Annotated in this window: 52 protein-coding genes (1 of these 52 only partly in view); 30 read left to right on the forward strand and 22 right to left on the reverse strand. The window is 72.0% G+C overall.

The features are described 5' to 3' along the window. Positions 1 to 188, forward strand: a 188-nt coding sequence (locus AXK61_RS04645) for a hypothetical protein (RefSeq protein WP_197466744.1), incomplete at its 5' end; no start/stop codon positions are given. A 34-nt stretch (positions 189 to 222) separates the two neighbouring features. On the opposite strand, the gene AXK61_RS04650 is transcribed toward AXK61_RS04645, so the two are convergent. Beyond that, entirely contained in the window at positions 223 to 891 is a 669-nt protein-coding gene (locus AXK61_RS04650) for a hemerythrin domain-containing protein (RefSeq protein ID WP_068572327.1), read from the reverse strand. Between the two features lie 113 nt (positions 892 to 1,004). On the opposite strand from AXK61_RS04650, the gene AXK61_RS04655 reads away from it, so the two are divergent. After that, positions 1,005 to 4,346: a BTAD domain-containing putative transcriptional regulator gene (locus AXK61_RS04655; protein ID WP_068744096.1), complete on the forward strand. Its 3,342-nt coding sequence runs from the start codon at positions 1,005 to 1,007 to the stop codon at positions 4,344 to 4,346. A 22-nt stretch (positions 4,347 to 4,368) separates the two neighbouring features. Continuing rightward, a complete protein-coding gene (locus AXK61_RS04660) occupies positions 4,369 to 5,043 on the forward strand; it encodes an LpqN/LpqT family lipoprotein (RefSeq protein ID WP_068572331.1) in 675 nt (224 codons plus the stop codon). Here the strand turns inward: AXK61_RS04660 and AXK61_RS04665 are convergent. From AXK61_RS04665 to cofC, 3 genes are read right to left on the reverse strand one after another with little or no spacing between them, the layout of a single operon-like run. Next, entirely contained in the window at positions 5,026 to 5,979 is a 954-nt protein-coding gene (locus tag AXK61_RS04665) for an NUDIX hydrolase (RefSeq protein ID WP_068572333.1), read from the reverse strand. The two genes, AXK61_RS04660 and AXK61_RS04665, sit on opposite strands and share 18 nt — an antisense overlap. After that, a complete protein-coding gene (locus AXK61_RS04670; protein ID WP_082778061.1) occupies positions 5,976 to 8,186 on the reverse strand; it encodes an RNA degradosome polyphosphate kinase in 2,211 nt (736 codons plus the stop codon). Before AXK61_RS04670 ends, AXK61_RS04665 begins: the two co-directional genes overlap by 4 nt. Then, positions 8,165 to 8,866: a 2-phospho-L-lactate guanylyltransferase gene (cofC, locus tag AXK61_RS04675; RefSeq protein WP_068572337.1), complete on the reverse strand. Its 702-nt coding sequence runs from the start codon at positions 8,864 to 8,866 to the stop codon at positions 8,165 to 8,167. Before cofC ends, AXK61_RS04670 begins: the two co-directional genes overlap by 22 nt. 118 nt (positions 8,867 to 8,984) lie before the next feature. Here cofC and AXK61_RS04680 point away from each other — a divergent pair, with 118 nt between their 5' ends. Further along, complete coding sequence (locus AXK61_RS04680; RefSeq protein ID WP_068572338.1) at positions 8,985 to 10,016, forward strand: NAD(P)H-dependent glycerol-3-phosphate dehydrogenase; 1,032 nt, start codon at positions 8,985 to 8,987, stop codon at positions 10,014 to 10,016. A 76-nt stretch (positions 10,017 to 10,092) separates the two neighbouring features. Beyond that, positions 10,093 to 11,187: a D-alanine--D-alanine ligase family protein gene (locus AXK61_RS04685; protein ID WP_068572340.1), complete on the forward strand. Its 1,095-nt coding sequence runs from the start codon at positions 10,093 to 10,095 to the stop codon at positions 11,185 to 11,187. A 26-nt stretch (positions 11,188 to 11,213) separates the two neighbouring features. Here AXK61_RS04685 and AXK61_RS04690 read toward each other — a convergent pair whose 3' ends face one another. Beyond that, entirely contained in the window at positions 11,214 to 11,807 is a 594-nt protein-coding gene (locus AXK61_RS04690; RefSeq protein WP_068572342.1) for a DUF3515 domain-containing protein, read from the reverse strand. Positions 11,808 to 11,826: 19 nt separating this feature from the next. Here AXK61_RS04690 and AXK61_RS04695 point away from each other — a divergent pair, with 19 nt between their 5' ends. Further along, complete coding sequence (locus AXK61_RS04695) at positions 11,827 to 12,846, forward strand: thiamine-phosphate kinase (protein WP_231855432.1); 1,020 nt, start codon at positions 11,827 to 11,829, stop codon at positions 12,844 to 12,846. Continuing rightward, on the forward strand, positions 12,843 to 13,538 hold the full coding sequence (locus AXK61_RS04700) for a uracil-DNA glycosylase (protein WP_068572344.1): 696 nt from the start codon (positions 12,843 to 12,845) through the stop codon (positions 13,536 to 13,538). Before AXK61_RS04695 ends, AXK61_RS04700 begins: the two co-directional genes overlap by 4 nt. An 89-nt stretch (positions 13,539 to 13,627) precedes the next feature. On the opposite strand, the gene rpmB is transcribed toward AXK61_RS04700, so the two are convergent. After that, on the reverse strand, positions 13,628 to 13,819 hold the full coding sequence (gene rpmB / locus AXK61_RS04705) for a 50S ribosomal protein L28 (protein ID WP_068521417.1): 192 nt from the start codon (positions 13,817 to 13,819) through the stop codon (positions 13,628 to 13,630). A 173-nt stretch (positions 13,820 to 13,992) separates the two neighbouring features. Here rpmB and AXK61_RS04710 point away from each other — a divergent pair, with 173 nt between their 5' ends. Both AXK61_RS04710 and AXK61_RS04715 read left to right on the forward strand, forming a co-directional pair. Further along, complete coding sequence (locus tag AXK61_RS04710) at positions 13,993 to 15,657, forward strand: DAK2 domain-containing protein (protein ID WP_139057988.1); 1,665 nt, start codon at positions 13,993 to 13,995, stop codon at positions 15,655 to 15,657. Further along, positions 15,654 to 18,011 (forward strand): ATP-dependent DNA helicase RecG, encoded by a 2,358-nt coding sequence (locus tag AXK61_RS04715; protein ID WP_068572348.1) that lies wholly within the window; start codon positions 15,654 to 15,656, stop codon positions 18,009 to 18,011. Before AXK61_RS04710 ends, AXK61_RS04715 begins: the two co-directional genes overlap by 4 nt. Before the next feature lie 13 nt (positions 18,012 to 18,024). Here the strand turns inward: AXK61_RS04715 and AXK61_RS04720 are convergent, their stop codons facing one another. Genes AXK61_RS04720 through AXK61_RS04760 form a run of 9 tightly spaced genes read right to left on the reverse strand, consistent with a single transcriptional unit; the run spans position 18,025 to position 28,730 of the window. Further along, positions 18,025 to 18,639, reverse strand: a complete 615-nt coding sequence (locus AXK61_RS04720) for a TetR/AcrR family transcriptional regulator (protein WP_197466745.1) — start codon at positions 18,637 to 18,639, stop codon at positions 18,025 to 18,027. 11 nt (positions 18,640 to 18,650) lie between these two features. Then, complete coding sequence (locus AXK61_RS04725) at positions 18,651 to 19,448, reverse strand: enoyl-CoA hydratase family protein (RefSeq protein WP_068744098.1); 798 nt, start codon at positions 19,446 to 19,448, stop codon at positions 18,651 to 18,653. Positions 19,449 to 19,458: 10 nt separating this feature from the next. Beyond that, positions 19,459 to 20,628 (reverse strand): acyl-CoA dehydrogenase family protein, encoded by a 1,170-nt coding sequence (locus AXK61_RS04730; RefSeq protein ID WP_139057989.1) that lies wholly within the window; start codon positions 20,626 to 20,628, stop codon positions 19,459 to 19,461. A 6-nt stretch (positions 20,629 to 20,634) separates the two neighbouring features. Then, on the reverse strand, positions 20,635 to 22,596 hold the full coding sequence (locus AXK61_RS04735) for an ATP-binding protein (protein ID WP_068744099.1): 1,962 nt from the start codon (positions 22,594 to 22,596) through the stop codon (positions 20,635 to 20,637). 8 nt (positions 22,597 to 22,604) lie between these two features. Continuing rightward, on the reverse strand, positions 22,605 to 24,194 hold the full coding sequence (locus tag AXK61_RS04740) for an acyl-CoA carboxylase subunit beta (protein ID WP_068572379.1): 1,590 nt from the start codon (positions 24,192 to 24,194) through the stop codon (positions 22,605 to 22,607). Positions 24,195 to 24,246: 52 nt separating this feature from the next. Further along, the gene (locus AXK61_RS04745) at positions 24,247 to 25,443 is read right to left on the reverse strand and encodes an acyl-CoA dehydrogenase family protein (RefSeq protein ID WP_068744101.1); all 1,197 of its coding nucleotides are present in this window, start codon (positions 25,441 to 25,443) and stop codon (positions 24,247 to 24,249) included. Further along, positions 25,440 to 27,185, reverse strand: a complete 1,746-nt coding sequence (locus AXK61_RS04750; RefSeq protein WP_068744102.1) for an acyclic terpene utilization AtuA family protein — start codon at positions 27,183 to 27,185, stop codon at positions 25,440 to 25,442. The genes AXK61_RS04745 and AXK61_RS04750 overlap by 4 nt, the downstream gene beginning before the upstream one ends. Before the next feature lie 11 nt (positions 27,186 to 27,196). Next, positions 27,197 to 27,973: a TIGR03084 family metal-binding protein gene (locus AXK61_RS04755; RefSeq protein ID WP_068744125.1), complete on the reverse strand. Its 777-nt coding sequence runs from the start codon at positions 27,971 to 27,973 to the stop codon at positions 27,197 to 27,199. A 49-nt stretch (positions 27,974 to 28,022) separates the two neighbouring features. Continuing rightward, on the reverse strand, positions 28,023 to 28,730 hold the full coding sequence (locus AXK61_RS04760; RefSeq protein ID WP_068572872.1) for an HNH endonuclease family protein: 708 nt from the start codon (positions 28,728 to 28,730) through the stop codon (positions 28,023 to 28,025). An 80-nt stretch (positions 28,731 to 28,810) separates the two neighbouring features. Between AXK61_RS04760 and AXK61_RS04765 the strand changes: the two genes are divergently transcribed. From AXK61_RS04765 to holA, 13 genes are all read left to right on the forward strand, one after another. Further along, a complete protein-coding gene (locus AXK61_RS04765; protein ID WP_068744104.1) occupies positions 28,811 to 30,097 on the forward strand; it encodes a glutamate-5-semialdehyde dehydrogenase in 1,287 nt (428 codons plus the stop codon). 46 nt (positions 30,098 to 30,143) lie between these two features. Continuing rightward, complete coding sequence (locus AXK61_RS04770) at positions 30,144 to 30,593, forward strand: SRPBCC family protein (RefSeq protein ID WP_068744106.1); 450 nt, start codon at positions 30,144 to 30,146, stop codon at positions 30,591 to 30,593. Positions 30,594 to 30,625: 32 nt separating this feature from the next. Continuing rightward, entirely contained in the window at positions 30,626 to 31,078 is a 453-nt protein-coding gene (locus AXK61_RS04775) for an SRPBCC family protein (RefSeq protein ID WP_068744107.1), read from the forward strand. Beyond that, positions 31,075 to 31,977 (forward strand): AAA family ATPase, encoded by a 903-nt coding sequence (locus tag AXK61_RS04780; protein ID WP_414929988.1) that lies wholly within the window; start codon positions 31,075 to 31,077, stop codon positions 31,975 to 31,977. Before AXK61_RS04775 ends, AXK61_RS04780 begins: the two co-directional genes overlap by 4 nt. Further along, positions 31,978 to 33,465: a vWA domain-containing protein gene (locus AXK61_RS04785; protein ID WP_068744109.1), complete on the forward strand. Its 1,488-nt coding sequence runs from the start codon at positions 31,978 to 31,980 to the stop codon at positions 33,463 to 33,465. Between the two features lie 40 nt (positions 33,466 to 33,505). Then, entirely contained in the window at positions 33,506 to 34,177 is a 672-nt protein-coding gene (gene nadD / locus AXK61_RS04790; protein WP_068572393.1) for a nicotinate-nucleotide adenylyltransferase, read from the forward strand. Next, positions 34,174 to 34,590 (forward strand): ribosome silencing factor, encoded by a 417-nt coding sequence (rsfS, locus tag AXK61_RS04795; protein WP_068572395.1) that lies wholly within the window; start codon positions 34,174 to 34,176, stop codon positions 34,588 to 34,590. Before nadD ends, rsfS begins: the two co-directional genes overlap by 4 nt. Beyond that, positions 34,590 to 35,297 (forward strand): histidine phosphatase family protein, encoded by a 708-nt coding sequence (locus AXK61_RS04800; protein ID WP_068572398.1) that lies wholly within the window; start codon positions 34,590 to 34,592, stop codon positions 35,295 to 35,297. Before rsfS ends, AXK61_RS04800 begins: the two co-directional genes overlap by 1 nt. Continuing rightward, positions 35,294 to 36,019 carry a diglucosylglycerate octanoyltransferase gene (octT, locus tag AXK61_RS04805; protein ID WP_068572400.1) on the forward strand — a complete coding sequence of 242 codons (726 nt, stop codon included), beginning with the start codon at positions 35,294 to 35,296 and terminating at the stop codon, positions 36,017 to 36,019. Before AXK61_RS04800 ends, octT begins: the two co-directional genes overlap by 4 nt. Next, positions 36,019 to 36,870 (forward strand): DegV family protein, encoded by an 852-nt coding sequence (locus AXK61_RS04810; RefSeq protein WP_068572403.1) that lies wholly within the window; start codon positions 36,019 to 36,021, stop codon positions 36,868 to 36,870. The genes octT and AXK61_RS04810 overlap by 1 nt, the downstream gene beginning before the upstream one ends. A 126-nt stretch (positions 36,871 to 36,996) precedes the next feature. Then, on the forward strand, positions 36,997 to 37,902 hold the full coding sequence (locus AXK61_RS04815) for a ComEA family DNA-binding protein (protein ID WP_068572405.1): 906 nt from the start codon (positions 36,997 to 36,999) through the stop codon (positions 37,900 to 37,902). Between the two features lie 14 nt (positions 37,903 to 37,916). Continuing rightward, entirely contained in the window at positions 37,917 to 39,488 is a 1,572-nt protein-coding gene (locus AXK61_RS04820) for a ComEC/Rec2 family competence protein (protein ID WP_068572406.1), read from the forward strand. Continuing rightward, positions 39,388 to 40,377, forward strand: a complete 990-nt coding sequence (gene holA / locus AXK61_RS04825; protein ID WP_231855434.1) for a DNA polymerase III subunit delta — start codon at positions 39,388 to 39,390, stop codon at positions 40,375 to 40,377. The genes AXK61_RS04820 and holA overlap by 101 nt, the downstream gene beginning before the upstream one ends. Before the next feature lie 163 nt (positions 40,378 to 40,540). On the opposite strand, the gene rpsT is transcribed toward holA, so the two are convergent. Further along, on the reverse strand, positions 40,541 to 40,801 hold the full coding sequence (gene rpsT / locus AXK61_RS04830) for a 30S ribosomal protein S20 (RefSeq protein ID WP_068572410.1): 261 nt from the start codon (positions 40,799 to 40,801) through the stop codon (positions 40,541 to 40,543). Positions 40,802 to 41,066: 265 nt separating this feature from the next. Between rpsT and AXK61_RS04835 the strand changes: the two genes are divergently transcribed. From AXK61_RS04835 to AXK61_RS04850, 4 genes are read left to right on the forward strand one after another with little or no spacing between them, the layout of a single operon-like run. Further along, on the forward strand, positions 41,067 to 42,671 hold the full coding sequence (locus AXK61_RS04835) for a circularly permuted type 2 ATP-grasp protein (RefSeq protein WP_068744128.1): 1,605 nt from the start codon (positions 41,067 to 41,069) through the stop codon (positions 42,669 to 42,671). Then, positions 42,658 to 43,641: an alpha-E domain-containing protein gene (locus AXK61_RS04840; protein ID WP_068744110.1), complete on the forward strand. Its 984-nt coding sequence runs from the start codon at positions 42,658 to 42,660 to the stop codon at positions 43,639 to 43,641. The genes AXK61_RS04835 and AXK61_RS04840 overlap by 14 nt, the downstream gene beginning before the upstream one ends. Further along, positions 43,638 to 44,480: a transglutaminase family protein gene (locus AXK61_RS04845; RefSeq protein ID WP_068744111.1), complete on the forward strand. Its 843-nt coding sequence runs from the start codon at positions 43,638 to 43,640 to the stop codon at positions 44,478 to 44,480. The genes AXK61_RS04840 and AXK61_RS04845 overlap by 4 nt, the downstream gene beginning before the upstream one ends. A 13-nt stretch (positions 44,481 to 44,493) precedes the next feature. Beyond that, positions 44,494 to 47,013, forward strand: coding sequence for an excinuclease ABC subunit UvrA (locus AXK61_RS04850; RefSeq protein ID WP_068572416.1), 2,520 nt, complete (start codon positions 44,494 to 44,496; stop codon positions 47,011 to 47,013). Here AXK61_RS04850 and AXK61_RS04855 read toward each other — a convergent pair. From AXK61_RS04855 to AXK61_RS04865, 3 genes are read right to left on the reverse strand one after another with little or no spacing between them, the layout of a single operon-like run. After that, a complete protein-coding gene (locus AXK61_RS04855) occupies positions 47,000 to 47,398 on the reverse strand; it encodes a PPOX class F420-dependent oxidoreductase (RefSeq protein ID WP_068572417.1) in 399 nt (132 codons plus the stop codon). The genes AXK61_RS04850 and AXK61_RS04855 overlap by 14 nt on opposite strands. Further along, positions 47,395 to 48,531, reverse strand: a complete 1,137-nt coding sequence (locus tag AXK61_RS04860; RefSeq protein WP_068744113.1) for a saccharopine dehydrogenase family protein — start codon at positions 48,529 to 48,531, stop codon at positions 47,395 to 47,397. Before AXK61_RS04860 ends, AXK61_RS04855 begins: the two co-directional genes overlap by 4 nt. 25 nt (positions 48,532 to 48,556) lie before the next feature. Then, positions 48,557 to 50,158, reverse strand: a complete 1,602-nt coding sequence (locus AXK61_RS04865) for a succinic semialdehyde dehydrogenase (protein ID WP_068572421.1) — start codon at positions 50,156 to 50,158, stop codon at positions 48,557 to 48,559. 202 nt (positions 50,159 to 50,360) lie between these two features. Here AXK61_RS04865 and AXK61_RS04870 point away from each other — a divergent pair, with 202 nt between their 5' ends. Then, positions 50,361 to 51,047, forward strand: a complete 687-nt coding sequence (locus tag AXK61_RS04870) for a type 1 glutamine amidotransferase domain-containing protein (protein ID WP_068572423.1) — start codon at positions 50,361 to 50,363, stop codon at positions 51,045 to 51,047. Between the two features lie 20 nt (positions 51,048 to 51,067). Then, positions 51,068 to 51,493, forward strand: a complete 426-nt coding sequence (locus AXK61_RS04875; protein ID WP_068572424.1) for a RidA family protein — start codon at positions 51,068 to 51,070, stop codon at positions 51,491 to 51,493. On the opposite strand, the gene AXK61_RS04880 is transcribed toward AXK61_RS04875, so the two are convergent. After that, the gene (locus AXK61_RS04880; protein WP_068572426.1) at positions 51,478 to 52,092 is read right to left on the reverse strand and encodes a type II toxin-antitoxin system PemK/MazF family toxin; all 615 of its coding nucleotides are present in this window, start codon (positions 52,090 to 52,092) and stop codon (positions 51,478 to 51,480) included. The two genes, AXK61_RS04875 and AXK61_RS04880, sit on opposite strands and share 16 nt — an antisense overlap. A gap of 104 nt (positions 52,093 to 52,196) precedes the next feature. On the opposite strand from AXK61_RS04880, the gene AXK61_RS04885 reads away from it, so the two are divergent. Both AXK61_RS04885 and AXK61_RS04890 read left to right on the forward strand, forming a co-directional pair. After that, positions 52,197 to 52,808 (forward strand): maleylpyruvate isomerase family mycothiol-dependent enzyme, encoded by a 612-nt coding sequence (locus tag AXK61_RS04885; RefSeq protein WP_068572427.1) that lies wholly within the window; start codon positions 52,197 to 52,199, stop codon positions 52,806 to 52,808. After that, complete coding sequence (locus AXK61_RS04890) at positions 52,805 to 53,773, forward strand: RNA polymerase subunit sigma-70 (protein ID WP_068572429.1); 969 nt, start codon at positions 52,805 to 52,807, stop codon at positions 53,771 to 53,773. The genes AXK61_RS04885 and AXK61_RS04890 overlap by 4 nt, the downstream gene beginning before the upstream one ends. A gap of 9 nt (positions 53,774 to 53,782) precedes the next feature. Here the strand turns inward: AXK61_RS04890 and AXK61_RS04895 are convergent, their stop codons facing one another. Further along, the gene (locus tag AXK61_RS04895) at positions 53,783 to 55,393 is read right to left on the reverse strand and encodes a GMC family oxidoreductase (RefSeq protein ID WP_068744115.1); all 1,611 of its coding nucleotides are present in this window, start codon (positions 55,391 to 55,393) and stop codon (positions 53,783 to 53,785) included. Next, on the reverse strand, positions 55,363 to 56,385 hold the 3' portion of the coding sequence (locus AXK61_RS04900; RefSeq protein WP_068572433.1) for an aldehyde dehydrogenase family protein. The gene runs 495 nt beyond the window's last position; only the last 1,023 of its 1,518 coding nucleotides appear in the window; its start codon lies off the right edge, out of view; its stop codon occupies positions 55,363 to 55,365. Before AXK61_RS04900 ends, AXK61_RS04895 begins: the two co-directional genes overlap by 31 nt.

Raw genomic sequence — 56,385 nt, forward strand, 5'->3', positions numbered from 1 at the left:
CCACCGCCGCGAAGAAGACCGCGGCGAAGGCCCCCGCCAAGAAGGCTCCGGCCAAGACCACCGCCGCGAAGAAGACCGCGGCGAAGGCCCCCGCCAAGAAGGCTCCGGCCAAGACCACCGCCGCGAAGAAGACCGCGGCGAAGGCCCCCGCCAAGAAGGCTCCGGCCAAGAAGGCCGCGAAGAAGTAGCCCACGACTGCTCGACGGCACCGGCCCGCAGTGTTCACCACTGCGGGCCGGCGCCGTAGATCTGTCGGTACGCCCGCGCGAAGTCCCTTCTGCCGACGAGGCGCCACACCACGCGCGCCGGCAGCGGCAACTGCGTCATGAGCAGGTCCCGCTGCTCAGGGGTCGCCGTGTGGAGCATGAATCCCAGGAACACGAGGCGCCGTTCCTTCGGGATCGATGCGTTACCCCGGTCGGCCAACGCCCGCCACTCGTCGACGCTCATCACCTCTCGCACGATCGGCAGGACGTGCCGCTCCTCGTCCGACAGGTGCTCGGCGAGGGAATCATTCAGGTCGCTCAGTGTGGCAGCCAGTGTCCCGCCGTCCGTGCGCCGACCGGACGCCGCGAACGCGGCCCCCTCCCGGTGGCAGCCCGCCACCAGGTCGGCGATGCGGCTGTGCTGTTCCTCCATCCTCAGGACGAGGGCCCGATCCTGCGGGGCCCTGCTCGCCAGCACCGGCCACATCAGTTCGTCCTCACCGACGTGGTGGTGATGCAGGCCGGTGAGGAGTTCGGAGAGCCAGCCGGCCAGGTCGGCGGCGCGCGATCGATCGCCGTCCGGCACAGCGGTTACGAGGTCGGGCAGGGCTGCGAGGTGGGTGCGGAAGAGGGTGTGGACGATGACCATCTCCTCGGTCTGCGGGCGGTTCGCCGTCGTCGTCATGGGAACTCCTTCTCGGTCGGTGCGGTTCCGTGCCGACGATCGCCCCCGTGGCTTGTAGAGCACTTGGAAGCCGCACCCGACCGCGGCCCGCGGCACCTACACTGAGCACCGTTATGGTGCAGATCCGGGTACTGGGGCCGCTGGAGGCCTGTGATGGGCGGGGTCGGGTCGAGCTCGGCGGCCCCAAGCAGCGCGCCGTGCTCGCCCTCCTGGTGATCGCCCGCGGCCGGGTGGTGTCGGTCGACAGGCTCATCGACGATCTGTGGCACGGGGAGCCCCCGCGCCGCGCGCTGGCAGCGCTGCAGGCCTACGTCTCCAACCTCCGGCGGCAGCTCGAGCCCGAGCGGGCGCCGCGGGCGCAAGCGCAGATCCTCGTGAGTCGAGCGCCCGGATACGCGGTCCGACTCGACACCGCACAGGTGGACGCGTGGCGGTTCGAATCCGTGCTGGAGGAATCCGGATCGACTGCGGAGCCGGCCGCGGTGCGCCGCCTCCTCGATGACGCTCTCGCGCTGTGGAGAGGTCCGGCGTACGCCGAATTCGCGGCTTCGTCCTGGGCCACCGTCGAGATCGGACGGCTCCAGGAACTGCACGCCGACGCCCGGGTACGGCAGGCCGAAGCCGTCCTGCGGTGCGGTGACGCGACCGGCGCCGTGCTGCTCGCCGACTCCCTCCGACGCGATCACCCGCTCCGGGAGGACGCGTGGCGGATCCTCGCCCACGCGCTGTACGTCGCCGGGAGACAGGGGGAGTCGCTCGGCGCGCTGCGCGAGGCGCGCGCCGTGCTCGCGGACGAGCTCGGCCTGGATCCGGGACCGGCGCTCGCGGCCCTGGAGGCGGACATCCTCGCCCAGCGGATCCCCGTCGACGTGATCCGGCGACCGCTCCCCACGTCGGCGAACCCGGCCGGCTCCGTCGCCGCGGCGACGGACGGAGCCCCCACCGTCGCGGTGGACGCCGCCGCACCCCCGCACGACGGATTGCTGGGGCGGACGGCGGAGGTCACCGCGATCGTCGACGCGGCCGAGACCGTCCGTACCGCACGCGAACCCGGGCTGTGTCTGGTCACCGGGGAGGCGGGCGACGGGAAGTCCGCCCTCCTGGGGCGTGTCGCGCGCGTCCTCCGGGCCGGGGGATGGGAGGTGGTCACCGGCCGTTGCCCCGAGGCCGAAGGCGCTCCTCCGGCGTGGGCGTGGAGTCAGGTGCTCGGAGCCCTGGGGGAACGCGGCGAGGAGGGACGGTGTCGTGCGCTCGTGGATCGGCTCGCGGGGGCGGTGTCGACGGAGCGGGCGGGCGCGGAACACTCCGCCGAGATGTCCCGGTTCCTCCTCCACCAGGACGTCGTCGAGACCCTGTCCGCAGCCGCGACGAGGGGACCCGTAGCGATCCTCCTCGACGACCTGCACCGCGCGGAGTCCGAGACGCTGAACCTCCTGATCGAGGTCGCGGAGGCGGTCCCCGTCCTGGTCGTCGGCGCGTACCGACCCGCCGAGGTCGGCCGGCACCTCGAGATCGCGCTCGGGGCCCTCGCCGTCCGGCACCCGCTCCGACTCCGGCTGCCCGGCCTCGCCCTCGAGGACGCCACCTCGCTCGTCGCCGAGTTCGCGCACCAGGCACCGTCGCCCGACACGATGCGACGGCTGCTCGAGCGGACGGGGGGAAATCCCTTCCATCTCAAGGAGAGCGCGCGCCTGCTGCGCAGCGAGGGCGAGCTCGTCGCGCTCTCGGCGGTGCCCGCCGGTGTGCGGGACGTGCTGCGCCGGCGCCTGTCGCGCCTGCCGGACGTCGCGGTGTCCGTTCTTCGCCTGGCGGCCCTCGTCGGTCGCACGGCGGATCTCGACGTGCTCGTCCTCGCGGCGGAGGTGGAGGAGGAGGTCGTCTTCGACGGTCTCGACGCCGGCCGGCTCGCGGGCCTCCTGGAGGTGGACGGGACCACGGTGAGCTTCACCCACGTTCTGGTGCGGGACACTCTCATCGGAGACCTACCGCGTCTGCGCAGGATGCGGTGGCACCGTCGGATCGCCCGGGCGTGGGAGGAGGTCGACCCCGCGGCGGTGGCGGCCATCGCCCATCACCACGGTGCCGCTCTCGGCGCCGACAACGCCGCCGAGGCACTGCGATACGCCCTCGTCGCCGCCGACCTCGCGGACGCGAGGTTCGCCTACGACGTCGCCGCGGAGAACCTGCGGGCCGCGGAGCGCGCGTGCATCCGGATCCCGGGGTACGCCGCCCGGGACCGGATCGCCCACCTGTGCCGGCTCAGCCGGACGCTGCTCGCGGACGGGCGACTCGAGGAGGCCCGCGAGACCAGGCTGCGGGCGGTGCGGCTCGCGCAGCGCTCCGACGCGGAGATGATCGACGCCGCGATCACCGCGTGGGACCTGCCGACGCCCTTGATCACCCGACGGTACGGCTCCGTCGACACGGAGATCGTCGATGCGGTGCGCGAGCGGCTCGAGCAGACCGATCCGCCCCCGGACGTTCGATGTCGCCTGCTCGTCGTCCTGATCGAGGAGGTGTACGGCGAGCGGGACGAGGTCGCGGCCGATGCGGCGAGGGAGGTGCTCGAACTGTCCGCGACGGTGGGCGATCCGCTCGTGCGCGGGCTGGCGCTCGTCGCCTACCTGACACTGCCGCGCCCCCTCACGCCGCCGGCGGAACGGGCGGAACTGGCGGACGAGCTGATCGGTCTCGGGGAGTCCGCGAATCGCGAGGTGTTCGGTCTCATCGGACATTTCACACACGTCCAATCCGCCGGCGCCGAAGGGGCATTGGACGAGGCGCGGGCTCACCTCGCGGAGATGGACCGGCTGGTGGGCATGTTCCGGTGGGGGCAGGCGATCGCTTCCAACCTGTTGATCCACGCGATGCTCGCGCACGCGGGTGGGCGCTTCGCCGAGGCGGCGGAACAGTACCGCGGGGCGGGCGACGTGTTCGCTCGTCAGCGGATCGCGGACGGAGCGGGGATGATCGCGCTCGCACAGTTCAGCGTCCGGCTCTCACTGGGGGACGTCGCGGAGTTCGCGGAGGTCCTCGGAGCGATCGATTCGTCCGCGGGGGACGTCCTGTGCGATCCGGTCGCGTTGGCGCTGCTGTCGGCGGGTCGGCGTTCCGACGCGGAGCGGGTGCGGCGCGCGGTCCGCCCGGTGCGGCGGGACTTCTTCCACTCCCTGCTGCTGACCACGCGGGGCATCGCGGTGGCGGCGATCGGAGGCCACGACGAGGTCGTCGACGTCTACGACGAACTCCTGCGCTACAGCGGCGAACTCGGCGGCGCCGACACGGGGTGCTACGTGGTCGGGCCCGTCGACACGGTCCTCGGCGATCTCGCTGCGCGACTCGGCGGACCGGCGCGTGCGGCCGACCACTACCGCGCGGCGGCGCGGCTGGCGGAGCGCTGCGGGAACGAGGTGTGGGCGCGGGCCGCGCGGGACAGGCTCCAAGAGTTCTCCTAGTGGGCCGGCGCACCGTCGGCACATGACCTCGACGAACCTCGTACACCGTCTCTCAGCCGTGCTCATCTCACTGGGGACGGCGTTCTCCGTGGCGGCGTGCAGCCTCAGTATCTCGGCCGACGACGCCACGCCCGCCCACCCTTCCGCGTCGCCGGCCTCCTCGGTCCCCGGTGCCGAAACGACGATCGCCGACTACCTCCGGGACGCCGGCATCACCGAGACGCCCGTGCACGTCGGCGATGCGTCGGCGCCGACGATCCAGTTGCCGACCCTGCCGGACTGGGTGGACGCGACGGAACAGGCCGGTGAGAACACCTATGCCGCTGTGAAGTACACGGGCGTGGCCGCCACGGATTACACGCCGAACGTGGTGGTCCTGCTCTCGCGGCTCACGGGACGCGCGATCGATCACGACGCGCTCCTCGCCGTCGCGCCCGGGGAGGTGCGCAACCTTGCGGGATACGCACCCCACGGTTCGCCGCGGACCGAGTCGTTGGCGGGACACCGCGCGTACAAGATCGCTGCGACCTACTACCTGGACGGCATGCCCGCCGTCGTCGGACAATCGACGGTCGTGATCGCCGGGCGCGACGCGACCTACATCGCGCAGATCAGTGTGACGGGGGCGCGGTCGCAGGAGCCGGTCGTCGAGGCCACTTCCCGGACGATCGACCGGGACCTACGTATTCGCGTGTAGCGGTAGCGGACTGTCGACGTGGTCCATGGTCAGCAGGCGGCCGCCCGACGTGGTGAGCACCCAGACGCTCGCCTTGCGGTTGCGGGCAGGCGGCAACCGGACGTCGTCGGCTCCCGCCCACCACGCAGTGAGCTCCGGGATCACCCCGCCCTGACTGCACACGACCGGCACGGTGCCCGATTCTTCACCGGTCCGCGCGATCTCGCGGATCCGACGGTGCGCGGCCGCTGGGTCGCGCGCGTAGGCGGTCTCCGACATCGTCGGCTCCAGGACGAGCGGGAGGCCGGTCTCGGCCGCCAGGGGCTCCAGGGTCTGCGTGCACCGCACCGGGGGAGCGGACAGCAGCCTGCCGGGCCCGAAGGCGCCCAGCAGGTCCACGAGCGCCTCGGCCTGGGCGCGGCCGTTCCGGTCGAGCGGGCGCGCGAGGTCGTCGCCCTGGTAACCCTGTTTCCGTCCCGCCTTGGCGTGCCGGACGATCAGCATCGTCGCCGTCGACTCGGGCTGCTTGCCGAAGGCGCGCAGGATCCGTTTGTCCATCGGGTACGTCAGCAGTGCGGTGCCGGCCTCCACCGGGAGCCAGCGCAATTCGTCGGTCTCCTCGTTCGGTGCGAACACGCCGGAACCGGCGAGCGCCGACCAGTAGGACACGCGCTTGCGCGCCGTCGCTCCGCCCGGGCCGTGCCGGCCGCGCCGCGGCACGTCGTAGGACACCTGGCCGATCCTGCGGACGAAACGCGCCGAGAAGCCCGTCTCCTCCACCACCTCGCGGAGTCCGCCCACGACGGCGTTCTCGTCGGGTTCGACGTGCCCCTTGGGGAGCGACCAGTCGTCGTAGCGGGGCCGGTGCACCACGGCGACCTCGGCACCGTCGGGACCGTGCCGCCACAGCACGCCCCCGGCGGCGCGGACGACGGCGCCGTCACCCTTCGCGGTCACCGCTGGCTCGCGCGGTGCGCGCGCATGAGTTCCCGTTGATGGTCGCGCACGGTCTCACCCGAGACGGGGGAGGCGTTCCAGTTGCCGTCGGCGTCGAGCACCCAGCACCGGGTGGCCGGGTCGAGCGCGGACTCGAACATCTCGGCCAGCTGCCGCGTGAGCCGGGGATCCTTGACCTGCGCCATCACCTCGACGCGCCGATCGAGGTTGCGGTGCATCATGTCCGCGCTGCCGATCCAATACTCGTCCGCACCGCGGAAGTGCAGGATCCGGGAGTGCTCGAGGAACTGGCCGAGGATCGACCGGACGGTGATGTTCTCGCTGACCCCCGGCATGCCCGGCCGCAGGGCGCAGATGCCGCGGACCACCACCTCGACGGGCACCCCGGCCTGCCCGGCCCGGTACAACGCGTCGATGATCTGCTCGTCGACGACCGCGTTCGCCTTGAGCTGCACGCCCGAGGGCTTCCCGGCACGGTGCAGCTCGATCTCCCGGTCGATCCGATCGACGATGCCCGACCGGATGCCGTGCGGCGCGACCATGAGATTGCGGTACTCCTCCTTGCGGGAGTAGCCGGTGAGCCGGTTGAACAGGTCCGTCAGATCCGCGCCCAGATCGGGATCGGCGGTGAACAGGCCGACGTCCTCGTACAGCCGCGCCGTCTTCGGGTTGTAGTTGCCGGTGCCGATGTGGCAGTAGCGGCGGATGGTCGAGCCCTCGCGCCGGACCACCAGGCAGGTCTTGCAGTGGGTCTTGAGACCGACGAGGCCGTACACCACGTGCACCCCGGCGCGCTCGAGCTTCCTGGCCCACTTGATGTTTGCCTGCTCGTCGAAGCGCGCCTTGATCTCGACCAGCGCCACGACCTGCTTTCCGGCCTCCGCCGCGTCGATCAGTGCCTCGACGATCGGCGAGTCGCCGGAGGTGCGGTAGAGCGTCTGCTTGATCGCCAGCACCTGGGGATCGGCCGCCGCCTGCTCGATGAACCGCTGCACGCTCGTGGAGAACGAGTCGTACGGGTGATGCACCAGGACATCGCCCTCACGCAGGGTGGAGAAGACGCTCTTAGGCGTCTCGCGCTCGCCGAAGGCCGGGTGCGTCACCGGGACGAAGGGCTTCTCCTTGAGGTCCGGCCGGTCCACGCCGTACAGCTCGAAGAGACAATTCAGGTCGAGGAGCCCGGGAACCGTGATCACGTCCGCGGGATCGACGTCCATCTCTCGCAGCAGCAGCTCGAGCATGTGCTCGGACATGTCCTCGGCCACCTCGAGTCGGACCGGCGAGCCGAACCGGCGCCGCGCCAGTTCCCGCTCGAGCGCCTGCAACAGGTCCTCGTCGCGGTCCTCCTCGACCTCGAAGTCGGCGTTACGGGTGATCCGGAAGACATGGTGCTCGGCCACCGTCATCCCCGGGAACAGGACATCGAGGTGGGCGGAAATGAGGTCCTCCATGGGGAGCACCGCGTAGTCCATCTGCTCCGACCGCACCGGGACCAGTCGATCCACGTTGTCGGGAACCTTGACCCGGGCGAAATGCTCGCCGCCGGTGGCGGTGTCGTGCACCGCGACCGCCAGGTTCAGGGACAGGCCCGAGATGTACGGGAACGGGTGCGCAGGGTCGACCGCCAGCGGGGTGAGCACGGGGAAGACCTGGTTGTGGAAGTACGCGGTGAGCCGCTCGCGTTCGTCCGCCGACAGCTCCGACCAGCTCAGCACCGAGATACCCCGCGCCGCCAGCTCGGGGCGCACGGCGTCACTGAACACCAGCGCGTGCTTGTGCGAGAGCTCCTGCGTGCGACGCGAGATCATCCGGAGCTGCTCGCGCGGCGAGAGCCCGTCCGCCGACCGGACGGACAGTCCCATTTGGTCGCGTCGCTTGAGCCCGGCTACGCGGACCATGAAGAACTCGTCCAGGTTCGACGCGAAGATCGCCAGGAACTTGGCGCGCTCGAGAAGGGGGAGTGACGAATCCTCCGCCATGGCCAGCACGCGGGCGTTGAAGTCGAGCCAGCTCAATTCACGGTTGAGGTACCGATCCTCGGGGAGGTCGCTGGTCACCTCCGCCGGAGCGGCGGGCGGCGCCGTCGGGATCGCCGTGATCCGGCCCGGGAGGGGCGTGGAGTTCTCGGCGGCGACGGCCCCCGGAGCGGCAGTCGATTCGGAGGCGGGTGCGGAGGGCTCGGTGGTCACCGCTCCATTCTGGCGCATGGACCGCACGAGTTCGACGCGATGTCCGGATCGGCCGCGGCGAGGGCCGCCGCGGTGTGCTCGCCCACCACGAGCGCACCGGCGAGATCCTCCGGGGTGTCCACGTCGGTGCGTAGACCGGGCCAGGGCCCGGCGTGCGCGACGGCGCCCCCGGCCCGGTGCGCCGCAGCCGAACCGACGCCGAACGCCGGGCGCAGCGGCGTGCCCGCCGGCGCGTACAGCGCGGCGGTGCCGGTTCCCGCACGGTCCGGCACGAACGCGCGACGGCCGTTCGCGGCGGCGAGGAAGGCGCCCAGCTCGCCGGCGGTGATGCCGGGAAGGTCCGCCTGCAGCGCGATAACGGCTACGGCACCGTCGTACTGCGCGACGGCGGCCTCCGCCCCCGCGGCGAGGGCCGCGTTGAGACCGCCGGGCCGCGGCTCGTCGACGGGGATCGCGCCGGCCTCCGCGGCGACCGCGCGGACCACGGGATCCGGCGACACGACGTGGACGGCGGCCACCGCGGGCACGGCGAGCGCCGCGGCCAGCGTGTCGCGGAGCATCGCCAGGACGAGCCCGGGGACCGCCTCCCGCAGTCCGGCGCCGGGCGCGGCGAACCGGGACTTCGCGGCGTCGAGTGACTTCACGGCGGTCACCACCACCACGGCGGGGGGCGCGTCGGCGCCGCGCAGTGCGGTCATGACGACCAATCTAGGCGTGCGGAACCGGCGGTGCCGCGCATGGTCGGGCGATACGCTCTCCTGCGATGCCCATGTCCGTCGGCGTGGGTGCGAGCGCGATGCGAGGAGTTGGGGTGCGATGGTCGACGTTGCGGTGATGGGGGCGGGCTCGTTCGGCACGGCGATGGCGAAGGTGTTCGCGGAGGCCACGCGGCCGGAACCGCACCGGGTCACGATGTGGTGCCGCCGGCAGGAGGTCGCCGACCAGATCAACAGCACGCGCATCAACGCGCAGTACCTGCCCGAGGGCGTCCTGCCCGAGAACCTCTCCGCCACGCACGATCCCGCGGAGGCGATGCGCGGCGCGGGGCTCGTGGTGCTGGCGGTGCCGTCGCAGACGCTGCGCGCGAACCTGCAGGACTGGGGCCACCTGATTCCGCCCGACGTCACCGTGGTCAACCTGGCGAAGGGCATCGAGATCGGCACGCTCGACCGGATGAGCGAGGTGGTCGTCGACGCCGCCGGCATCGACCGCGACCGCCTGGCCGTGCTGACGGGGCCGAACTTCGCCAAGGAGATCGCGAAGGGGCAGCCCACGCTCGCCGTCGTCGCCTCCGACAACGCCGAACGCGCCTCCCGCACGCAGTACCTGGCGCGGACGGACTACTTCCGGCCCTACACCAGCGACGACGTCGTGGGCTGCGAGATCGGCGGCGCCACGAAGAACGTGATCGCGCTGGTCTGTGGCATCGCCTCTGGCATCAACCTCGGCGAGAACTCCCGGGCTGCGATCATCACGCGCGGCCTCGCGGAGACGCTGCGCCTGGGCACGGCGCTCGGGGCGCAGCCGCTGACGCTGGCCGGCCTGGCGGGCGTCGGTGACCTGGTGGCCACCTGCAGCTCGCCGCAGTCCCGCAACTTCAGCTTCGGAGCGCGACTGGGCCAGGGCATGACCGTCGAGCAGGCGCAGGCCGCCGCGCACGGGCAGGTGGCCGAGGGGGCCAAGTCGTGCATCTCCATCGCCGACCTGGCTCGCCGCGTGGGTGTGGAGATGCCGCTCACCGAGGCCGTGCGCGCCGTCTGCTACGACGGGGTCCCCGTCTCCCGGGCGATGGACGACCTCCTCAACCGCGACGTCGGGGGCGAGTGGCGTCCCAAGGGCGACGAGTAGCCGCGACCTCCGGGGCGATCGAGCGGGCCGGTGACCGCGTGGCCCTCGGCGCGGCCGCCACGTAAGGTGGGCGACCGTGACGGAGCGAATCAGGGTGGCAGTGGTGTTCGGCGGGCGCAGCAGTGAGCACGCGGTCTCATGCGTGTCGGCGGGCAGCATCCTCGCGCACCTCGATCCCGAGCGCTACGAGGTGATCCCCGTCGGGATCACCCGGGGCGGCGCGTGGGTGCTCTCCGACGGCGACGCGCAGGCCCTGAAGTTCTCCGACCGGTCCCTGCCGAGCGTCCCCGAGGGGCCGACCGATCTCGCCTTCCTGCCCGGCGCCGAGCTGGCGTCCTTGAACGGTGCCGGGGCGGACTCGGTTGCTTCCGTGTTCGGCGCCGTCGACGTCGTCTTCCCCGTTCTGCACGGCCCGTACGGCGAGGACGGCACCCTGCAGGGGCTGTTGGAGATGGTCGGTGTGCCCTACGTGGGCGCCGGCGTCCTCGCCTCCGCGGCCGGCATGGACAAGGAGTTCGCGAAGAAGCTGCTCGCGGCGGACGGACTGCCGGTCGGCGACTTCCACGTGCTCCGCCAGCGCGAGACCGAGGTCCCCTCGGACGTGCTGCACCGCCTGGGGCTGCCGCTCTTCGTCAAGCCCGCACGGGGCGGGTCGTCGATCGGCATCACCCGGGTCACCGATCTCACCGAGCTGCCCGCCGCGATCGCCGAGGCCCGGAAGTGGGACCCGAAGGTGATCATCGAGGCCGCCGTGATCGGCCGCGAGGTGGAGATCGGCGTTCTCGAACGGCCGGACGGAGGCGTCGCCGCGTCCGCCATCGCGGAGATCGAGATGGCCGCCGACGCCGAGCACTCGTTCTACGACTTCGAGACCAAGTACCTCGACGACCGCGCGCAGTACACGGTGCCCGCGAACCTCACCGAAGAGCAGTCGGCGGTGATCCGCGACCTCGCAGTGCGCGCCTTCCACGCCTTCGACTGCCAGGGCCTGTCCCGCGTGGACTTCTTCCAGACCGCCGACGGCCCGGTCATCAACGAGGTCAACACCATGCCGGGCTTCACCTCGACGTCGATGTACCCGCGCATGTGGGCCGAGTCGGGAGTGGACTACGCCGAGCTGTTGACGCTGCTCATCGACACGGCGCTGGCGCGCGGCACCGGCCTGCGCTGAGGCTCACCGGCCGGTACGTCCCGAGGTCACTTCCCGAGATCCAGTGATGCCTGCTGCAGGTGCGCGCGGATCGCGTCCGAGGTGGCCTGCACGGCCGAGGTCCCGGCACCGTCGGGCACCCAGAGCGTGACGTACGGGCGGTGATCGACAGCGGTCCAGTAGGCGCCGCCATCGGGGGCGGGCGCGCCCGCGGGGACCGCCTGCAGCCACTGCACACCGTTGATGATCTGCAGTTTCGCCGTCGCGCTCAGCTCCGCGGGCCGGTCGGTGCCGCAGCGCAGCTCGACGGCACCGGCCTTGTCCTTGGTCCAGCGCGCGAATCCCGCGGGATCCGCGGTGTCGGTGCGCCGGAAGCCGTCGACATCGGCCGGGAGCGCGCCGAGCAGCGCCGCGCACCCCGCGTCGCCCGACGACGGTGCCGCGATCGACTTCAGGTGACCGGCCTCCGCCGCGTCGCGGGCGTCTCCCTGCTTCTGCTGCACCAGGATCAGGAACGCGATGAAGCAGGCCAGCACCGCCACCGGTAGGGCCACGGCGGTGGCGAGGAAGGCCGGGCTCCTGCGCGTGCGTGGGGCCTTGTCCCGCGGGGCCTCGGTGGTCGTGTCGTCTGCATCGCTCACGTCCGATACCGTAGCCGCGATGATGTTTCAGGAGCCGGCGAGCCCTGCGCAGTCCCCTGCGCGCACCGCCGCGGAACTGGGGGAGGACGGCGTGATCGCGCTGGCCGTGGCCGGTGTGCGGCCCGATCCCCGCGTGCTGGTCGGGCCGGGTGACGACGCCGCCGTCGTGGCCGCCGCCGACGGGCGCACCGTGATCTCGTCCGACGCGATCGTCGAGGGCCGGCACTTCCGGTTCGACCTGACGACTCCGGAGCACGTGGGGCGGCGCGCGATGGCGCAGAACGCTGCCGACATCGCGGCGATGGGCGCGGTGTGCACCGCGTTCACCGTCACGCTGGGGTGCCCGCCCGAGACCGGCGCGGACGTCATCGCGGGCATCGCGCGCGGCACCACCCGCGGCGCGGCGGACGCCGGTGGCGCCGTCGCCGGGGGAGACGTGGTGCGCACCGATCAGGTGCTGCTCGCCGTGACCGTGCTCGGCGATCTGCAGGGCCGTGCGCCGGTGTTGCTCTCGGGCGCCCGCTCGGGCGATGTGGTCGCGGTGTGCGGCACGCTCGGGCACTCCGCGGCGGGGCTGGCGGTGCTCCTCGCGGGCGTCGGCGGCCACGAGGGCCTCGTGGAGATCTACCGCTGCCCAGTGCCGCCGCTCGCCGCCGGGCCGCGGGCCGCCGCGGCCGGGGCGACCGCCCTCACCGACGTCTCCGACGGCCTGCTCCGCGACGCGCGCGCTCTCGCCAAGGCCTCGGGCGTCACCATCGCGCTCGACGGTGCGCGCCTCGACCCGGATGCCGAGCTGGTCGCCTGCGCGGCGGCACTCGGCGCCGACGCGCATCGGTGGGTGCGCACCGGTGGCGAGGACCACGCCCTACTCGCAACCTTCCCCCTGGGGACGGCCCTGCCGGACGGCTGGCGCGCGATCGGCACCGTGCTCGCACCCGGGCCGCTGCCCGCGGGCACCGTCACCGTCGACGGCGATGCGGGACCCGCCGCGGGCGGCTGGAACACCTTCACCGAGAGCGACGAGGAGGACGGACGATGACGGCGCGACCCCTGACGGACACCGTCGAGGCCGGATGGGCGCAGGCCCTGGCCCCGGTCACGGACGAGATCACCGCGATGGGCGAGTTCCTGCGGGCCGAGAACGCGGAGGGGCGGGGCTACCTGCCCGCCGGCGCGAACGTGCTGCGCGCCTTCCGGCAGCCCTTCGACGACGTCCGGGTGCTCATCGTCGGCCAGGATCCGTACCCCACCCCGGGGCACGCGGTCGGGTTGTCCTTCTCGGTGGATCCGTCGGTGCGGCCGATCCCGCGGAGCTTGCAGAACATCTACAAGGAGTACTGCGAGGACCTCGATCTGCCGATACCCGCGAACGGCGACCTCTCGCCGTGGTCGCGGCAGGGCGTGCTGCTGCTGAACCGCGTGCTGACGGTGCGCCCGGGCGAGGCCGCCTCGCACCGCGGCAAGGGCTGGGAGAAGGTCACCGAGTGCGCGATCGACGCGCTGGTCGCGCGGGACGCGCCGCTGGTCGCGATCCTGTGGGGCCGCGACGCGGCGTCGCTCGGGCCGCGGCTCGGGGACGCACCACGGATCGAGTCCGTGCATCCGTCGCCGCTGTCCGCCTCGCGGGGTTTCTTCGGCTCGCGCCCCTTCTCGCGGGCGAACGAGGCGCTGGCCGGGCTGGGCGCGGAGCCGATCGACTGGCGGCTGCCGCACCTCGCCGCGGCGCTCTGATCCGGGGCGCGGGGCTCGGACGCATAGGACACGCCGAAGGCCCGCCACCTCGGAGGTGACGGGCCTTGGCGGAAAGCGCTTCTCGCGTACTACCCGCGAACGACCTTGCCGGCCTTGATGCACGAGGTGCACACGTTCAGGCGACGGGTCTGGCCGGGCGCGACCTGGGCGCGCACGGTCTGGATGTTCGGGTTCCACCGGCGGTTGGTACGCCGATGCGAGTGCGAGACCGACTTACCGAAGCCGGGGCCCTTGTCGCAGACGTCGCAGACGGCAGCCATAGTCGTGTACTCCTCGCAATAGTTGAAAACCTGTGCTTCGCCCCGCCGGCCCTGAACATGTGGAACACACGCCCGGACGCGAGGCAACCCTGCAAGCATAGCCGAGGGCGCCGACGGAGCCAAACCGCTCTGCGGGCCCGTACCTGTCGGGCCCGACCACTAGGCTTGCGGTCGTGACGGGACCGATGGTGGCGGACGGGCGCGTGGTGGTCGCCTGGCTCCAGCGCGCGGTCCTCGGCCTGGAACGCGCCGTGGACGAGATCAACGCGCTGAACGTGTTCCCCGTGGCGGACGCCGATACGGGGACGAACATGCTGGTCACGCTCCGTGCCGCCGCGCGCGCGGCGGAGGAGGCGGACCGCACGGAGGGGCCGCACGCCGTGGCCCGGGCAACCGTGGCCGGGGCGGTCGCCGGAGCCCGAGGCAACTCGGGCGTCATCGTTTCCCAGATCATGCGCGGCCTGGCGGGGGAGCTCGGTCCGGACGCGGACCTCACGGCGGAGGGGCTCGCGACCGGGCTGCGCAAGGGCACCGACCTCGTGACGACGGCCGTCGCCGACCCGATCGAGGGCACCATCCTCTCCGTCCTGCGGGCGGGGGCCGACGGTGCCGGGGCCGCGCTGGCGGGCGGGGCGGACCTGCCCGCGTGCGCGCGGGGCGCCGCGGACGCCGCGTTCGACGCGCTGCTGCGCACCCGCGACCAGCTGGCCGACAACGCCGCCGCGGGGGTCGTAGACGCCGGCGGCCGAGGACTGCTCGTGCTCCTCGACGCGCTCGTCCAGGTGACCGCCGGCACGGCGCCCGAGCGGCCGCGGTTCACCCGGCGGATCGCGCCGCACGTGCAGGTGCACGTCGGTGAGAGCGACGGGCACGCGCATCACCACGGCGAGGACCCGCCGCGCGGTCCCCACGCCGACTACGAGGTGATGTACCTGCTTCCCGACGCGACCGAGGCGGCAGCGGCGCGCCTGCGCGGCGAACTGCAGACCTTCGGCGACTCCGTCGTCGTGGTGGCCGCCGCCGATCCCGATCCGGTGGCCACCTGGTCGGTGCATACGCACACTACGGAGCCGGGGCGGGCGATCCAGGCCGGCCTGGCCCACGGCAAGCTCCGCAGCATCGCGGTGAACGTGCTGCAGGAGACGGGGCACACCGAGACCCCCCTGCAGGCGCTGCTCGACGCGCCCCGGGCCATCGTCGCCCTCGTCTCCGGCGACGGTGCCGCGGAGCTGTTCGCGGGCGCGGGTGCCGAGGTGATCCGCTGCGATCAGGGCATGACCCACGCCGAGTTGCTCGCCGCGCTGCACCGCTTCGAGGGCCGCGAGGTGCTGCTCATGCCCAACGGAGCCCTGCCGACCCCCGAGCTGCTGGCGGTCGCCGCCCGCTCCCGGGAGTCGGGCGTGCTCGTCACGCTGCTGCCCACCTCGTCGATGGTGCAGGCGATCGCGGCGCTCGCGGTGCACGAACCCTCGGGACACGCCGCCGACGACACCTACTCCATGGCGGAGGCGGCGGCCGGGGCGCGCTGCGGCTCCGTCGTCGCGGTCACCGAGGACGCCCTGACGATCCTCGGCCCCTGCGGCCCCGGCGACTACCTGGGAATGGTCGGCGGCGAGGTGGTGGTGCTCGAGGAGGATCAGTACTCCGCCGGAGAGGCGCTCGCGGAGCTGCTGCTCGCCACGGGCGGCGACATGGTCACGGTGCTCCTCGGCGACGCGGGCGACGGCGACTTCCCCGATCGGGTGAGCGCGGCGCTGCGCCCGGACCGGCCCGAGGTCGAGGTCGTGGGCTACCGCGGCGGGCAGACCGCCAGCGTGATGGAGATCGGTGTCGAATGACCGCTGCACGCGACCTCACGCTGCAGACGCCGCTGGCGCAGGCGCTCGATCCTGAGATCGCCGAGCTGGTCACCACGGAGCTCGGGTTGGACACCGTCGGGGACCTGCTGCGACACTTCCCGTTCCGGTACGAGGGCGGGGCCGTCGAGGACGACGGTACGCGCCGCTCCGAGCCCCGGATCGGCGACGACGTGGTGGTCATCGGGACCGTCACGGCCATCACGCCGCCGCGGGCGCACCACCGTGGCAAGAAGATGTTCAAGGTGCAGGTGGTCAACAAGGTCCGCGCCTACGACGTGACCTTCTTCAACTACCTGCCCAAGCCGATCCAGCCCGACCGCCAGCTGTTGCTGATCGGCAGGCTCGGCGAGTTCAACGGCAAGCTGCAGCTGACGCACCCCGAGTGGCTCGTGCTGCCGGACACGACGATCACCTCGGCGGAGGCCCTGGCCGCGAACGAGGCGGGCTCGACCAAGGCCGGTTCGAAGCGGCTCAAGTTCGCGGACCTCAGTCTGCTGATGCAGCCGACCGTCCCGATCTACCACGGCACCAAGAACATGCCCACCTGGCTGATCCTCTCGCTCGTCGACGCTGTGCTGAAAAGACTCGCACCCGTGCCGGAGTCGCTGCCCACCTCGTTCCTCGCCCTGCACGGCCTGATGAGCCTGGACGAAGCGGTGCGCGCGGCGCACAAGCCCGACGGTCGAGCACAGTCGGAGGAGGCCAAGCGCCGGCTCGCGTTCGACGAGGCCGTCGCCATCGAGACCGCCCTGGCGCGTCGGGCGCACGACGTGGGCACCGTCGCCGCCCCACCGCTGCACGCGCCCGACGGTTCGCTGCAGGCCGGTCTGCGCGAGCGACTCCCGTTCTCCCTCACCGCCGGCCAGGAGGAGGTGCTCGCCGAGATCCTCGCGGACCTGGCGCGCGATCACCCGATGACCCGGCTCCTCCAGGGTGAGGTGGGCTCGGGCAAGACGCTCGTGGCGCTGCTGGCGATGCTCGCCGCGGTCGACGCGGGGCACCAGGCGGTGCTGCTGGCCCCGACCGAGGTCCTCGCGACGCAGCACCTGCTCTCGATCTCGAAGATGCTGGGCGACCTCGCGGAGGCGGGGCAGCTGGGCGCGGCCGATGCCGCCACCACGGTGACGCTGCTGACGGGGTCCATGACGGTCAAGCAGCGGCGGGCGGCCTTGTTGCGCATCGTGACCGGCGAGGCGGGGATCGTCATCGGGACCCACGCGCTCCTGGAGGACACGGTCGAGTTCTTCCGGCTCGGCCTGGTCGTGGTCGACGAGCAGCACCGATTCGGCGTGGAGCAGCGGGACCGGCTGCGGCGCAAGGGCACCGGTACCTCCGATGAGGACACGCCCGACGAGACGATGCCGCACCTGCTGGTGATGACGGCCACGCCGATCCCGCGCACCGTCGCCCTGGCCCAGTTCGGCGACATGGCGACCTCCGTGCTGCGCGAGCTGCCGCGCGGGCGGCAGCCGATCCAGACCTCGGTGGTCCCGGCGGACCGGGAGGCATGGGTCGCCCGGGCGTGGGCACGCGTCGACGAGGAGGTCCGTGCGGGGCGTCAGGTCTACGTGGTGTGCCCCCGCATCGGCGACGACGCGACGGGGGAGCAGGCCAAAGCGTCGTTCACGGACGAGGACTACGACTTCGAGGGAACCACTGCCGCCCCGAAGGATTCGACGCGCGGGGCGGCCCGCGACGCGCAGCCCGACGACAGTGAGAAGCCGAAGACCGTCTCGGCGCTCGAGATGCACGACGAGTTGGCCGCCGGGCCGCTCGGCGAGCACCGGATCGCGCTGCTGCACGGCCGGTTGCCCGCGGAGGAGAAGGCCGAGATCATGGCCGCCTTCGCCGCCGGCGAGATCGACATCCTGGTGGCCACCACCGTGATCGAGGTGGGTGTCGACGTGGCGAACGCGACCACGATGGTGGTTCGCGATGCGGACCGGTTCGGCATCAGCCAGCTGCACCAGCTGCGCGGCCGCGTCGGACGAGGCGGCCTGCCCGGGCTGTGCCTGCTCATCACGGCGAGCGGATCCGAGCGCACGCTGGGGCGGCTGAACGCGGTGGCGGACACCGTCGACGGCTTCGCCCTCGCCCAGCTCGACCTGGAGTACCGCGGCTTCGGCGACATCCTCGGCGTGGACCAGTCCGGGCTCGCCCGGCGCCTGAGCTTCCTGGACCTCGCGACCGACGGGGACGTGCTCGCCGCGGCGCGGGACCTCGCCTACGAGATCGTGGGCGAGGACCCGGAACTGGAGAGCCACCCCGCGCTGCGGGCGATGAACGAGGTCGTCCTCGGCGGCGAGCGCGGCGACTACCTCGACAAGGCGTAGCCCGCGCCTCCAGTCAGCGGTGCGCGACGATCGACGTGAGCTGTCGGCCCCAGAAGTCGATGACCTGCTCGCGCCGCTCGGCATCGTCGGAGAGCAGGTCCGCGAGGCCGAGCCCGCGGGCCAGGTCGAGCGTCGCCTGCACGGCCCGGCGGGCCTCGTCGTCGTCACGGTCCACTTCGAGCAGGCGCATCGCGAGGGAGAAGACCTCGCGGGAGTGCCGGTTCTCGAAGGGCAGCATGCGTTCCCGCAGCGCCTCGTCGCTCGCGGCCGCGGTCCACACGTGCAGCGCCGCCTTGAACAGGTCGTCGGTGTAGTACTCGACGATCAGCCGCGCCACGGCGTACGGCCGCTCGGGGCCCTCCGGCACCGCCGCGCCCGCCGCCGCGACGTGCGCGAGGCGCTGCTCGCCCATGTACTCGAGCGCGGCGCTGATCAGATCCTCCCGGGTGGGGAAGTGGTGCTGCGCGGCGCCGCGTGACACGCCCGCCTGGCGGGCGACGCTCCCGACGGTGGTCGCGACCCAGCCGCGGACGGCCAGGGACGCGATCGTGGTCTCCAACAACCGCTGCCGGGTCTCCCGGCTGCGGGACTGCTGGGGCGCCCGGATGGGCGGACGGAGGGGTGCCATTGCCGACCAGTCTATTCCGACGGTGCCGGTTCGGCCCAGCTCGGCGCGCGCTTCTGCAGGAACGCGGTGATCCCCTCGACCGACTCGGTCGATCCGAACAGCCGCGCGGACTGCTCACCGAGCGCGTCGGCCCGCTCGTCGAACGAGCGGAGGACGTCGTGCCACAGGATCTGCTTCGTCTCCCGCAGGCCCTGCGGGCTGCACAGCTGCAGCTCGGCCAGCTGCTCCGCGACGGCCTCCGCGGGATCGTCGACGGCGGCGGTGATCAGGCCGTACCCGGCGGCGTGCGCACCGTCGAACTTCCGGCCCGTGAGCAGGAGGGTCGACGCGACGCGGGAGGGCAGGTGCGGCAGCAGCACCAGCGAGACCATCGCCGGCGCGACGCCGATCCGCGTCTCGGTCACCGCGAACGACGCCGCCGGGCCGGCGAAGACGAAGTCGCACGAGCCGATGAGGCCGAAACCGCCGGCGCGCACGTGGCCGTCGACCTGGGCGATCACCGGCTTCGGGCACTCGATGATGCCGCGCATGGCGCCGATCATCGCGAGGGTGCGCGACTTCGGGTCCGAACCGGCCCCGTTCGCCGCGGCCTCCTTGAGATCCGCACCGGCGCAGAAGGTCGTGCCGGTGTGGGTGAGCACCACCGCGCGGGCGGCGTCGTCGGCTGCCGCGCGCTCCAGCCCCGCGCTGAGGTCGGCGAGCAGGCGCTGCGAGATCGCGTTGCGGTTGTGCGGGCTGTCGATCGTGAGATAGGCCGCGCCGCCGCGGGTCTCGTACCGCACCAGGGGATCGCCGGAGGGCTCCGTCATCGCCTGACTCCTAATAGCTCTTGGGCAGGCCGAGCGAATGCTCGGAGATGAAGTTGAGCACCATCTCCCGGCTCACCGGCGCGATGCGGAACAGCCGCGACGCCACCAGCATCTGCGCCAGCCCGTACTCGGTGGTCAGGCCGTTGCCGCCGAGCGAGTGGATCGCGCGGTCGACGGCCTTCGCGCCGGCCTCGCCGCCCGCGAACTTGGCCATGTTCGCGGCCTCCGCCGCGGCGAACTCCTCGCCGGCGTCGTAGAGCGTCGCGGCCTTCTGCAGCATGAGCTTCGCGAGCTCCGTCTCGACCTTGAGCTCCGCCAGCGGGTGGGCGATCGCCTGATGGGCGCCGATCGGGACCTTGAACACGGTGCGCTGCTTGGCGTAGTCCACCGCGCGGCCGATCGCGTAGCGGGCCGAGCCCACCGAGCCGGCGGCGGCCATGATCCGCTCCGGGTTCAGCCCCGCGAAGAGCTGGGCGATGGCCGCGTCGGGCTCGCCGACGAGCGCGTCGGCAGGCAGCCGCACGTCGTCGAAGAACAGCGTCCACTGCGACTCCGGCAGGCCCACCTCCATCGGGATCTTCGTCTTCTGCAGACCGGGGGAGTCGGTGGGCATGAGGAACAGCGCGGGGCGCAGCTTGCCGGTCTTGGCGTCCTCGCTGCGCGAGACCACGAGGATCACGTCGGCCAGCTCGATGCCGGAGATGAAGGTCTTCTGGCCCGAGATGATCCAGTCGTCGCCGTCCCGCCGGGCGGTGGTCGTGATCCGGTGACTGTTGCTGCCCGCGTCCGGCTCGGTGATCGCGAAGGCGGCGATCGTCTCGCCGGAGGCGATGCCCGGCAGCCAGCGCTGCTTCTGCTCCTCGGTGCCGAACCGGGAGATGATGGTGCCGTTGATCGCCGGGGACACGACGAGCATGAGTAGCGACGAGCCGACTGCGGCCAGCTCCTCGCCGACGATGCCCAGTTCGTACATGCCGGCACCGCCGCCGCCGTACTGCTCGGCGATGTTCACGCCGATCAGGCCGAGATCGCCCGCGGCCTTCCACAGTTCAGTGGGTCCCTCGCCAGCGGCGATCTTCTCGCGCATGTACTCGGGGCCGAACTGCTTGCCCAGGTCCGAGACCGTCTTGCGGAGCGCCTGGCGCTCCTCGGACTCGATGACGTCCATGGAAATGCTCATGTGGTGCTACTCCGAATCTTCCAGCACGGCGACGACGGCGCCGGCATCGATGTTCTGGCCCACCTCGACCGGGATCGAGGCGATGACTCCGTCGGTGGGGGCGGAGATCGCGTGCTCCATCTTCATGGCCTCCATCCACAGCACCGGCTGTCCGGCGGTGACGGAATCGCCCTCCTGCGCGCCGATCCGGGTGACGACTCCCGGCATCGGGGCGAGCAGGGAGCCCGCCGCGGCGGCGGCATCCGCGGAGGGCAGCCGATTCACGAGCGTCAGTGTCGCCGCCCCGCGGGCGGTCTCCACCTCGACGACGGTGCGGTCGCCGGGGTACGGCGTGACGGTGACGGTGCGCCGCAGTCCGTCCCGCTCGACGGCGACGGTCGCGCGGTCACCGTCGTCGGTGACGGTCGCGACCTGCCCACTGTCCGCGGCGAATTCCTGTTCGTCGGCGGTGCGGAACTCGGGCGCCAGGGTGCGCGAGCCGATGTTGCGCCAGCCGGGCGCGACGTGCGGTAGCGGGCTCGCGGCCGCCTCCCGTCGGTCCAGGACAGCGCCCGCCGCGCTCGCGGCCTCTGCCAGCTCCGCCTCGTCCAGCAGGGGCGCCGCGAGGCGCTCGAGCCGGTCGCCGGTGAGGAAGTCGGTGGCGAAGTCACCGGCCTTGAAGTCCGCGTCCGCGAGGATCCGGACCAGCAGGTCGCGGTTGGTGGTCAGGCCGTGGATCGTCGCCTTCCGCAGCGCCGCCTCGGTGATGGCGAGCGCCTGCGCGCGGGTCGGGGCGTAGCCGATCACCTTGGCGAGCATCGGGTCGTAGAAGACCTCGACGACGCTCCCCGTGGGCGCGAGCGCGCTGTCCAGGCGGATGCCGGGCCGGTCCGGGCCGGCGAACTCGCTGATCGTGCCGGGCACCTCGAAGCGGTGCACGACGCCCGCGGCGGGGCGCCAGTCGTTCGCGGGGTCCTCGGCGTACAGGCGCGCCTCGATCGCCCACCCGCGGGGCGCGGGCGGCTCAGCGGACGGCAGCGGCAGGCCCGCTGCGACGTCGAACTGCAGGCCCACGAGGTCGAGGCCGGTGGTGGCCTCGGTGACCGGATGCTCCACCTGCAGGCGGGTGTTCACCTCGAGGAAGAAGAACTCGCCGGCGTCGGTGGCGAGGAACTCGACGGTGCCCGCGCCCGTGTAGCCGATGGCCTTCGCCGCGTTGGCGGCCGCGTCGTACAGGGCGGTCCGCATGGCCGGGTGCCGCTCCACGAGGGGCGACGGTGCCTCCTCGAGCACCTTCTGGTGGCGGCGCTGGATCGAGCACTCGCGCTCGCCCACGGCCCACACCGTGCCCTGGGAGTCGGCCATCACCTGGACCTCGATGTGGCGGCCGCGCTCGAGGTAGCGCTCGCAGAAGACGGTGCCGTCGCCGAAGGCGGACTTCGCCTCCCGCTCCGCGGCCGCGAGGTTCTCCTCGAGCTCGCTGCGGGTGCGGACGACGCGCATGCCGCGCCCGCCGCCGCCCGCGGACGCCTTGACGAGGACGGGGAAGTCGCTGTCGGTCACCTGGTCCGGGGTGAGGTTCGTGAGCATGGGCACGCCCGCCTCGGCGAGCCGGGCCTTCGCCGCGACCTTGGAGCCCATCGCGGTGATCGCCTCGGGCGACGGGCCGATCCAGACGATGCCCGCGGCCTGCACTGCAGCCGCGAAGTCGGCGTTCTCGGAGAGGAAGCCGTAGCCGGGGTGGATGGCCTGCGCGCCGGTGGCCTTCGCCGCGGCGATGATCTTCTCGCCCTGCAGGTAGGTATCGGCGGGGGACTCGCCGGGTAGGCGCACGGCCTCGTCGGCCTCGGCGACGTGCGGCGCGCTCGCGTCCGGGTCGGAGTAGACCGCCACGGCGCGCAGTCCGCGGGCGCGGGCCGCGGCGATGACGCGGCGGGCGATCTCGCCGCGGTTGGCGACGAGGACGGAATCGAAAGTGCTGTCAGTCATCTCTTCACTCACATCCGGAAGACGCCGAAGGCGTCGGTGCCGTTGACGGGGCCGTTGTGGATGGCGGAGAGGGCCATCCCGAGCACGGTGCGGGTGTCGCGCGGGTCGATGATGCCGTCGTCGTAGAGCATCCCGGACATGAAGGCCGGCAGGGACTCCTTGTCGATCTGCGTCTCGATGGCGGTACGCATGCCATCGACGAAGGCGGGGTCCATGGCCTGGCCGCGGGATGCGGCGGAGGCCGCGGCGACCTCGGTGACCACGTCGGCGAGCTGCTTGGCGCCCATGACCGCGGAACGCGCACTCGGCCAGGAGAACAGGAAGCGCGGGTTGAACGCGCGGCCGGCCATGCCGTAGTGCCCCGCGCCGTAGGAGGCGCCGGCGATCAGCGACAGGTGCGGCACCTCGGAGTTGGAGACGGCGTTGATCATCATCGAGCCGTGCTTGATCATGCCGCCGCGCTCGTACTCGGCGCCGACCATGTAGCCGGTGGTGTTGTGGATGAACAGCAGCGGCGTGTCGTACCGGTTCGCCAGCTGGATGAACTGCGTCGCCTTCTGCGCCTCCTCGGAGAACAGGACGCCGCGGGCGTTGGCGAGGATGCCGATGGGGTAGCCGTGCAGGTTCGCCCAGCCCGTGGTGAGCGAGCCGCCGTAGAGCGGCTTGAACTCGTCGTAGTCGGAGTCGTCCACGATGTGGGCGATGATCTCGCGCGGGTCGAACGGGATCTTCAGGTCGTCCGGGACGATGTCGAGCAGGCCCTCGGCGTCGTAGCGCGGCGGCTTGACCAGGCTCGACGGTGCCGTGCCCTGCTTGCGCCAGTTGAGCCGCTTGACGATGGAGCGGGCGATGCGGGCCGCGTCCAGTTCGTCGTTCGCCAGGTAGTCGCCGAGGCCCGAGGTGCGCGAGTGCATTTCGGCGCCGCCGAGGGTCTCGTCGTCGGAGATCTCCCCGGTGGCCGCCTTCACCAGGGGAGGGCCGGCCAGGAAGACCTTGGAGCGCTCCTTGATCATCACGACGTGATCACTCATGCCGGGGATGTACGCGCCGCCCGCGGTGGAGTTGCCGTAGACCACGGAGATGGTGGGGATCCCCGCCTTGGACAGCTGCGTGAGATTGCGGAACATCGCGCCGCCGGGGACGAAGACCTCCTTCTGGGTGGGGAGGTCGGCGCCGCCGGACTCGACCAGCGAGACCACGGGAAGGCGGTTCTCGCGGGCGATGTCGTTGAGGCGCAGCGACTTGCGCAGGGTCCACGGGTTGGAGGTGCCGCCCTTGACGGTGGGGTCGTTGGCCACGACCATCACCTCGACGCCCTCGACCACGCCGATGCCCCCGACGAGGGAGGCACCCACCTGGAAGTCGCTGCCCCACGCGGCGAGCGGCATGAGCTCGAGGAAGGGCGACGCGGGATCGAGCACGCTGTCGATCCGCTCGCGGGCGGTGAGCTTGCCGCGCTTGCGGTGTCGCTCGACGTACTTCTCGCCGCCGCCGGCGAGGGCCTTGTCGAACTCGGTCGTGAGGTCGGCGAGTTTGCCGAGCATCGTCTCGCGGTAGCCGGCCGCATCGGGCGACGGGGTGCTGCGGAGCACCGTCATGAGGGGAGTCCTTTGCCGTGGGAGGTGTCGGAGTGGGTGCCTGGGTGGTGCATCACGTGTAGCCGAGGCGGTTCGCGGCGAGTGTGGTGAGGATCTGTGTGGTGCCGCCGCCGATGCCGAGGATGCGGACGTCGCGGTAGTGCCGCGAGACCTCGTACTCGGCCATGTAGCCGTGGCCGCCGAACAGCTGCACGGCCTCGTTCGCGACCCACTCGGCCGTCTCGACGGCGGTGTTCTTCGCGAAACACGCCTGGGGAACCAGCTCGGCGGCAGCGGCGGCGCCGCGCATCGGATCAGTGGCGGACCCATCGATTCCCAGTGCGTCGGTGTAGAGATCGGCGACGTGCCGGCTGTAGACCCGGGCGACCTCGGTGCGCCTGCGCATCTCGGTGACGGTGTTCTGCACCGCCTGCCGCTTGATCAGCGGCTGCCCGAAGGTCTCGCGGGTGCGCACCCAGTCGAGGGTGAGGTCGAGGCAGCGCTGCGCGTGCGAATAGGCCTGCACCGCGAGGGCGAGCCGCTCGGTGACGAAGGCGGCGCCGATCATGAGGAAGCCGCTGTTCTCGGGGCCGATGAGGTTCTCGGCGGGCACGCGGACGTCGGTGAACGACAGCTCGGCGGTGTCGGAGGCGAGCCAGCCCATCTTCTTCAGGGGCGCGCTGACCTCGAAGCCGTCCAGGCCCTTGGGGATCACCAGGAGGCTGATGCCGCTCGCGCCCTCGCCGCCGGTGCGGACCGCCGTGACGACCCAGTCGGCGCGCACGCCCGAGGTGATGAAGGTCTTGGCGCCGTTGACGATGTAGTGCTCGCCGTCCCTGCGCGCCGTGGTCGTCAGGTGCCCGAGGTCGGAACCACCGCCGGGCTCGGTGAGCGCCAGCGAGCTGATCTTCTCGCCCGCCAGGACCGGCGCGACCCACATCTGCTTCTGCTCCTCGGTGCCCGCGAGGATGATGTGCGGCACCGAGATCCCGCAGGTGAACAGCGAGGCGAACAGGCCGCCGGAGCCGCCGGCCTCGTGCATCGCCTCGCACACGATGAGCGCGTCGCGGGGGTCGCCCCCGCCGCCTCCCACCGACTCGGGGAACGAGACACCGAGGAGGCCGAGATCGCCCGCCTTCTTGTGGAGCTCGCGGGGGAGCAGGCCGCCCGCCTCCCAGTCGTCGAGGTGGGGCAGGATCTCGCGCTGCGTGAACGCGGTCACCGTGTCGCGGAGCGCGATCCGCTCCTCGGACTCCCAGAGGCCGGTCATGCGTTGTTCTCCTCGGTGTGGGCGGTGGTGGGCAACAGGGTGACGGGCAGGTCGACGTAGCGGCCGCGGAGCCACTCGCCGAGTCCCTTGGCCTGCGGGTCGAAGCGGAAGCCGTGCGCGACGCCCTTGCCGAGCAGGTCCTCGATCACGAAGTTGAGCGCCCGCAGGTTGGGCAGCTCGTAGCGCCGGACGGGCAGGTCCGCCGCTTCCGGGAGCAGCTCGCGCAGTGCGGTTTCCGTCAGGTGCGTGCGGAGCCAGTCGTAGGCCTCGTCCGACTCGGCCCAGACGCCCACGTTCGCGCTGCCGCCCTTGTCGCCACTGCGGGCGCCGAAGACGGTGCCCAGGGGCACCCGGACGGTGGCGGCACCGTCGGGCGACGGTGCCGCGCCCGGCTGCGAGGGGTCCGCGGGGAGGACCTGCGTCGCCGCGGGCGGCGCGATGTCGATGACGGTACCGTCGGGGCGGTGGGCGCGGTGCGGCACATCGTCGTTCGGGACGTACACCGCCTGGTACACGCCGTAGGGGCCGCCGCTCGACGGCGGGGCCATCGGGGAGGCGCCGGGGTAGGTGGCGAGCGCGAGCTCGACGGCGGCGGCGCTGAAGGCGCGTCCGACGCGATTCGGGTCGGCGTCCCAGGCGATCGCGGTGAGCGTCGCCGACGCGGCGGCCTCCGTCGGGGCGTCCGGGTGGTCGGTGCGGGCGAGGCGGAACTGCAGCTCCGACGGTGCCGGCTGCAGCGCGGCGCGCAGCTGCGCCTCGAGCAGCGCGGCCTTGCGCTCGATGTCGATGCCGGTGAGCAGGAAGGCGATCTCGTTGCGGAAGCCGCCCAGGGTGGTGGTGGCCACCTTGGTCGTCGTCGACGGTGCCTCACCCCGGACGCCGGAGACGGTGACCCGGTCGGCGCCGTCCTGGGCCAGGGTCATCGAGTCCAGGCGCAGCGTCACATCGGGATTGGCGTACCGCTGGCCGGTGACCTCGTAGAGCAGCTGCGCGGTCACGGTGCCCACCTCGACCACGCCGCCGGTGCCGGGCTGCTTGGTGATGGCGAAGGAGCCGTCGGACTCGATCTCGGCGATGGGGAAGCCGGGGTGCAGCAGCTGCTCGATCGGGTGGCGGTCGAAGAAGGCGTAGTTGCCGCCGGTGGCCTGGGTGCCGCACTCGATGATGTGGCCCGCGGCCACGGCGCCGGCGAGGGCGTCGAAGTCGGTGCGCTGCCAGCCGAACTCGGCGATGGCGGGGCCGAGGATGACCGAGGCGTCGGTGACGCGGCCGGTGATCACGATGTCGGCGCCCGCGGCCAGGCAGTCGGCGATGCCGAAGGCGCCGAGGTAGGCGTTCGCGGTGACCGCGTTCGGCACCCCGAGCTCGGCGGACCGGGCGATCAGGTCGTCACCGTCGACCCAGCCGACCGTGAGATGGCGGACGGACTCCTCAGCGCTCTCAATCGCCTTCTCGACGGCGGCGGCAAGGCCACCCGGATTCAGGCCACCGGCGTTGACGACGACCTTGGTGCCGCGCTCGGCGAGCGTGCCGAGGTGCGGGGTCAGGTGGCGCAGGAAGGTCTTGGCGTACCCGAGGTCGGCGTCCTTGAGGCGGTCGCGTCCGAGGATCAGCATGGTGAGCTCGGCGAGGTAGTCGCCGGTGATGTAGTCGACCCGGGGGCCGGCGAGCATCTCGCCGAGCGCGGCGGCGCGGTCGCCGTAGAACCCGGAGACGTTGGCGATGCGGATGGAGCGGGTCATGGAGATGCCTCCTAGTTCGAGGTAGGCGCGCGGCCGGTGCCCGGGGCTCCGGCGAAGCACTGCGCGATGGTGAGCCAGTGGGCGGCGTCCGCGCCGGTGGCGACGAGGTCGGTGTCGGCGACGTTGATGCGCTGGGTCGCGAGGCGGCAGAAGTCCTCCAGCGAGCCGGTCACGCGCTGCGGCGCGTCACCGGGGCCGAAACAGACCTCCGAGCCGTCGGCCGCGACGAGGAAGACGTCGAAGGGCTCGGCGGGCGGGGTCTCACCGTTGACCGTGTACGCGAAATCGCGGGTCTTGTAGGCGATCTTGGCGACGTGCGGCAGGGCATCGGGCGCGTTCAGCGCGACGCCGGCGGCGTCGGCGATGTCGAGACCGTGCGCCCAGGTCTCCATGAGGCGGGCGTTCGCCATGGTGGCGGGCCGCATGGGCGGGCCGAACCAGGGGAGTTGCGTGCCCGGGTCGGCGGCACGCAGGGCCGCGGCGAGGGCCGCGCGTGAGCGGTCCCAGCGGGCGCGTAGCTCGGGTTCGGCGGCGAGCTCGGCGGCGCCGGCGTCGACGAAGCCCATGGGGTCCTTCATGGCCTCCTGCAGGAGCGCGGTGAAGCCCTCCGGGTCGGTGGCGGCGACGAGGGAGACCTCGTCGGTCCAGGCCAGGTGCGCGACCTGGTGGGCGACCGTCCAGCCCTCTGCGGGCGTGGGCAGCGTCCAGTCGGGGAGGGCGTCCGCGATCGCGGCGACGGCGGCCGAGGTGGATTCGAGCGCGTCGAACACGGGGGCTGAAGTGGGCACGCCCACACTCTGTCAGCCGCGGCCGAAAAAAACAAGCAGCAATGCTTGTTTACGTTCCGCAGGTCGCGACGGCCTGCTCGACGACCGCAGCCGACGCACGGTCGACCGACAGGCCGTACTCCCGGGCGACGGAGGAGAACTGGCGCGCGTACTGGCAGTGGAAGCGTTCGTTCGCCGGCATCCAACGGCCCGGGGGAGAGTCGCGCTTGTTCTCGTTCGCCGGGCCGTCGACGGCGACCAGGTTGCGGGGGTCGTTCGCGAACGCGGTGCGTTTCGCGTCGTCCCACGACCAGGCGCCCATGTCCCACGCGTAGGCCAGCGCCACGATGTGATCGATCTGCACCTTGGCCGAGGTCTTCGCGCCGCGCTCGAAGCGCATGGTCGTGCCGCTGTACGGATCGACCAGCGTGCCGGTGGCCACGGCGTTCGGGCAGGCCGACGTGCGCACGAAGGTCTTGTCGGTGAGGTCGCGGTCGAGCACGTCGTTGCGGGTGTCGCACCCGTTGTGTCCCAGCTGGGCGGACTGGTCGTCGGTCCACGCCTCGCCGAATGCCGCCCGACGGTACGCCTGCGGTGCCCGCTCCCGTGCGGCGACGATCCGGACCCCCGCCAGCGGCGCACCGTCGGACACCTGCGCCGATGGCGCCGCCGGGCCGGGTGCGGGCTCCGCCGCGGACCGGTCCCGGTACACCCCGACCGCGACGAACAGGGCTGTCGCCGTGACGAGGACGAGCCCGATCCAGGACTGCCTGGACAGGCGGCGGGTCGTTCTCCGGCGGGACACGAGCGCAACCTAGCACCGCGCACCGACAATCCGGCCCCACGTATTCTCGACCCATGAGCACGCCCACCGCCAACGATGCCGCCACCGACGCCGATCTGCAGGCCGCGACCGCTGCGGTGGAGGAGGTGGCGCGCGCCGCGCGCGCGGCGTCGAAGCAGCTGATCACGCTGACCACCGAGCAGAAGAACGCCGCGCTGCACGCCGCGGCCGACGCCCTGCTGGCGAACAAGGACCGGATCCTCGCGGCGAACGCCGAGGACGTGGCGCGGGCCCGCGCGGCCGGCACCGAGGAGTCGCTGATCGACCGGCTCGCCCTCAACGCCGCCCGCGTCGACGGCATCGCCTCCGGCCTGCGGCAGGTCGCCGGCCTGCCGGACCCGATCGGGAACGTGCTGCGTGGATCGACGCTGCCCAACGGCCTCGAACTGCGGCAGGTCGCCGTGCCTCTCGGCGTGGTCGGCATCGTCTACGAGGCGCGGCCGAACGTCACCGTCGACGCCTTCGGGCTCACGCTCAAGTCCGGGAACGCGGTGCTGCTGCGCGGCTCCAGCTCGGCGGCCTCGTCGAACGCGGCCCTCGTCGAGGTCCTGCGCGAGTCGCTGGCATCGTCGGGCATCACGCCGGACGCCGTCGCTCTGCTCTCGGCCGACTCCCGCGCCAGCGTCACCGCGCTGATCCGCGCCCGCGGTCTCGTCGACGTGGTGATCCCGCGCGGTGGCGCCGGGCTGATCGCGGCGGTCGTGCACGACGCGACGGTGCCCACCATCGAGACTGGCACGGGCAACTGCCACGTCTACGTGCACGCCTCCGCCGATCTCGACATGGCCGAGCGGATCGTGCTCAACGCCAAGACCCGCCGGCCCAGCGTCTGCAACACCGCCGAGACCGTGCTCGTGGACGCGGCGCTGAAGGACTCGTTCCTGCCCCGCCTGCTCGGCACCTTCCAGGCGGAGGGTGTGATCGTGCACGGCGACGAGGCCGGGATGATCCCCGCGACCGAGACCGACTGGGCGGACGAGTACCTCAGCCTCGACATCGCGGTGAAGGTCGTGGACGGCCTGGACGAGGCCGTCGAGCACATCGACCGCTACGGCACCGGGCACACCGAGGCCATCGTCACGGACGACCTCGCCGCCGCCCGCGCGTTCACCACGCGCGTCGACGCCGCGGCGGTCATGGTCAACGCCTCGACGGCGTTCACCGACGGCGAGCAGTTCGGCTTCGGCGCCGAGATCGGCATCTCCACCCAGAAGCTGCACGCCCGCGGCCCGATGGGCCTTCCCGAGCTCACCTCCACCAAGTGGATCGCCTGGGGCGACGGGCACGTGCGGCCCCGGTAACGGAAGACCCGCCTGACGGCGGCGGCCGCGAGGGTAGGTTGTCGCCATGGCAATCAACGAATCCCTCGAATTCGACATCGATGCACCGCTCACGCTGGTGCTCGACACCCTGGCGGACGTCGACGCGTTGCCGGACTGGTCCTCCGCGCACAGCAACGTCAAGGTCGTCGAGCGCGACGCGAACGGCCGCCCGAGCGTGGTGGACGCCTCCGTCGGCCTGCTGATGTTCAGTGACAACCTGACCTTCGACTACGTCTTCACCGACGTCAGCTGCAAGTGGGACACCCGCAACGAGGGCACCGCCGTGCGCAGCCAGGGCGGGATCTACGAGCTCTCGCCGAAGGGCGACGACGCGACCCACGTCAGGGTCACCATGTACCTCGATCCCAAGGTCAAGGCGCCCGGCTTCGTGGTCAAGAAGGGCATCAAGCTGGCCATGGACATCATCAAGAACGGCCTGACCAAGGAGGTCATGAAGCGCAAGGCGGCTGCCTGACCGTTCGACCGGGCGACGGCTACATTGTTGCAATGGCAATCAATGAACAGGTCGAGTTCGAGATCGACGCGCCGGCGGCGCTCGCCTATGCGACGCTGCTGGACGTCGAGTCCCTGCCCGAGTGGTCGTCGTCGCACAAGAGCGTGACGATCGTCGAGCGGGCGGCGGACGGCACGCCGAGCGTCGTCGAGGTCGAGGCCGGCATGGTGGGCATCAGCGACCGCATGCGCTTCCGCTACACCTTCACGCCGGACACGAAGGTCGCGTGGCAGTCCGAGGCCGAGGGGATGGCGGTCCGCTCCCAGGGCGGGTACTACCAGCTCACGCCCATCGGCGAGGACAGGGTGCACGTCCTCTGCGACATGAACATCGACCTCAAGATCAAGCTGCCCGGCTTCGTCGTGCGCAAGGGTGTGAAGATGAGTGCAGAGATCGCGTCGAAGGGCTTCGAGAAGGAGGTCCTCAAACGGAAGGCTGCACGCTGAGCACCAACACCACGATCACGGCCCCGACGGCGCTGTTCACCAGCGTCGACGACGTTGCCGCGGCACTCCGCGAGACCGGCTACATCCCGTCCGTCGCCACCGCGACGGCGGTCTTCCTCGCCGACAAGCTCGGCAAGCCGCTCCTCGTGGAGGGCCCGGCGGGCGTCGGCAAGACCGAGCTGGCCCGCGCCTGTGCCCAGGCCCGGGAGGCGCGGTTCGTGCGCCTGCAGTGCTACGAGGGCATCGACGAGGCGCGGGCCCTCTACGAGTGGAACCACGCCAAGCAGATCCTGCGCATCCAGTCGGGCGGCGCCGGCGGCGACTGGGACGACACCAAGCAGGACGTCTTCTCCGAGGAGTTCCTCCTCCCGCGCCCCCTCCTGCAGGCCGTGCGGGAGAGCGGACCGTCGGTCCTCCTCATCGACGAGGCCGACAAGGCCGACCTCGAGTTCGAGGGGCTGCTGCTGGAGGTCCTCTCCGACTACGCGGTGACGGTGCCCGAGCTCGGCACCATCACGGCGGTGCGCAAGCCGCTGGTCTTCCTCACCTCGAACGCCACCCGCGAGCTGTCGGAGGCGCTCAAGCGGCGCTGCCTCTACCTGCACATCGACTTCCCGGACGCCGAGCTCGAACTGTCGATCATCCGCAGTCGCGTCCCGGACCTCTCGGTCGAGGTCGCGCAGCAGCTGCTCCGCGTGATCTCGACCCTGCGCGGGCTGGACCTGAAGAAGAAGCCGTCGGTCTCCGAGACGCTCGACTGGTGCCGCACCCTGCTGGCCCTCGGCGTCACCGGCACCGCGAACGGCTCGATCGACAAGGCGGCGCTCCGCTCGACGCTCGGCGTGGTGCTCAAGCACCAGGTGGACATCGAGACCGCCGCCGCGGCACTGGGCCTGTAGATGACCACCGCGCAGGCCGGCACCCCGCTCGACAAGCATCTGCACGCCTTCGTGCGGACGCTGCGCGAGCGCGGGATGTCCATCGGTCCGGGCGAGGCCATCACGGCCGCCGAGGTGCTGACGGTGCTCGACCTCACGGACCGCGGCCAGCTCCGCGAGGGCCTCGCCGCTGTCCTGCTGCGCGAGCAGATGCACCGCAAGACCTTCGACGTCATCTTCGACCTGTACTTCCCGGTGCGCGGCGGCTTCGGCGCCGCATCCGACGGTGCCCAGGGCGCGTCCGGCACGGGCGGCGAGGGCTGCTCCGGCGTGCCGGGTGAACCGGATCCGCTGAAGATGCCCGCCGCCGACACCCCGCCCGACCCCGACGCCGTGCGCGAGGCGCTGCGCCAGGAGGCGATCGCGGCGCTCGTCGCGGGCGGCGACCACGACGGCATCGCCAGCCAGATCGTCGAGCAGCTCGGTGAGTACAACTCCGCCACCGGCACGGCCTTCTCCTCGTACCAGGCGCTCAAGGCCCTCAACCCGCAGACGCTCATCGCCGCCATCGCGAACGGCCTGCTCGCCGCCGCCGGCGAGGACGGTGCCGCGCCCGGCAGCTTCGAGTACGAGTCCGCCCGGCGCGTGGCGCGGTCGCGGGTCGCGGGCCTGACGGAGCGGGTGCAGGAGCTCACGTCGGTCGCGATGGCCGCCCGACGGGGCCCCGAGGCCGTCGCGCAGTACGCCGCGCCGCAGCTGCCGGAGAACGTGGCCTTCTTCGCCGCGACCCGCACCGAGCTGCATCGCATGGAGCAGACCGTCAGACCGCTCGCCCGGCAGCTGTCCACGCGGCTGCTGGTGCGTCGGCGCCGGGCCCGCCGCGGTCCCATCGACCTGCGACGCACGCTGCGCAAGTCGATGTCGACGGGCGGCGTGCCGATCGATCTGGCGCACCGTCGACCCCGCCCGACCAAGCCCGAGCTCGTGCTCCTGTGCGACCTGTCCGGCTCCGTCGCGGGCTTCTCCAACTTCACGCTGCTGCTCACGCACGCGCTGCGCGCCGAGTTCTCCAAGATCCGGGTGTTCGGGTTCGTCGACTCGGTGGACGAGATCACGGACTACATCGACCCGTCGCGCACGCTGACGGTCGACACGGTCGTCGACATGTTCGACCGCGTGATCCGCGAGACCAAGGTCGCGCGGTTCGGCGGCTCGGACTACGGCAACGTGCTGCGCACCTTCGTTCGTGACTTCCCGGACGCGGTGACCCACCGTGGGACGCTGCTGATCCTCGGCGACGCCCGCTCCAACCACACCGATCCCGCGCTCGCGGAACTCGACGAGCTCGTCGAGAAGGCGCGGCACGCCTTCTGGCTCAACCCCGAGCGGAAGGCCGCGTGGGGCACGGGCGACTCGGTCGCGGACAGGTACGGGAGTCTGATCGACATGTACGAGTGCCGCACTGCGGGGCAGCTGGCCGAGGTCGTCGGGCGCCTGCTGCCCGTGTGAGTACGCGGTCACGAGCGGCCGCCGCATAGGATGGTCCGTTATGCGTGAGTCCAGCACCGCCGCACAACGCCGCGGCAGCGACAACGGACGCCGGCGCGTCGGCGTCATGGGCGGGACGTTCGACCCGATCCACCACGGCCACCTCGTGGCCGCCAGCGAGGTGGCCGACCGGTTCGATCTCGACGAGGTCGTGTTCGTGCCCACCGGCCGCCCGTGGCAGAAGAACGAGGTCACACCCGCCGAGGACCGCTACCTGATGACGGTCATCGCGACCGCGTCGAACCCGCGGTTCTCCGTGAGCCGCGTGGACATCGACCGCGGCGGCGACACCTACACCGTGGACACGCTGCGCGATCTGCAGGGCCAGAACCCGGACGCCGACCTGTACTTCATCACCGGCGCCGACGCCCTCGCCTCCATCCTCAGCTGGCAGGACTGGGAGGAGCTGTTCGGCCTCGCGACCTTCATCGGCGTCTCCCGTCCCGGCTACCAGCTGGCCGCGGATCACCTGTCGGACGTGCCGAAGGATAGATTGTTCCTCGTGGAGGTGCCCGCGCTGGCCATCTCGTCGACCGAGTGCCGCGCGCGGGCCGACGCCGGGCGCCCCGTCTGGTACCTCGTGCCCGACGGTGTGGTCCAGTACATCGCCAAGCGCGCCCTCTACCAGAGCCGCCCGGCGCAGGAGAAGACCGTGAACCCAGGAGGATCATGACCGCATCCGATCAGGCCCGCACCCTCGCCGCCATCGCGGCCCGTGCGGCCGACGACAAGCTCGCGAGCGACATCGTCGTCCTCGACGTCTCGGAGCAGCTCGTGCTGACCGAGGCCTTCGTCATCGCGTCCGCGAGCAACGAGCGTCAGGTGAGCGCGATCGTCGAGGAGATCGAGGATCAGCTGCGTGAGGCCGGCGTGAAGCCCGCCCGCCGCGAGGGCGCCCGCGAGGGCCGCTGGGCGCTGCTCGACTTCCTCGACATCGTGGTGCACGTCTTCCACCAGGAGGAGCGCGAGTACTACGCGCTCGAGAAGCTGTGGAAGGACTGCCCGCACATCGAGGTCGAGGGCCTCGGGCAGCACGCCGACGAGTCCCCGGCCCAGAGCGGCACCGGGGCCGACGGGGACGCCTGATGCACGTCGAGGACGGGCTCGACTCGTCCGTCGAGCGCCTCACCCCGACGGTGCGCCGCCTGATCCTGCTCCGCCACGGCCAGACCGCGTCCAACGCGGAGGGCCGCATGCAGGGGCAGCTGGACACCGACCTGACCGAGCTCGGGCGCCGGCAGGCGCGCGCGGCCGCCGCGGCCCTCGCTGACCGGGATCCCATCGCGATCATCAGCTCGGACCTGCGCCGCGCCCGCGACACCGCGGACGCCGTGGCGGCCGCGACGGGCGGCACCGTCGAATCCGATGTCCGGCTGCGGGAGACCATGCTGGGGGACTGGCAGGGCATGACCCACGTCGAGGTGGACGCCTACATGCCCGGAGCGCGCCGACGGTGGCGCGACGCCCCCGAGTGGGCGCCGCCCGGCGGCGAGGCCCGGGTGGACGTGGCGGCGCGGTCGTACCCGCTGGTGACCGAGCTGATGGAGCGGCTGCCGGAGTGGGGCACCAGCGAGCGGCCCGTGATGCTGGTCGCGCACGGCGGGCTGATCGCGGCGCTGACCGCCCGGTTGCTGGACCTGCCCGTCGACCACTGGCCGGTCCTCGGCGGCCTCGGCAACTGCAGCTGGGTGCAGCTCTCCGCGCACGGCGACGCGACGCGGTGGCGGCTCGACGTGTGGAACACCTCGTCGGACGTCGACACCGCGCCCCAGTCGGTGCCCGAGGTCCAGTGACCGATTCACCGACCGGCGCGCTCCTGGTGCTCAGCGACTCGCTGGGCTTCTACGGTCCCGAGGGCGCCCTGCCGACCTCCGACCCGCGGATCTGGCCCAATCTGGTCGCCGCGGAGCTGGGGCTGCGCTGCGAGCTGTTCGCGCGCGTCGGCTGGACCACGCGCGACGGCTGGTGGTGCGTGGCCCAGGATCCGCGCGTCTGGGCGACGGTGCCGACCGTCGAGGCCGCGGTCCTGGCGCTCGGCGGCATGGACTCCCTGCCCTCGCCGCTCCCGACGGCCGTGCGTGAGCAGATCCGCTACCTGCGGCCCGCGTCGCTGCGCGCCCGCGCGCGCGAGGGCTACGCGACGATCCAGAAGGTGTTCGCGCCGGTCGGCTGGCCGATGGCCCTGCCGCCCAAGGTCACCGTCGACTACCTGGACAAGACCTATCAGTCCCTGCACGCCCTGCGGCCCGACGCTCCGATGGCGGTGCTCGCGCCGCCCACGCACCGCGCGCTCGCGTACTCCTTCGCGCACCCGGGGTGGTCGCGCACGGAGGGCGCCATGCGGGCGTGGGCCGACGGTGCCGGGGTGCCGATGGTTCCCCTGCGTGACCTGTGCGAGTGGTCGTTCGACCTGGGGATCAATAACCTGGACGGGATCCACTGGTCGTTCGAGATGCACGAGCGGGTGGCGCAGCGCGTGCTGCGTTCGCTGCGCGGTGCGCAAGGGGGTGCGTAATGAGTGTCGTCGTGGTGACCGACGCGTCGGCCGCGATCTTCCCCGACCGCGCCGACGAGCTGGGGATCCGGATCCTGCCGCTGCACGTGCTGTCCGGCGAGAGCGAGTACCTCGACCGCGGCACCGGCTACCAGGCCGAGCGGTTCGTCAAGGAGGGCGTGACCACCTCCGGGCCGTCGGTGGGCGAGGTCCGCGAGGTGCTCGACGCGGCCGTCGCCGAGGCCGGCGGCGACGGCGTCGTGGTGATCACCATGAGCTCGCACCTGAGCTCCACGTACTCGACCTCGGTGGCGCAGGCCGCGCTGATGGACGATGTCATCGTCATCGACTCCCGCAGCATCGACATGGCGATGGGTTTCGGGGTGCTGGAGGCCGCGCGGCTGGCCCGCGCCGGGGCGTCCGCCGACGAGGTCGCCGAGGCCGCGCGGCAGGTGCTCGACGGAGCCGAGGGCTTCTTCTGCGTCGCGACCCTCGATCACCTGCGGGCCGGGGGCCGGGTGAGTGCACTCGCGAAGCTGCTGGGTGGGGCGTTGCAGATCGTTCCCGTGCTGCGGCTGCAGGACGGCCGGATCGTCTCCGAGCGCAAGACCCGCACCGTCTCCCGCGCCCGCGACCAGCTGGCCGCGTTGGCCTCCCAGCACCTCGGGAACCGGCCGGCGCGGGTCGCGGTGCACCACGTCGAGGCGCCGGAGGCCGCGGAGCACGTGGCCGAGCTCGTCCGCGGCGAGTTCCCGCAGCTCGTGGAGCTGGTGATCGGTCGATTCGGCGGCACCATCGCGGCGCACCTGGGGCCCGGCGCGGTGGGCGTCGCGGTGGCTCCGGCGCTGGTCGACGAGGCGGATCCCGCCTAGCACACCGGGCCGACCGTTCCGGCTCGCCGGGGCGGGTTATCCACAGGTTCGGGGTTATCCACAGGCGTCTCTGATTCGGGGCTCGGCCGGGCTTTCCGACGGTGGCCCGGGCCTACGGTTCGTCGCATGAACGGCGAACGAGAGGCGGCGCCCGAAGCCGGCGCGGCCGACGAGCAGATCTTCGCGCGACCGGCGTGGTTGGAGGAGTTCGGGAGCGGCGCTGAGCGGGCGCCCGCCGAACGCTCCGACTCGGCCGCACCGGGTCGGGGTGTTCGGCTGGAGGACGACGACTTCTGGGACCAGGAGCCGACGGGGTGGCGTGCCACGGTCGATCGGGTGCGGACCACGCCGCGCGCGGCGATCGCGCTGATCGTCGTCGGGGTGATCGCCGCTGTCGTGGCTGCGGTTGCGGTGTTCGGAACGTCCGACGGAAGCGGCTCAGGTCCCTATCCGGTGGTGAACTTCGCCGGGGCATCGTCGAGTCCCTCCGCAGGCGGAGCGGATGCCACTGCGTCCGTGGCGGTTCGCCCCTCCGGCGCCGCACCGTCGGAGTTGGTGGTCGCGGTCGTCGGGCTGGTCCGAGCCCCGGGGCTGCACCGGTTGCGGCCGGGCGCGCGCGTGGCGGACGCCCTCACCGCGGCCCGGGGTGCCCTCGGTGGTGCCGACACCGCGAGCCTGAACCTGGCGCAGCCGTTGCGCGACGGCGATCAGGTGGTCGTCGGCGTCGTGGACCCGAAGTCCGGTGTGAAGCTCCGCAGTTCGGTGGTGTCGGGCGCTGGGCCCGGTGCGCAGGGTGCGGCGCCGGCGGGGGCTGGATCGGGCGCGCCGGCCGGGGTGACCGGCACCGTGAACATCAATACGGCAGGTGCCGCCGAGCTCGACAAGCTACCCGGTGTGGGAGCCGCGACGGCCTCGGCGATCATCGCGTACCGGGACAAGAACGGGCCCTTCCGTTCTGTCGACGACCTGGCGAAGGTGAGTGGGATCGGGACCGCGAAGCTCGCGAAGATCAAGCCGATGGCCACGGTGTGAGCGATGCGCGAGCAGTGGACCTGCGGCTTCTCCCGGCGGCGATCGTCTGCTGGGTCGCGGCGATCATCGCGCTGGTGTCGGCGGTGGCCGCGTGGTGGGTCGCGGGCGTCCTGGTGGCGGCCGCCGGGCTGGCGGCGCTCGTGCGCGGGCGCGCCGGTCGGCCCGCGGTACGGTCCCTCGCCCTCGTGGTCGTCGCGGCGGCGGGCCTCGGCGCCGGGGTGGCCGCGTCGGTAGCCTTCCGGGTGCACGACCGGGAGCGGGCGTCGATCGTGGATTTCGACGGCGCGGGCTCCGTGCAGGTCGTGCTGGAGGTCGACGAGTGGCCGCGGCAGCGATCGGGCGATCCCGGCGGGCATCTCGACGCGTCGCGCGTGCTGGTGCCGGGCACCGTCGAGGCGGTGCGGACCTCCCATGACACGCGCGCCGCGCGGGGCGGGATCCTGCTGCTGGGAGCGGGATTCGACCTCGGCGCCCTGGTGCCGGGGGAGCGGATCGCGATCCGGGCTACGGTGCTGCGCAGTACCCGGCCGGGTCTCGTCGCGGCCGTGCTGGTCGGGTCGGGGCAGCCGACGGTGCTCGGCCGGGCCCCGCCCTACTTCCGCGCGGCCGCGGCGGTGCGGCGGGCGCTGTCGGCGGTCGCGGCGGAGGCGTTGCCGACGGATGCCGCGGGCCTGCTGCCGGCGTTGGTCCTCGGCGACGAGTCGGCGACCCTGCCGACGGTGCGCGGCGACTTCCAGGACTCCGGGCTCACCCACCTGACGGCCGTCAGCGGCGCCAACTTCGCGATTCTTGCGCTGTGCGTCCTGGGTGCGTGCGCCGCAGCCGGCCTTCCGTTGCCAGCGCGTGCCGCGCTGACCGCTGCCGCCATGGTCGCCTTCGTGGGACTGGTGGGCCCGACGGGGTCGGTGGTGCGGGCCGCGGTGATGGGGCTGGTCGGCGTCGCGGCACTGGCGCTGCGGCGCGGGCGGCAGCCGCTGGTCGCGCTGTTCGCCGCGGTCGTGGTGCTCATGCTGATCCGGCCGGTGCTGGCCCGCGACATCGGCTTCGCCCTGTCGGTGGCCGCGACCGCCGGTCTCGTGCTGTGGTCGCCGGTACTGCGCGATCGGCTGGTGGCGGCGCGCGTGCCGGACACGCTCGCGAGCCTGCTCGCGGTGACGGTCGTGGCCCAGGTGGTGACGCTGCCCTTGCTCATCGCGTTCTCAGGTCGGGTACCGCTCGGCGGGCTGGTCGCGAACCTGCTGGCCGGCCCCGCGATCCCGATCGTCACGGTGGTGGGCACGCTGGCCGCGGTGGCGGCCCCGGTGGTCCCACCGATCGCCGAGGTAGCGGTACGGGCGACGGGTCCCGAGCTGTGGTGGGTGATCACCGTGGCGCGGTGGTGCGCCCGGATCGGGGTGATCGAGGTGCCCGGCGGCGCCACCGCGGGTGTTCTGCTCGTCGCGGCGTGCGTGATCGTCGGTGGGGTCTGGAAGTATGGGAGCCGTGGTGGACAGCGCGCGCGTACACGTGGTGGTGGGGACCGAGGGCCTCCTGGTGGAGCGGGCGGTCGCCGCGATCGTCGACGCGGCGCGCGCGAGTGCGGGTGACGGCGGCATGGGGCTGCCGGGCGGCGCCGGTGACGCGGTCCCGGTCACGCGCATCCGGGCGGGCGATGTCGACCAGTCCGAGCTGGTGGAGCTGCTGAGCCCGTCGCTGTTCGCGGAGGAGCGCATCGTCGTCCTCGAGTCCGCGGCCGAGGCGGGCAAGGCCCCCGTCGATCTCATCGTGGAGGCGGCGCAGAACCCGCCGGACGGGATCACCCTGGTCATCGAGCACAGCGGCGGCGGCCGCGCGAAGTCGATGGTGGCGGCCCTGAAGAAGGCCGGAGCCGAGATCGTCGAGGTTCCCACGATCACCTCCGCCCGCGATCGCGCTGACTTCGCCAAGTCGGAGTTCCGCGCCCGCAAGGTCCGAGTGTCGGACGAACTGGTCGACCTGCTCGTGGATTCCGTGGGCAAGGACCTGCGCGAGCTCGCGGCGGCCATCGCTCAACTGGTGGCGGACACGGGCGGCCGGGTCGACCTCGCGGCCGTACACCGCTACTACGCGGGGCGCGCAGAGGTCACCGGCTTCGAGATCGCCGACAAGGCGGTCGCCGGACAGGTCGCGGCCGCGCTCGAGGCGTTGCGCTGGGCCCAGCACCGCGGAACCCCGCACGTGCTCATCGCCGACGCGCTGGCCGACGCGGTGCACTCGGTGGCGCGGATCCGCGGGCTCGGCCGCACTCCGGACCAGTACCGCGACGCGGGGGAGCTGGGGATGGCGCCGTGGAAGGTGAAGAAGATGACGCAGGTCGCCCGGCGCTGGCGTGCGGAGAACGTGGCGAGCGCGCTGCAGGCCGTCGCGGCGGCGAACGCCGACGTCAAGGGCCAGGCCGCCGATCCGGACTACGCGCTGGAGATCGCCGTCCGCAAGGTCGCAACGCTCGCGAGCTGAGCGGCCGCACGGCGCGGGGGAATCGCACGGCGCGGGGATCGAACCGTCGAACCGGCTCCGGCTCCGGTTCCTGATCCGGATACGCGAAAACCGCGCCGTACCGTTCCGGCCCGCGTGGTGCCGGTGGTGGTGCGGCGCGGTGATACGCGCGTCTAGCGGAAGATCAGAGCTTGTTGAGAGCCAGCGACAGGGCCGACTTCTTGTTGGCGGCCTGGTTGGCGTGGATGACGCCGGCGCTGGCGGCCTTGTCGAGCTGACGGCTGGTGCTGACGAGGAGCTCACCGGCCTTGGCCTTGTCCCCGGCCTCGACGGCCTCGCGGAAGTGGCGGATGGCGGTACGCAGCGACGACTTCGCCGACTGGTTGCGCAGGCGGTTGCGCTCGTTGGTCTTGATCCGCTTGATCTGGGACTTGATGTTGGCCACGCGTTCAAACTCTCTTGTCTCGAAAGGGCAGCCGGTGATGACTGCCGACGTACCAGGTTACCAGCGGCCCGGATACAACCCAAATCGCGGCACCGGCCTGCGGAACGGCGTCCGACGCCCAGCTTGCCACGCCGTGAACGAGACCGCTGCCGAAACGGCTCGGGTGCGGCACGATGGCCGAGTGACCCCGCAGAAACAGGCCAAGGCCGGCACCTCGGGACGCACGTCGGCGTCCGCGACCCGGAAGCCTGCCGCCGTCCCACGACTGTCCGATGACGCGCCGCTGTTCGCGGGCTACGACGAGGCACCGTCGTTCCAGCGGGCGTTCGACGAGATGTTCGCCGACGACGGCACCGTCCGGACGCCCTACAAACGGATCTTCGGCGCTCTCGCGTCGGCGGACGAGTCGGACCTGGCGGCCCGCGTGGACGCGCTCGGTGCGGCGTTCATCGACCAGGGCATCACCTTCTCCCTCGAGGGTCGCGAGCGGCCCTTCCCGCTGGACCTCGTGCCGCGCGTGATCGCCGCCGCCGAGTGGAACCGGTTGGAGAAGGGGATCAAGCAGCGGGTGCAGGCGCTGGAGATGTTCCTCGACGACATCTACTCCGAGCAGGAGATCCTGCGCGACGGTGTCGTCCCCAAACGGCTGGTCACCTCGTGTGCGCACTTCCACCGGCAGGCCGCCGGCATCCGCCCGCCCAACGGCGTGCGCATCCACGTCGCCGGCATCGATCTGATCCGCGATGCCGAAGGAACCTTCCGCGTGCTCGAGGACAACCTGCGGTCCCCGTCGGGCGTGAGCTACGTGATGGAGAACCGCCGGACGATGGCGCAGGTCTTCCCGGACCTGTTCCAGCGCCACCGCGTGCGCGCCGTCGCGGACTACAGCTCGCACCTGCTGCGCGCCCTCCGGCGGAGCGCCGCGTCGAACGAGGCCGACCCGACCGTGGTGGTCCTCACGCCCGGCATGGCGAACTCCGCGTACTTCGAGCACTCCCTGCTCGCCCGGCAGATGGGCGTCGAGCTGGTCGAGGGCCGCGACCTGTTCTGTCGCGACAACGTGGTCTACATGCGCACGACGAGCGGCGAGCAGCAGGTGGACGTGATCTACCGCCGCATCGACGACGAGTTCCTCGACCCGATGCAGTTCCTCCCCAACTCGGTGCTGGGTGTGGCCGGCCTGCTCAACGCGGCGCGCGCCGGCAACGTGGTGATCAGTTCCGCCGTGGGCAACGGCGTGGCCGATGACAAGCTGACCTACACCTACGTGCCCGACATCATCGACTACTACCTCGGCGAGAAGCCGATGCTGCTGAACGTGGACACGCTGCGCTGCTGGCTCGACGAGGAGCGCGAGGAGGTGCTGGACCGCATCGACGAGCTGGTGATCAAGCCCGTCGAGGGCTCGGGCGGTTACGGCATCGTCTTCGGGCCGGACGCGAGCGAGAAGGAGCTCGCGACGATCCGCCGCAAGGTCATGAGCGACCCTCGCGGCTGGATCGCGCAGCCGGTGGTGCAGCTCTCGACGGTGCCGACGAAGATCGGCGAGCAGGCCCGCCCACGGCACGTGGATCTGCGGCCGTTCGCCGTCAACGACGGTGACGACGTGTGGGTGCTGCCCGGCGGCCTGACGCGCGTCGCTCTTCCGGAGGGCTCCCTCGTGGTGAACTCGAGCCAGGGCGGAGGATCGAAGGACACCTGGGTGCTCGCAGCCAGGTCGTCGGCCGCGGAGGCGGAACTCGAAGGCGTGGAAGTGGTTCCGAGCCGCGACCTCGCCGAGCAGCAGCAGGTGGAGCTCGGCCCCGAGCTCAGCTCGCAGGACCAACAACAGCAGCAGGCTCGAGAGGAGGTCCGTGATGCTCGCCCGTAACGCGGAGGCGCTGTACTGGATCGGCCGGTACGCCGAACGCGCCGATGACACCGCCCGCATGCTCGACGTGACCGTGCACCAGTTCCTCGAGGACGCCACGGTCGACGAGGACCGGGTCTCCCGCCAGCTCGTCCGCGTCCTCGGCATCCCCGAGCCGCCGGCCGACCAGCCGCTCGACCTGCGCTCCGTCACCGAGGTCGTCGCCTACAACCGCGACCCGGGCAGCGGTTCGATCGCCGCCACGGTCGCCTCCGCCCGCGAGAACGCCCGCGGCGCACGGGAGGTCACCAGCTCCGAGATGTGGGAGTGCCTCAACGCCACCTACAACGGTCTCGCCGAGCGGGAGCGCGCCGCCCGCCGCCTCGGCCCGCACGAGTTCCTCAACTACATCAAGAACCGCGCCGCGATGTTCGCCGGTCTCACCGACTCGACGCTCTCGCGCGACGAGGGCTACCGGTTCATGTTGCTGGGCCGCTCGATCGAGCGCATGGACATGGCCGTGCGGCTGCTGCTCTCCCGTGCCGGCGATCGCGCGAACGCGCCCACCTGGGTCACGGTGCTCCGCGCGACGGGCGCGCACGACACCTACCTGCGCACCCACCGCGGGGTGCTCGACGCCACGCGGGTGGTCGAGTTCATCCTGGTGGACAGGCTCTTCCCGCGGTCCGTGATTCACGCGCTCACCACCGCGGAGGACTGCCTGAACGCCATCGAGGGCGGCCGCGAGGGTCGCCTCGGCACCCGCACCGAGGCGCAGCGCCTGCTGGGCCGCGCCCGGGGCGAGCTCGAGTTCCTCGCCCCCGGAGAGCTTCTCGACGACCTGCAGCGCAGGCTCCTCGCGCTGCAGGAGTTGGGGCAGGCCGCTGGCGAGGCGGTCACCGCTCGCTACTTTCACGTGACGCCCTATGTCGCCTGGACCGACGCCCGCGCCCGCGGCGACATCGACACCATCCTGGAGGGGGAGCTGTGAGCTGGCGTCTTCGAGTCGTGCACTCCACCGGTTTCGGCTACAACGCACCGGTCACCTCGTCGTACAACGAGGCCCGCCTGACCCCGCGAAGTGACCAGCGGCAGAACGTGATCCTCAACCGAGTCGAGACGGTGCCCGCCACCCGCGCGTACCGCTACACGGACTACTGGGGCACGGCGGTGACCGCGTTCGACCTGCACGCCCCGCACACCGCGCTCGAGGTCACGGGCGCCTCCGTCGTCGAGACCGAGGCCGCCGACGATACGGGCGAGGTGGTCGGTTGGGATGAGCTCGCGACCGATCACGTCCGGGACCGGTTCGACGAGCTGCTCAGCTACACCGACTACGTGCCCAAGCAGCGCAAACTCGCGGCGCAGGCGAAGAAGCTGGTCAAGGATCTCGAGCCCGACGAGGCCGTGCTCGCGGTGTGCCGCTGGGTGCACGAGGAGCTGGATTACGTGCCCGGTACCACCGGCGTGCACTCGTCGGCGACCGACGCCTGGGAGGAGCGCAAGGGCGTCTGCCAGGACTACGCGCACCTCACTCTGCTGCTGCTGCGCAGCGTCGGCATCCCGGGCCGGTACGTCTCCGGCTACCTGCACCCGCAGCGCAACGCGGAGGTCGGTTCGACGGTGGCGGGGGAGTCCCACGCGTGGATCGAGGCGTGGACCGGGCAGTGGCGCGGCTACGACCCGACGAACGACGTCCCGATCGGCGAGCGGCACGTCTCCGTCGGCGTCGGCCGCGATTACGCGGACGTCCCGCCCCTGCGCGGCGTGATCGCGGGCGGCGGCGCGTCGGATCTCGATGTGGTCGTGGAGATCACGCGTCTCGCATGAGCGGCCGGCGCGCATGACCGACGACACGCCGCTGTGGATCGCCGTCCGCGGGGCGCGGGTGCACAACCTCCGCTCCCTGGACGTCGACGTGCCGCTGCGCCGGCTCGTGGCGATCGCGGGCGTGTCCGGCAGCGGTAAGTCCTCGCTGGCGATGGGCGTGCTCTACGCGGAGGGCTCGCGCCGGTACCTGGAGGCGCTCTCCACGTACACCCGTCGCCGGATGGCGCAGGCGCCGCGGGCCGCCGTCGATTCGGTGGAGCACGTCCCCGCCGCGCTCGCCCTGCGGCAGCGGCCCGGCGTCCCCGGCGTGCGCAGCACCTTCGGGACCAGCACCGAGCTGCTGAACGTGTTGCGGCTCATGTTCTCCCGGCTCGCCGCGCATCGCTGCCCGAACGGCCACTACGTCGATCCGACCATCGACGTCGCGATCGGACTCGACCTCACCTGCCCCGTCTGCGGGGCCGTCTTCACCCCGCCCGGCGCGGAGTCACTGGCCTTCAACTCCGACGGTGCCTGCCCCACCTGCTCGGGGACGGGAACCGTCCGCGAGATCGACGGTGCCGCACTGGTACCGGATCCCACGAGGACCATCGCCGACGGTGCCGTCGCGCCCTGGTCGATGATGGGTCTGACTGTGATGCCGCAGGTGGTCGCGGAGATGGGGGTCCGCACCGATGTGCCCTTCGGTGAGCTGACCGACGACGAGAAGCAGGTGGTGCTGCACGGTCCCGCGGAGAAGCGCCACATCACGGTGCCCTCGAAGAACGGCAAGCTGTTCGAGCTGAACTTCACGTACCGGAACGCGACGACCGCGGTGCAGGAGGCGCTGGACAAGGCGGCCACCGAATCCGGGCTCGGTCGCATCGAGCGCTTCCTCTACTCGGGTCCGTGTCCCGACTGCCGCGGTACCCGCCTGAGCCCCGCCGCGCGAGCGCCGCGCATCGGCGACCTCGGCCTCGCGGACGTCACCGCGATGACCCTCGACGAGGTGGTCGCGTGGGCGCCGGGCACCGTCGAACCGCTCCCGGCCGACATGCGCGAGATGGCCGGAATCCTCGTCGACACCCTGGAATCCATCGCGCGCCGCCTGTTGGAACTGGGCCTCGGGTACCTCGGCCTGGACCGTGCCGCGGCCACCCTCTCCACCGGTGAGCGGCAGCGGGTGCAGCTCGCGCGGGCGGTCCGCAACCGCACCACCGGGGTGCTGTACGTGCTGGACGAGCCGTCGGTCGGCCTGCACCCGGCCAACGTCGAGGGCCTGCTCGGCGTGGTGCGGGACCTGTTGCGGGACGGCAACTCCGTGGTCGTCGTCGATCACGATCTGGACGTCGTACGCGAGGCGGAGCACCTCGTCGAGATCGGCCCCGGTTCCGGCGCGGAGGGCGGCCGCCTGATCGCGCAGGGCACCGTCGCCGAGATCGAGCGCGACCCGGACTCCGTGCTGGGCGACTATCTCGCGGGCCGCGTGCCGGTTCGCACGCGGCCCCGTATCGCCGACGACGAGGTCTTCGCGCGGGGCCGGGTCCACCTCGAGACGGCCCCGATCCACACCGTGCACGCTCTGTCGGTCGACCTGCCCGTCGGTCGGATCACCACGGTGACGGGCGTTTCCGGCTCGGGCAAGTCGACGCTGGTACTCGAGGCGTTGGTGCCTGCGCTGGCCGCCGCGGCGGAGGGCGAACCCCTTCGTGCTCCGGTGACCGCCCTGGACGCGCCGGGCCTCGGCCGGGTGAACCTGGTGGACGCCACGCCGATCGGCGTCAACGTGCGCTCGACGGTCGCGACTTACAGCGGCGTCCTCGACGACCTGCGGCGCGAGTACGCCAAGACCGCCGCGGCCAAGGACCTGAGCCTGAAAGCCGGTGCCTTCTCCTACAACACGGGATCGCTGCGCTGTCCGCGGTGCGAGGGCACGGGGCAGGTCTCGCTCGACGTGCAGTTCCTCCCCGACGTCGACATCGAATGCCCGGTCTGCCTGGGCCGACGGTACGCCCCCGAGGCCTGGGCGGTGCGCTGGCCGGAAGGGCAGTCCGACGGTGCCGCCCTCGCCCTGCCGGACCTTTTGGCGCTCAGCGTCCGCGAGGCCGCCGACGCCGTTCCCGTGCCGCGGATCGCGAAGAAGCTGCGCACTCTCGACGATCTGGGACTCGGCTACCTGACGCTGGGCGAGGCGACGCCGGCGCTGTCCGGCGGCGAGGCGCAGCGGCTCAAGCTGGCGGGGGAGCTGGGGCGCGATCAGTCCGACGCCGTCTTCGTGCTCGACGAGCCCTCGGTGGGGCTGCACCCCAAGGACGTCCGCGTGTTGCTCGACGTCCTGCAGCGGCTCGTCGACCGCGGCGCGACGGTCATCGTCGTCGAGCACGACCTGGACATGATCGCCAACGCCGACCACGTCATCGACCTGGGCCCGGGTGGCGGGGCCGCGGGCGGCACCGTCGTGGCCCAGGGGACGCCCGAACAGGTCGCGGCCGCCCCCGACAGCGTGACGGGCCGGTTCCTGCGCACGCACCTGGAGCAGCTCAGTCGAGCGTGATGACGAGGACTGACTCGTCGGCCCGGCGCCGCGTGAGCGCCGTCTTGAGCGTGCTCCCGAGCCCGATGACGACGGCCTGTAGGCCGTACTTCGCGCGCAGCGCGCGGCGGACCGCGGCGATCTCCGGGCCGTCGGCCACGATCGTCGCCCGGCCCGTCACCGTCGGGGCCCCGGGCTCGATGCGGCCCCGCACATCGCACGGGGTGAGCTCCACGCGCGCGTCGTTCCGCAGGCGTTTGACCTTGCCCGCGTCAGGTGCGGTGGACACGCCGATCCGGCCGTCACCGAGCGGGACCGTCCAGACCGGGGTCGCGACGCGCTCCCCGGACCTGCGGAAGGTCGCGAGCGAGACGTAGCGGGCGTGACCCGGCTCGAACCCGGTCATGACGCGGCTCCGGCCGCTCCGGAGACCCGGGCGAGCCCGACCTCCGCGCACGCCGTCGGGAAGGCGTCGGCGCCCAGGCCGTCGATCGGCCCGACGACGCCGGCCGTACGGCCCAGTCCCCGGGCCAGACGGTCCGCCGCCATCGCCATCAGCTCGGCCGTCACGGTGTAGGGCGACGGGCCGTCGACCTCGACCTCCGCGAGCACCTCGCCCGAGGCCGACCGCGCGACGGCGACGGCGAGGCCGCGCGTCCGGGCGCGCTCGGCCTCGTCGGGACCGCCTGCGGGGCCGACGAACCGGGGCAGGACCGCGTCGAGCGCGCGCCGGCCGAGCGGGTTGCGGGAGAGCGTCGTCGCGACGAGCGACATCGCCTGCATGGCGCGGGCCAGCTCGGGGAACCAGCCGTTGAAGACGCGCACGCCCTGCAGCTGCGGGTAGGTGCGGGGCAGCTGAAGCACCTCCGTGCCGGTGGCGAGGATGCCCGCGCGCTCGCGTCCGCGCACGGGGAAGCGCACGACCTCCTGCGCCGCGCGCAGATCGGTGAGTGCGCCGCGGCGGAACACCGCCACCGGCAGGCTCATGCCGTCGATCACGGTCTTGCGCGTGCCCTGGCTCAGGCCGTTCCGCAGCGATCCGGTGGCGAAATAGCCGATGTCCACGGACCGCGCGCGCTCGCCGGCCTCCTCCAGTGCGAGCGACCCCGCGAGGACGCCGGGCACGTAGTCGTAGCCGAAGGCGGGCAACATGACCGAGCCCGTTTCGCGGGCCTGCGCGTCGTGTCGCCGGTGCAGCTCGCGGACGAAACCGACCTCGCCGGTCGAGTCCACGTAGTGCGCGCCGGCGCGGGCCGCGGCCTCGGCGGCGACCCACCCGACGCGCTCGAACGGGCCGACGCCGGTGACGAGCACGTCGCCCGCGGCGACGAGTGCCCGCACGCTGTCGGGGTCGGAGACGTCCGCTACCTGATACTCCAGGCCGCCGTGCCGTGCGGCGAGTTCGGTCAGCTTGCCCTCGGATCGGGCGGAGAGGACGGGCCGCAGCCCGCGCGCGACGAGCGCGTCGACGGCGAGGCCGCCCGCGTAGCCGGTGGCCCCGAAGACGACGATCCGGCCCGGGGTCTCGGGTGCTGTCATGGTGGTGCTCCTCGGTGGGGACGGGTCAGCGTGCGCCGACGGACTTCCAGATGCGCAGTGCTGTGGTGATGGTGGGTGCCCACATCTTCCACGGGACGCCGGCGGGCGGGTAGAAGTTCAGGCGGGCCTGATGCGCAACGGTCTGCGCCTCGGTGTACTTGAGCAGGCCCTCGACGCCGTGCCGGCGGCCGAGGCCAGAGTCGCCCATGCCGCCCATGGGGGAGTCGATGCTGCCCCAGGCCGCGGCGAAGGCGTCGTTGATGTTGACGGTGCCGGTGCGCAGCCGGGCCGCGACCGCGCCGGCGCGGCGTGCGTCGCGTCCCCACACGCTGCTGTTGAGGCCGTAGACGGTGTCGTTGGCCCGCGCGATCGCCTCCTCGTCGTCGGCCACGGTGTAGATCGAGACGACGGGGCCGAAGGTCTCGTGCGCGTACAGCGTCATCTCCGGGGTGACGCCGGTGAGGATCGTCGGCTCGAAGAACAGCGGGCCGAGGTCCGGGCGGGCGCGGCCGCCGGCCAGCAACGTCGCGCCCTTGGCGACGGCGTCGGCGACGTGCTCGGTCACGGTGGCCAGCTGCTTCTCCGTGGTGAGGCTGCCCACGGCCTTGCTGAAGTCATAGGCGGCACCGATCTCGAGGGCGCGGGTGCGGTCCACGAACTTCGCGACGAACTCGTCCCGCACCGAGGCGGCGACGTACATCCGCTCCACGGACACGCAGAGCTGGCCCGCGGACGGGAAGGCCGCGGCGACCGCGCCCGCGGCGGCGCGGTCCAGGTCGGCATCGTCGAGGACGAGCATCGCGTTCTTGCCGCCCAACTCGAGTGAGGCGCCGATCAGGCGCTCCCCGGCGTCGCGGGCGATCTGCCGGCCGGTCGCGGTGGATCCGGTGAACATCATGTAGTCCGCGCCCGCCATGAGGGCGTCGCCGATCGAGCTGCCGCGCCCTACGACCATCTGCCAGACATCGGCCGGGAGACCGGCCTCGTACATCAGGTCGAGGGCCCACAGTGCGGTGAGCGCAGTCTGCGTGTCGGGCTTCTGGACCACGGCGTTGCCGGCCATGAGGGCGGCGATCGCGTCGGTGGCGGCCATCGACAGCGGGTAGTTCCACGGCGAGATGATCGCGACGACGCCCTTCGGATGGTGCAGCTCCGTGGTGCGGGTGAGCAGGGGGAGTGCGCCGTTCCGGCGGTGCGGAGCGAGCGCCTTCGGCCCGGTGCGCGCGTAGTAGCGCGCGGCGATCGCGGCATCGGCGATTTCGAGGTAGGCGTCGCGGCGGGTCTTGCCGTTCTCCGCCTGCATGAGGTCGAGGCCGGTGGCCTGGCGTTCCAGGACGAGGTCGTGGAAGCGGAGCAGGACCTTCGCGCGGTCGGCGGCGGGGGTCGCCGCCCAGTCCGCCTGGGCGCGGCGGGCGCGGGCGTAGGCGTCCTCGACGTCCGTCGGGGTCGAGACGGGGAGATCCGCGAGCGGCGCAGCGGTGTACGGCGCGGTGGTGACGGTGCGCGCGGCGTCGGGTCCGGCGCTCACGCGGGCCGCCAGACGGTGGAGCGCGGCGCTCGTCAGCGAGGCCGGCAGTACGGGAGTGGTGGTGGTCGTCGGGGTGACGACCGATGCTGTCGAGGTCATGGTCTCCGGGCTCCTCGCCGTTCGATGTATGCGTTGCTTACATGAGGCTAGACAGCTCATGTAAGCACTGTCAACACCTGAGTGGTATCTCACGCGGGGATTGACGGCCGCAGGGGCGCCGCCTAATGTAAGCGCTGCACACATCGCAGGTCGCGGCTCTCACGGCGATCGGAACGAACCACTCTCCAGGAGGCATCGCCCCATGTCGAAGCGCATTCTCAATGTCGTCACCAATGTCGGCCACTACGACGATCCGTCGCACAAGACCGGCCTGTGGCTCTCCGAGCTCACGCACGCCTGGCACGTCTTCGAGGAGGCCGGCTACGAGCAGGTGCTGGTGAGCCCCCAGGGCGGCGCGTCCCCGCTGGAGCCGCGGTCGCTGAAGTTTCCCAACTACGACAAGACCGCGAAGGCCTGGCACGCCGACCCCGCGAAGATGGCACTGCTGGAGAACACGTTGAGCCCCGACGACATCGATTCGGCGGACTTCGATGCGATCTTCTTCACCGGCGGCCACGCGGTGATGTACGACTTCCCGGGGAGCGAAGGGCTGCAGCGGATCTCACGCGAGCTCTACGAGCGCGGCGACATCGTCTCCTCGGTGTGCCACGGCTACTGCGGGCTGCTCGACACCACGCTGTCGAACGGCGAGTACCTCATCAAGGGCCGCAACATGACCGGGTTCGCCTGGCAGGAAGAGGTCCTCGCCCGCGTCGACAAGCTGGTGCCGTACAACGCCGAGGAGCGGTGCAAGGAGCGCGGCGCTTCCTACCAGAAGGCCAAGCTGCCCTTCGTTTCGTACACCGTCGTCGACGGGAACCTCATCACCGGCCAGAACCCGGGCTCCGCCAAGGCGACCGCGCAGAAGGTCGCCGCGGCCCTGCGCTGAGTGTGTGACAGGCTCGGGCCATGCCGAGCCAGGTCCGATTGATCCGTTCGTCCGCGCTGAGCGACGTGGCGCAGTACGCCTACGCCGCGACCGCGCCGGCGCAGGCGCGGCTGATCTTCCTCGCGGGCGCGTGCCCCCTGGCGCTCGACGGCGGCACCGTCGGGCCCGGTGACTACGCGGCGCAGGCGGCGCGGTGCGTCGAGAACCTGGTCCTCGCCCTGGACGCGGCGGGCGCGACCCTGCAGGACGTGATCCACACTCGCGTCCTGGTCGCGTCGATGCGTCAGCACGACCTCGTCACCGCGTGGGACGTGGTCCGGTCCGCGTTCGGTGACCATGACGTGCCCAGCACGCTCATGGGCGTCACGGTGCTGGGCTACGACGACCAGCTGGTCGAGATCGAGGCCGTGGCAGCGGTGACGGACTCCGCTCAGGACCAGCCGTAGTCGTCGCGCAGGCGCTGGGCGACGGACTCGAAGCGACGTCGGTCCAGAACCGCGCCCTCGCGGCGGATGCCGTCCTCGGGCACGTCCAGGACCCGGTCGAGCCGCACCCACGACGGGCGACGGTCCTCGTCCCACGGGCCGGAGCCGATGCCGACCCACTCCGGGTCGCCCATGTGCTTGTCCTGGCTGGAGAGCATCAGGCCCAGCAGTGCCACGCCGGAGCGGCCCACCACGAGCACGGGCCGGTCCTTGCCGTGGCCGGCGTTCGGCCCCGTCGTCTCCTCGAACTCGACCCAGGTCCACACGACCTCGCCCGGATCGGCCTGCCCGTCCAGTTGGGGCGCGTAGGCGATGGACCGGGCCATCAGCTCGGTCCGCGTCGAGGTGCGGGTCACGGGCCGCCCAGGGGTGAACTCCTTGGGCTCCGACGGTGCCTCCAGGCCGAGGGCTTGATTCACCGTCTGGGTGACCACCTGGGTGATCGCCTCCCGGCCGGCGCGGACGGGAGGGCTGTTCACGACCTGCGCCGCGAGCCGGGGGCCGTGCTCGCGCGCGAGCTTGGCCGCCACGGCCGCGAAGCGGGTGAAGTCGTTCGCCATGGTCCCAGGATAGGCCCGCGGGTTCGTGGGGCGCGCGCGACGAATTCCAGCGGCCCCGCTCGTACACACCTGTGACGATCCCTTCCCGAGCACAGGAGAGCACCATGACCACCCTTTCCGATACCGACCTGTACGACGCCACCGTCGCCGAGCGCACCCGGATGGCAGGGTTGCTCGACGGCCTCACGCCCGAGCAGTGGGCGGCGGACTCCCTCTGCGCGGGTTGGCGGATCCGCGAGGTGGTGGCGCACCTGAACATGACCGACACGCAGACCTTCGAGGAGTTCGGAGCGGCCGTCGCCGAGGCGGGCGGCGACGTGAACGTCGCGGTCGACCGCACCGCCCGCGCCGATGCCGCCCGCTTCACCGACGCCGAGCTGCTGGCGATCCAGCACGCCCGCGTCGCCAGCCGGTGGACGCCCGGGCCCGGCGCGACGCAGGGCGCGCTGGCCCACGAGGTGATCCACGGCCTGGACATCACGATCCCGCTCGGGCTGCCGGGTCCGGCACCGGAGGTGCTCGCCGCGACGGTGACCGGGTCGAGCGCGGAGGGGCTCGGGTTCTTCGGTGTCGACCTCGCGGGTCTGAGACTCGCGGCCGACGACTCGGATCTGGTTCTCGGCCACGGCCCACAGGACGTCGCGCTGCCGACGCTCGAGATCGTCCTGATCGCGACCGGCCGACGCCCGGTCCCGACACCCACCGTCGTGGGATGATCGCCGGTGTGGCGGGAGTCGACGAGCCAGTGATCGATGATGCGGCCCTCGGCGCCCTCCGCCCCGAGCTGGTCCGGTACTGCTACCGGATGATCGGCGACGGTGCGGGCGCCGAGGATGCGGCGCAGGAGGTGTTGCTGCGGGTGTGGAACGCGCGGGAGCGCTACGACCCGGCCCGCGCGAGCATCCGGACCTGGGCGTACGCGATCGCGTCCCGGTACTGCATCGACCTGCTGCGTGCCGCCCCGCGCCGGGCTCTGCCGACCGACCTGGCGGAGCGCAACGGCGCGGGGGATCAGGCGTTCGCGGAGCTGCGGCCGGGCAGCTGGGTCACGCCGCTGCCGGACGTCGTCGCGGATCCGGCGGCTGCGGCGGAGCGGCACGAGAGCATCCGGATGGCCTTCGTCGCGGCGTTGCAGCACCTCACGCCGGCGCAGCGGGCCGTGCTGGTGCTGCGCGACGTGTACCGGCACAGTGCCGCCGAGACCGCGTCGATCCTCGGGATCAGCGCCGCCGCAGCGCATTCCTCGCTGCAGCGCGCCCGCAAGGTGCTCGCCGGGGCGGCGCCGGCACCGTCGGACGTTCCTGCGGGCGAGGTGGATCCCCGGCTCCTGGACGGCTTCGTCAGCGCCTTCGAGCGGCACGACGTCGCGGGGCTCGCCGCGCTCCTGGCGGAGGACGTGGTCTTCTCCATGCCGCCGGTGGCGTTCTGGTTGCGGGGCGCAGCCGACTACGCGGCGTTGTTCGCCTCGGGCGACGCCTGCGTCGGGCACCGCCTCGTGGCGACGACGGCCAACGGATCGCCTGCGTTCGGGCAGTACGAGCCGGGTGACGGGAACGGCATGCGCCCGTTCGCCCTCGTCGTCCTCGAGTCCGACGGTGCCCGGGTCACCCGGGTGACGACGCATCTGGACCAGGCCGACCGGTTCGAGGCCTTCGGCCTGCCGACCCGCCTGCTCCCGTAGCCGTCGCGGTCAGTGACCTGCTGCGACCAGTTCCGCGCAGCGCTCGCCGACCAGCATCACGGTGATGTTCGGGTTCACCGTCGTGTGCTCGGGGAAGACCGAGGCGTCGGCGACGCGCAGGCCGGCGACGCCCTTGACCCGCAGTTCCGGATCGAGGGGTGACATCGGGTCGTCGACGGCGCCCATCCGTACCGTGCCCGCGGGGTGGTACACGGTGTTGTGCGTGCGCCGGATGTAGTCGGCCAGTTCGGCATCCGTCTGGGCGCCGGGGCCGGGGTAGAGCTCGCGCTCGACCCAGTCCTTGAGCGGTCCCGCCTCCGCGATCTCGCGCGCCTTGCGGATCCCGGCGATCATCACCTTCAGGTCGTGCCCCTCGGCGTCCGTGAAGTACCGCGGGTCGACCCTCGGCTTGTCGCGGAAGTCTCGGGTGCGTAGCCGGACGGTGCCGCGCGAGCGCGCGTGGGTGACGTTGGGCGTGAGGCAGAAGGTGTTCTCCGCCGTGGGGTAGCCCTGGCGGAGCGTGTGCATGTCGAAGGGGACGCTGCCGTAGTGCATCATCAGGTCCGGCCGGTCCAGGCCGTACTCGGTGGGCGTGAAGATCCCGATCTCCCACCACTGGGTGGACTCGCGGACCATCGGTCGCGAGGTCTCGAAGCCGATCACGCCCTCCGGGTGGTCCTGCAGGTGCGCGCCCACGCCGGGGGAGTCGACGAGCACGTCGACGCCGGTCTCCCGCAGGTGGTCCGCGGGCCCGATTCCGGAGAGCATCAACAGCTTCGGTGAGTCGATGGCACCCGCGCTGACGATCACCTCGCGCCGCGCCTCGACGGACGTGGTGCGCCCGAACGCGCCCACCGTGATGTCCACGCCGGTGGCACGCGGCTGATCGCCGGACGTGTCGAAGACGACTCGCTTGGCCCAGGCGCCGGTGCGGATCGTCAGGTTCTCCCGGTCCAGGACCGGGTGCAGGTAGCTCACGGACGAGGACGACCGCGTCCCGTCGGCGCGGCGGTTGATCTGGAAGAAGTTGGCGCCGTTGGTCACCGTGGTCCCGGAGTTGAACTCCGCACGCGGGATGCCCACCTCCTCGCACGCGTCGAGCAGCGCGACGCCGCACGGGTCGTTCGGGGGCACCGTCATGATGTGCACCGGTCCGGAGCGTCCGTGGTGCTCGCCCGGGGCGTCGTTGGTCTCGATCCGCGGATACAGCCGGTACACCGAATCCGCGCCCCAACCCGCCGCGCCGTGGTCGCGCTCCCACGAGTCCAGATCCTCGCGCGGTGCCCAGAAGGCGATGCAGCTGTTGTGGGAACTGCAGCCGCCCAACACCTTCGCGCGGGCGTGCCGCATGAACGAATTGCCGTTCTCCTGAGGCTCGATCGGGTAGTCCCAGTCGTAGCCCGATTCGAGAAGCTCCATCCAGCGGTCGAGTCGCAGGATCGCCTCGTCGCCCACGTCGGAGGGTCCGGCCTCCAGGAGGCAGACGGTCACCGTCGGGTCCTCGGACAGGCGGGCGGCGACGGCTGCACCCGCCGATCCCGCGCCCACCACCACGTAGTCGAAGGCCTCCTGGCCGGATTCGGGTGCAGTCACTGATCGTCCTTCCGCTCGGCGAACCATCCGGTGACGGACGGCCGCAGGTTCTCGTAGACGTGCTTGGCCTCGAGGTACTCGCCGAGGCCCGTGGGGCCCAGCTCGCGCCCGATGCCGGAGGCGCCGAAGCCGCCCCACTCGGCCTGGGGGAGGTAGGGCCCGAAGTCGTTGATCCAGACGGTGCCGTGCCGCAGGCGCCGCGCGACCCGCTTCGCGCGCCCTCCGTCGGCCGACCAGACCGCGCCCGCCAGACCGTATTCCGTGTCGTTGGCGATCGCCACGGCCTCGTCCTCGGTCTCGAAGGTCTCGACGGTGACCGTTGGCCCGAAGGCCTCGTCGTGCACGCACGCCATCGACGGATCGCACTGGTCGAGCACCGTCGGGAGGTAGAAGAAGCCGCCGTCCAGCGGCCCCGAGCCCTGGTCCCCGGTGGCGAACGCGCCGCCCGTGCGGACGACCGCGCCGTCGGCACGCGCCTTCTCGACGTACGTGTGCACCTTATCGCGATGCGCGGCCGAGATCAGCGGCCCGGTCTCGGTGCCCTCGGCGTGCGGCAGGCCCTGCCGGATGCCCTCCGCACGCCGGACCAACTCGTCGACGAAGGCGTCGTGCACGGACGCCTCGACGACGAGCCGGGCGCCCGCGGAGCAGACCTGGCCGGAGTGCAGGAAGGCGGCGTTGAGCGCGTTGTCGACCGCCGCGGCAAGGCCTTCCGGCGTCGCGCACGCATCGGCGAAGATCACGTTGGGGTTCTTGCCGCCGAGCTCCAGTGCCACCTTCTTGACGGTGCCGGCGGCGTTCGCGGCGATGATCCGGCCGGTCACCAGGCCGCCGGTGAAGGACACCAGGTCGACGTCCGGGTGGGTGGACAGGGGAGCGCCGGCTTGTGCCCCGGCGCCGAGCACCAGGTTGGCGACGCCCTCTGGCAGGCCGACCTCCTGCAGCACCTGCATCAGCAGGATCGACGTGTGCGGGGTGAGCTCGGAGGGCTTGAGCACGAAGGTGTCCCCGGCGGCCAG

This window comes from Tsukamurella pseudospumae, assembly GCF_001575205.1.
Lineage (GTDB): Bacteria > Actinomycetota > Actinomycetes > Mycobacteriales > Mycobacteriaceae > Tsukamurella > Tsukamurella pseudospumae.

Bases quoted from the DNA above. Each gene is read 5' to 3' on its own strand.
- AXK61_RS04725 (WP_068744098.1), bottom strand. From the start codon at position 19,448: ATGACGGAGCCCTCCGGCGATCCCCTGGTGCGGTACGAGACCCGCGGC.
- AXK61_RS04765 (WP_068744104.1), top strand. From the start codon at position 28,811: ATGAGCACGCCCACCGCCAACGATGCCGCCACCGACGCCGATCTGCAG.
- AXK61_RS04890 (WP_068572429.1), top strand. From the start codon at position 52,805: ATGATCGCCGGTGTGGCGGGAGTCGACGAGCCAGTGATCGATGATGCG.
- AXK61_RS04870 (WP_068572423.1), top strand. From the start codon at position 50,361: ATGTCGAAGCGCATTCTCAATGTCGTCACCAATGTCGGCCACTACGAC.
- AXK61_RS04840 (WP_068744110.1), top strand. From the start codon at position 42,658: ATGCTCGCCCGTAACGCGGAGGCGCTGTACTGGATCGGCCGGTACGCC.
- AXK61_RS04695 (WP_231855432.1), top strand. From the start codon at position 11,827: ATGATGTTTCAGGAGCCGGCGAGCCCTGCGCAGTCCCCTGCGCGCACC.
- nadD (WP_068572393.1), top strand. From the start codon at position 33,506: ATGCGTGAGTCCAGCACCGCCGCACAACGCCGCGGCAGCGACAACGGA.
- cofC (WP_068572337.1), bottom strand. From the start codon at position 8,866: ATGACCGCACTGCGCGGCGCCGACGCGCCCCCCGCCGTGGTGGTGGTG.
- AXK61_RS04720 (WP_197466745.1), bottom strand. From the start codon at position 18,639: ATGGCACCCCTCCGTCCGCCCATCCGGGCGCCCCAGCAGTCCCGCAGC.
- AXK61_RS04670 (WP_082778061.1), bottom strand. From the start codon at position 8,186: ATGCGCCAGAATGGAGCGGTGACCACCGAGCCCTCCGCACCCGCCTCC.
- AXK61_RS04775 (WP_068744107.1), top strand. From the start codon at position 30,626: ATGGCAATCAATGAACAGGTCGAGTTCGAGATCGACGCGCCGGCGGCG.
- AXK61_RS04855 (WP_068572417.1), bottom strand. From the start codon at position 47,398: ATGACCGGGTTCGAGCCGGGTCACGCCCGCTACGTCTCGCTCGCGACC.
- AXK61_RS04680 (WP_068572338.1), top strand. From the start codon at position 8,985: ATGGTCGACGTTGCGGTGATGGGGGCGGGCTCGTTCGGCACGGCGATG.
- AXK61_RS04895 (WP_068744115.1), bottom strand. From the start codon at position 55,393: ATGGTTCGCCGAGCGGAAGGACGATCAGTGACTGCACCCGAATCCGGC.
- AXK61_RS04735 (WP_068744099.1), bottom strand. From the start codon at position 22,596: ATGACTGACAGCACTTTCGATTCCGTCCTCGTCGCCAACCGCGGCGAG.
- AXK61_RS04850 (WP_068572416.1), top strand. From the start codon at position 44,494: ATGACCGACGACACGCCGCTGTGGATCGCCGTCCGCGGGGCGCGGGTG.
- AXK61_RS04815 (WP_068572405.1), top strand. From the start codon at position 36,997: ATGAACGGCGAACGAGAGGCGGCGCCCGAAGCCGGCGCGGCCGACGAG.
- AXK61_RS04770 (WP_068744106.1), top strand. From the start codon at position 30,144: ATGGCAATCAACGAATCCCTCGAATTCGACATCGATGCACCGCTCACG.
- AXK61_RS04885 (WP_068572427.1), top strand. From the start codon at position 52,197: ATGACCACCCTTTCCGATACCGACCTGTACGACGCCACCGTCGCCGAG.
- AXK61_RS04785 (WP_068744109.1), top strand. From the start codon at position 31,978: ATGACCACCGCGCAGGCCGGCACCCCGCTCGACAAGCATCTGCACGCC.
- AXK61_RS04715 (WP_068572348.1), top strand. From the start codon at position 15,654: ATGACCGCTGCACGCGACCTCACGCTGCAGACGCCGCTGGCGCAGGCG.
- AXK61_RS04730 (WP_139057989.1), bottom strand. From the start codon at position 20,628: ATGAGCATTTCCATGGACGTCATCGAGTCCGAGGAGCGCCAGGCGCTC.
- AXK61_RS04810 (WP_068572403.1), top strand. From the start codon at position 36,019: ATGAGTGTCGTCGTGGTGACCGACGCGTCGGCCGCGATCTTCCCCGAC.
- AXK61_RS04740 (WP_068572379.1), bottom strand. From the start codon at position 24,194: ATGACGGTGCTCCGCAGCACCCCGTCGCCCGATGCGGCCGGCTACCGC.
- AXK61_RS04860 (WP_068744113.1), bottom strand. From the start codon at position 48,531: ATGACAGCACCCGAGACCCCGGGCCGGATCGTCGTCTTCGGGGCCACC.
- AXK61_RS04745 (WP_068744101.1), bottom strand. From the start codon at position 25,443: ATGACCGGCCTCTGGGAGTCCGAGGAGCGGATCGCGCTCCGCGACACG.
- AXK61_RS04660 (WP_068572331.1), top strand. From the start codon at position 4,369: ATGACCTCGACGAACCTCGTACACCGTCTCTCAGCCGTGCTCATCTCA.
- rsfS (WP_068572395.1), top strand. From the start codon at position 34,174: ATGACCGCATCCGATCAGGCCCGCACCCTCGCCGCCATCGCGGCCCGT.
- rpmB (WP_068521417.1), bottom strand. From the start codon at position 13,819: ATGGCTGCCGTCTGCGACGTCTGCGACAAGGGCCCCGGCTTCGGTAAG.
- AXK61_RS04800 (WP_068572398.1), top strand. From the start codon at position 34,590: ATGCACGTCGAGGACGGGCTCGACTCGTCCGTCGAGCGCCTCACCCCG.
- AXK61_RS04865 (WP_068572421.1), bottom strand. From the start codon at position 50,158: ATGACCTCGACAGCATCGGTCGTCACCCCGACGACCACCACCACTCCC.
- AXK61_RS04700 (WP_068572344.1), top strand. From the start codon at position 12,843: ATGACGGCGCGACCCCTGACGGACACCGTCGAGGCCGGATGGGCGCAG.
- AXK61_RS04650 (WP_068572327.1), bottom strand. From the start codon at position 891: ATGACGACGACGGCGAACCGCCCGCAGACCGAGGAGATGGTCATCGTC.
- AXK61_RS04750 (WP_068744102.1), bottom strand. From the start codon at position 27,185: ATGACCCGCTCCATCCGCATCGCCAACGTCTCCGGGTTCTACGGCGAC.
- AXK61_RS04880 (WP_068572426.1), bottom strand. From the start codon at position 52,092: ATGGCGAACGACTTCACCCGCTTCGCGGCCGTGGCGGCCAAGCTCGCG.
- AXK61_RS04655 (WP_068744096.1), top strand. From the start codon at position 1,005: ATGGTGCAGATCCGGGTACTGGGGCCGCTGGAGGCCTGTGATGGGCGG.
- AXK61_RS04875 (WP_068572424.1), top strand. From the start codon at position 51,068: ATGCCGAGCCAGGTCCGATTGATCCGTTCGTCCGCGCTGAGCGACGTG.